The sequence below is a fragment of the uncultured Parvibaculum sp. genome (assembly GCF_963975745.1).
Lineage (GTDB): Bacteria > Pseudomonadota > Alphaproteobacteria > Parvibaculales > Parvibaculaceae > Parvibaculum.
In genome coordinates this window covers 114,210-171,880 of record NZ_CAXBIB010000002.1, presented here as the reverse complement: position 1 = coordinate 171,880, position 57,671 = coordinate 114,210, and the positions used below count along the sequence as shown (strand labels likewise).

The following is a 57,671-nucleotide window of genomic DNA, read 5'->3' as shown; positions in this document are numbered from 1 at the left end:
GACGACATAGGGCGAAAACAGCACGCTCACAATGAAGTCGTAGAAGATTGCACCTAGTGCGATCATTGGGAGGGTGGCTACGATGATCGTCGCCAGAAAGTTGCGTGCGGCCTTGTCGCCGCCGGCAAGGCCTCTGGCAACCGATATCATGCGCTCCCGATAAAGAGTGCAGATCGCCATGATTGCGCCGACCTGGACCATGGTCTCGAAGACCTCACCCGGAACGCTGTCGAATCCGAGAAGCTCTCCGGCCACGACCAGATGCCCTGTCGACGATACCGGCAGGAATTCGGTAATGCCCTCGACAATGCCAAGCAGCAAGGCTTGCAGGAAGCTGTTTTCAGGCATCTGGACCGGAATCCTGCTCGGGGCGGGGGGGCGACTTGGTCAGAGCGTAACATGCCAAGCGTTACACGAAGCTTATGACCGTAATGTGAGGGGTCAGAATCCGGTCACGTCCAGCGCTTCCTTGACGCGTTTCACGGCAATGTCGAAGGCCGCAGCGCGCAGGTCGAGCCCGGTCTCGGCGGCATGTGTAAGCACGTCGCGGGTGGCCTGACCCAGAATGCGCTCGAGCTCGGCGTCGACCTGCGCACGCGGCCAGACCAGGCGCTGAAGATTCTGTACCCACTCGAAATAACTGACGATCACACCGCCGGCATTTGCCAGAATATCGGGAATGATGGTCACGCCGCGGTCCCGAAGGGCCAGATCGGCCTCGGTGGTGACCGGTGCATTGGCCCCCTCGACGAGGGTGTGGCAAGCGACGCGATCGACATTCCCGGCGTGAATTGCATCGCCGAGCGCCGCCGGCACCAGATAATCACACGGTATTTCGAATAGTGTATCGGGCTCAATCGCTTCGTGACCCTCCGCATCCTTCAGCGATCCCCGCGTGCGCTTCTGTGCAGAGAGAGCATCGAGGTCTATTCCCTTGTCGCGGCGAACGGCGCTGCGCGAATCGGAAACAGCGATAACCCTGACGCCAAGAGCCGCCAGTGCCTGTGCGGCGTGGAATCCGACATTGCCAAATCCCTGGATGACCGCGGTCGTATCTTTCAGCTCGATCTCGTGGCGTCGGGCATGCTCGGCGACGACAATGCCGATGCCCTGGCCCGTAGCGCTTTCGCGCCCGGGCGATCCGCCTAGAACCAGCGGCTTGCCGGTGACAGCGGCAGGCGAGTGGCCGTAAATGGCCGAGTATTCGCTGTGAATCCAGCCCATCGTCTGGGAATTGGTGCCGACATCCGGCGCCATGATATCGGCATTCGGACCGATCTCCCGATGAATGCGCTTGACGAACTTGCGCGTGAGAACCTCGAGCTCGCGCAGGCTCATCTCGTGCGGGTTGCACGAAATCCCGCCCTTGCCGCCGCCAAGAGGAATGTCGGCCAATGCCGTCTTCATAGTCATCAGTGCCGCGAGTTCGCGTACTTCGTGAATGTCGACGCCCGGGTGGTAACGCAACCCACCCTTGCAGGGGCCGCGGACATTCTGGTGTTGCACGCGATAGCCGGTAAAAATCGCAAGCTCGCCATTGTCGCGCACGATGGGAATCTCGACCTTGATCTCCAGTGCCGCCAGCGAAAGAAGGGATTCGATCGTCGGACCGTAGCCCAATCGTCGGCAGGCCGCCGAAACGGAACTCTCGTAGGATGTTCTGGTTGCTTCGCGGTCAGTCATCAAATCTCCGGGTAAAAGCGGCACCGATATCAAGTATCGCGTCAAACAGGATTCGAGAGCAAACGGTCCGCAGATTCAACTGTGACACGCTGCTGCACCGCGAGCCGGGAGATTAACGGTCGGTTCAGGGTCCATTCAGGCGCCAGGCGCAAGTCTGGCGGTGCTGATTGAAATGGATTTTCATCCTTGAAGCCAGGTCGTCAGCGCCTGATCTGAGGGGAGGTTCGGTCCGTATGGACCGGATCGGAGCGGGCGGCGCGGGGTAAGGCGCCGTCCGCTTTCTTTTTGCCTTGCAGGGCGGGAAAACCCTTTGCAGCAGCCAATCTCCGCGCCATCATTGCGCTCAACAACCGGAGCGGTCGGTCAGAAGCCGCCGAAGACAGTGGGGGCGGCATGGCGCGGGACGAGACAGTCGGCGAATTCATCACGATCAGGCGCACCGGCCGTGTGGCAATCGTCCGTTTTGACCGCGGCGACCGTGTCAATGCCCTGTCTGCCCGGCTGTTGCGCGATCTGGCGGCGACAGCGCGTCTGCTGCGGGACGACGTAACGACAAGCGCCATCGTTCTGGCCGGCGGAAGCGCCTTTACCGGCGGCGCCGATCTCGCCGATCCCGAAATGGCGAAACGCGCCTCCGCATCGCTGCTGGAACGGCGCGAAATGCTGCGCGCCGGCCCGGACATGTGTGATGCCTGGGAGGCCCTCGACCAGGTCACGATTGCCGCGATCGAAGGTTTCTGTATCGGCGGCGGTGTTGCGCTGGCGGTTGCCTGCGACTTTCGAATTGCGGCCCGTGGCGCGCATTTCCGCCTTCCCGAAATCCCGCTGGGCATGAACATGAGCTGGCACACCCAGCCCCGCATGGTGAACCTGATCGGGCCGTCGCGCGCCAAGCAACTCACGATCTTTGGCGAGCGCGTCGATGCGGAACAGGCTGGACGATGGGGGCTTGTTGATGAGGTTTGCGACGACAGCCGGGCGCTTGAAACCGCTCTGCGCTGGGCAGAAAAGGTAGCGGCGTTGCCGCCCGTATCGGTGCGCATGGCCAAGCGCGGCATTACTCAGGCCGCGACGGCCTTGAACGCTGCTGTGACCTTCATGGATGCCGATCAGTTTGCGCTGGCGGCGACCGGCGAGGATCATCGCGAAGCGGTCTCCGCCTTTCTTGAAAAACGCCCGCCGAACTTTACCGGGCGCTGACGCGCAACATTTCGAGGACCTGATGTCATTCGACGATCCAGACAGCCATCGCGGCAACTGTCCCTGCTGCACGCCTTATGTGTGGGATGCCTATCAGCCAAAGCGTGAATATCTGAGCCGCCGGGGGTTCTTTGGTGCCGGTGCGGCATTGACAGCCGGAATGCTGACCGCGCTCGGCCTGGCACGGGCCGGGGCGGGAGACAAGCTTGCGGGTGCCGCCGCGGCGCTGGCTTTTGCGGCACCTGCCATTGGTGTCGGCCCAAACCGCCGGGCGCGTGCGGCTTTGTCCGGTACCACTGTCTATCGTGGCGGTAAGATCCGCACGATGAATGCTGCCATGCCGGTGGTCGACGCCGTTGCGGTCAAGGGCGGGACAATTCTCGCGGTTGGCCGCGAAGCGGATGTGATCGCCCGCGCAGGTCCCGGCGCCCGAATTGTCGATCTTGGTGGCAAGACGATGTTGCCCGGTTTCATCGATTGTCACGGTCATCTGTCGCTGACGGCGCTTTTGATGGGTTTTCAGAATCTGGCACCCATGCCCGCCGGTCCTGTCGGCAGTATCGCCGATATCAAGAATGAGCTTCTGACGTTCCGCGAGAAGACGGGCGGTGGACGCGGCGGTTGGATCCTCGGCGCGAACTACGACGATTCGTTGCTGGCCGAGAAGCGTGCGGTCACTCGGGCCGATCTCGACGAGGTGTCGACCGAACAGCCGGTGCTCGCCTATCACGCATCGCTGCATGTGGTCGTGGTGAATTCGTACGCGCTCAATCTTCTGGGCATCAACGCGGATACGCCCGATCCGGCCGGCGGCGTCATACGGCGCTGGCCAGGCACAAGCGAACCCAACGGCATTCTGGAAGAGGGCGCGATTTCGCTTGCCTTGCCCCGGCTGCCCGAGGTCTCGAAGGAACAGTTGCTCGACCTGCTCGACAAGGTTCAGGATCAATATGCAGCTTGGGGCATCACCACCGCACAGGACGGCGCGACACGGCGCCCCGACTACGATCTGTTGACGCTGGCAGCCGAGCGCGACCGCCTGAAGATCGACGTCGTCGCTTATCCCTTTTTCACGCATATCGACGATCTGGCGCGTGGCGATGTCGAGATGCAAAAGGACTACAACGGTTTCAAGATCGGTGGCATCAAGCTGATGCTGGATGGCTCGCCCCAGGCCAAGACGGCATGGCTGACTGAACCTTACGAAGTGGTTCCGCCCGGCTTCGCGTCGAACTACAGCGGTTACCGCATTGTCGATGATCTGACCGCTGCCAACTATGTCGACGATGCCTTTGCGCGGGGCTGGCAGGTCTATGCCCATTGCAATGGCGACGCCGCGGCCGATCAGTTCATCGCCGCCGTCGAGAAGGCGACGAAGAAGCACGGCCTGGGCGATCGGCGTCCCACCGTCATCCATGCCCAGACATTGCGGGAGGATCAGCTCGACCGTATGGTCGGCCTGGGTATCATGCCATCCTATTTCGTGACCCATACATTCTATTGGGGCGATTGGCATCGCGACTCTGTGCTGGGCTCCGTCCGTGCGGCACGCATCAGTCCGGTTCGGTCGACCATTGAGCGGGGCATGCGCTACACACTCCATAATGACTCGCCCGTGGCCCCCTCCGATTGCCGCATGCTGCTCTGGTCTGCGACCAACAGGCGCACACGTAGCGATCGCGTGTTGGGTGAAGAGCAACGAATAAGCACTTATGATGCCTTGCGCGGCATCACCATCGATGCGGCCTATCAGCATTTCGAAGACGATATCAAAGGGTCGATCGAGGAAGGCAAGCTCGCCGACTTCGTCATCACGGCCGAGGATCCTGAGGCGATAGATTCATCCCGATTGCGTGACCTCTCGATTGTCGAGACGATCAAGCGGGGCGAGACGATCTACGCCGCCTGATCGGCGGAAGCGGGAAAACGCCAATCATGCAGTTGAAGATCCGTCGTATACCGCTCGACACTTTGCGCGAGAATGTTGCGGTTCTGGCGTCGAACTGTGCGGCGCTCCGGCCCGAGGCCTTCCAGGCCTTCAAGCGGCTCGAGGTCGTGCATGACGGCCGATCCATCATTGCGAGCCTCGACGTTTGCCACGATCTCTCGGTTGTCGGTCCGGAAGAAATAGGGCTGGCCGAACCGGCCTTCCGGCGCATGGGGCTTCCCGAGGGCACATCGGTCACGATCACGCCGGCGCGACGGCCGCAAAGCCTCGAATATGTGCGCACCAAGATCGTCGGCGAAACGCTGAACGCCCATCAGATAGATGCCATCATTCGCGACATCGTCGGCTACCGCTATTCCGACATGGAAATCGCGGCCTTCCTCGTGGCTTGCGCCGGTTTTCTGACGACGGGCGAATTGCTCGACCTGACCCGCGCCATGGCGGCGGCCGGCAACACCCTTGCATGGTCGTCACCGATGATTGTCGACAAGCATTGCATCGGTGGCATTCCCGGAAACCGGACTTCGATGATTGTGGTGCCGATCGTCGCGGCGCATGGGATGACGATTCCGAAAACCTCGTCGCGTGCCATCACCTCGCCCGCAGGCACGGCCGATACGATGGAAGTCCTTGCGCGTGTCGACCTGACGATCGAAGAGATGCGCGCCGTGGTCGGGGAGTGCAACGGCTGTCTCGTCTGGGGTGGCCACGTCAATCTTTCGCCGGCCGACGACATTCTGATCGGTGTGGAGCGCCCGCTCAATCTCGATACGCGTGAGCAGATGGTGGCATCCATCATGTCCAAGAAGATGTCTGCGGGATCGACGCATCTCGTGATCGACATTCCGGTCGGTCCGACAGCCAAGGTACGCGATGCGCACGAGGCCATGCGGCTGCGCAAGCTCTTCGAATATGTCGCCGATCAGGTAGGCTTGCATGTCGATGTCATGGTGACGGACGGGGCCCAACCCGTCGGCCGCGGGATCGGGCCTGTGCTCGAGGCACGAGACGTGATGGCAGTGCTGAACAACGAAGCGAATGCGCCCGCCGACCTTCGCGAGAAGTCACTGCGTCTGGCAGGCCGTATCATCGAGGGCGATCCGGCGATGCGGGGCGGCGGCGGCTACGCCCGTGCGCGCGAACTGCTCGACAGTGGTGAGGCTGCAAGACGCATGCATCGCATCATCGATACCCAGGGGCATGCGCCGCCGGGCCCGCCGCTCGGGCCCTTGGTAACGGACGTTCTGTCGCCGGCAGACGGCACCGTTGCATCGATTGACTGTTTTCGCATCGCGCAGCTGGCGCGCCTCGCCGGTGCCCCGCTGGACCGTGGTGCCGGGCTCGATCTGCTGAAACGGGTCGGTGATCCGGTCGAGGCCGGTGAGCCGCTCTACCGGGTCTATTCGGCCGGGCAATCCCATTTCGATTTCGCAATCGAAGCGGCGCAGGAGACGAACGGCTATGCGCTGGGTGGTCTCGGCGTCAGCGGAGGCGGAAGGTGACGGCCGTCGCGGTGCAATCCTTTGCCCATGGATGCCGCCATGCGCAGGCGCTTGCCGATGCGCTGGATGTGCCGTTCGGCGAGATCGCGGTTCATACATTTCCCGATGGCGAGTCGCGTGTGACGGTCATGCCGCCGGCGCCGGTCACAATTCTCTATTGTCCGCTTGACCGGCCGAATGGAAAGCTTGTCGAACTGGCATTGGCCGTCGAGGCGCTCCGGCGCGGTGGCGCTGCGCGTCTTGTTCTGGTCGCGCCCTATCTCTGTTACATGCGCCAGGACAAGGTCTTTCACGTGGGCGAGGCGATCAGCCAGAAGGCCATCGGTGGCTGGCTCGGAAGCATGTTCGATCGCATCGTGACGATCGACGCGCATCTTCACAGGGTTGCCGATATTCGCGACGTTTTTCCCGGTGTAGAGGCGCAGAACCTCACAGCGGCGGGAGTCATCGCCGGATTCGTCCGTGAGCAGGGCCTCACGCAATCGACGCTTGTTGCCGGCCCGGACGCGGAGTCGATTCAATGGGTATCGCGTATCGCCGCCATCCTCGATGCCGAGGCGATTGCAGGCGAAAAGGAACGTCTGGGCGACCGCGAGGTGCGAATTGCCTTTCCAGCGGCAAGAATTGCCGGGCGCGCGGTCCTCGTCGCCGACGATATCGTCTCCAGCGGCGGCACAGTGACTGTAGCGGTCGAAAGCCTGAAGCGGGCAGGCGCCGCTGACATCGTCGTCGCCGTCACGCATGCACTCTTCGACGCGGAAGTCGAAGCGCACATTCGCGCCGCGGGAGCAAGAGCGATATGGTCGGCAGAGTCGGTGCCACACCCGACCAATGCGATTCCGCTGGCCGGACTCCTGGCGCATGCGCTTCGCGACGAAACAACGGAAGAGAAGTGGAAGTAATGTCGATCACGCTCAGCGTTCATGGCGCGGCCCACACCGTCACCGGCTCCTGCTATCTGCTACAGTCAGGGAAAACGCGCTTTCTGGTTGATTGTGGCATGTTCCAGGGCGCAAAAACGCTGAAGGCGCTCAACTATGCGGACTTCCCGTTTTCGCCGGCCGAGATCGATTTCGTCCTCCTCACTCATGCGCATATCGATCACTCCGGCCTCATCCCGAAGCTTGTGAAGCAGGGTTTCGAGGGGCCGATCTATGCTACGCATGGAACGATCGATCTTCTCTCCTGCATGTTGCCCGATGCCGGCCATATCCAGGAGTTCGAAGTCGAAAATCTCAACCGCCGGAATGCACAGCGCGGTCGGCCGCAGGTAACGCCGATCTACACGGTCGCCGATGCGAACGATGCCCTGCGTGCCTTCAGCCCGGTCGCCTATGACACGTGGGTGGAACCGGCCGACGGCATTCGGGCCCGTTTCTGGAACGCCGGCCACATTCTCGGATCGTCTTCGATTGAAATCGAGATCGAGACCGGATTGAAGCAGCCACGCAAGCTGAGGCTGCTTTTTTCGGGCGATATTGGGCCGGATGTGAAGAGCTTTCACCCGGCGCCGGAATCGCCGGAGAATCTCGACTATCTGATTTGTGAGGCCACCTACGGTTCGCGCGAACGCGAGCCCATGACTCTTGAGGCGCGTCGCGATCTTCTGGCCACAGAGGTCAACGCGGCGTTGAACAGGAACGGTGTGCTGATATTTCCGACTTTTGCTGTCGAACGCACCCAGGAGCTGCTTGCTGACCTGCTGGCACTGGTTGCAACAAAGCGCGTGCGCGATGTGCCGATCTTTCTGGATTCGCCGCTTGCCATCCGCGCCACCGAGGTATTTCTCGATCATGCCGACGATCTCGAGAGCGGCGAGGAGTTCCGCCGGGCGATGCGCTCCCACCAGGTGCGCACCACCGAGACAGTCGCCGAGAGCATGATGATAGAAAGGGTCGATGGCAGTCATATCATTGTCGCCGCCAGCGGCATGTGCGATGCAGGCCGCATCCGTCATCATCTGAAAAATCGGCTATGGCGCGACAATACAACCGTTATCATGGTTGGCTATCAGGCAGAGGGCACCCTGGGACGAATTCTGCTGTCGGGTGCCAAGGCCGTTCGCATTCAGGGAGAGGAAATCAAGGTGCGTGCCCAGATCCGGTCACTTGATGTCTATTCCGGCCATGCTGACGGGCCTGGGCTTGCGCGGTGGGTTGCGGAACGCGGACCCGTCTTGCGCGGCACCATTCTGGTGCATGGCGAGGAAGAGGGATTGACGGGACTTCACGAGCGCCTGGCCGATCTGGGGCTCGACGGCGAGCGCATATTTGCACCCGATCTCGACGAAGTGTTCGACCTCCTTGCCGAAGCGCCCGAGGCGCGGCGTCGGCCTGCGCCTCGACGTTTGCAGCCCGAGGTTGTCGGCCGCCAGGACTGGCATAATGACTTGTCGAAACTTTGGCTCGACATCAGCGAGCAACTCGAAAAAGCTGCTGATGATCGCGCGCGCAACGTCGTTCTCCGTCGCATTAGGCGTGCACTTGAAGAAGGCCAGGACGAGCGCCCGCAGGATCACAAATAGGGCGGGCCGTTTGGTAGCATGGTCCGGCCCGGAAGAGCCGGACCATGCCCCGGTCAGCGCCAGCTTCGGCCGACATCGCGACCCCCGTTATAGTCGGCCTCGCGGCGCTCGACGCGCTGTTCACGGCGCTGCGGTTGTTGGCGTTGCACCGCCGGCGCGCGCTGTGCCTGGACCTGACGTTGCGGAGCCTGAGCCTGCGATGGTATCTGGCGTTCCGCCCGTATCTGGCGTTGTGGCGGTGGCGTTTGCCGCTGTCGTTGCTGGATCTGGAGCTGGCGCTGTTGCCCGTGCGTTTGCTGCGACCGCTGCTGTTCTACCGTCTGTCTCTGACGCTGCTGTTGCAGCACCAGCTGCGACGGCCGCTGCTGTGGGTGCGTTCTTGGCACACGCGGCTGCTCCTGCACATACCGTTGACGCTGTTGCTGCAGCGCTTGCGATGGTGGGCGCTGTCGCTCCTGAATCTGACGTTGCTGTTCCAGCACCTGCCGCGATCGCGATTGTTGCGTTTGCTGCAGCCGGCGTTGTTGCTCCAGTAGCTGCCGCTGACGGTCCGGCTGACGGGCCTCCGGCCGGAATTCGCGCGTCCCGCTCGGTCGTTCGTTCCACCGTGGGTCATGCTGTCGATCGCTTCGGCCCTCGATACGACGTTCCGGCACGCGGCCGATGGGGCCGTCACGTCTGGTGTCGCGCCATTCGTTCCGGCCGGATGAGCCGCTCCGATGGTCGTTTCGTTGCCAATGCTCGGGGCGGGCGTTGACACGATCGACCTTGTAGCGGCTGCCGCGCTCGACAAAGCCGCGATCGAAGCCGCGATGGGCAATGCGGTTGTGTGCGTTACGCGGTGGGGCCCAGTGCCGGGTATTGTGATAGATCGTTTGGTATTGCTTGACGACGATGACGTGACGGTGAATGACCGGCGCACCGAAATGATGGCGGTGGACATAGTTCCACCCGCCGTAATTCCAGCCCGGATTGTAGGACCACCAGTTGACGCCATAGCCGATCGGCGCCCAGCCGATATAGCTGTCGCTGTAGCGCCACGTCACCCATGCGGGTGCCCATGTTCTGCCGGGCACCCAGATCCATCCGAAGGCGGCATCCCAGACCCAGTTGCCGTAATGGAACGGCGCCCAGCCCCAGGCAAAGGCCGATGCCCAGGTCCAGCCATAGCTGTCGTCCCAGACCCAGCGGCCCTGTGTGTAGGGCCGCCAGCCATGCGCGACGCCATGCGGATACCAGACGGCGCCATAACTGCCATGGTGGGTCCATGTTCCATAGGGCGCGAGCGAGTCGTGAAAATAGGCCGCATCCGAATGGGCTGGCGGATAGTACCCGGCATCGGCAGGCGGCGACATCCACAGCGTCAGCCCTGTCAGCAGGGCAAGCGCCATCAGGAGTCGCTGCGGCGTCCGCCGGGCGGGGAGCGAAAAGGGGATATACATGGGGCCGGGGCCTTATCGACGGAGATCACCCTTTTCGAAGGTGGCAAGACAGAGCCTCGATGGCTTCTGTTTCTTGGCCGCCCGGCAGACCCACCATATCGCAGGCAGTACGAGCCGGATGATCGTTGACGTACCCCGTGCCGGACAATTAACCGTATAACTGATCGTTTGTCACCGCTTTTCGACACAAAACCTGTCTCAGCTTGTGGCTTTTATCGTCGCCCTTTGGAATGATAAGGGGCTCAAATCGTTCCCGGATTACGCACGATTCCCCCGAAGGCCCGTATGTCCCCTGCCAAGGCAAAACCCAAATCCAAGGATGGCCGGCGTCTTCGCAGCGAGGCCAGCCGGCTTCGTATCGTGGAGGCAATGCGTGACCTGATTCGCGAGGGCCACGTTGCGCCGCGCGCCGAAGATGTCGCCGCGCGTGCGGACGTGGGGTTGCGCAGCGTCTTCCGCCATTTCGACGATATGGAGACGCTTTATCGCGAGATTGCAGCACTGATGCGGATCGAACTGGCGCCGATGGTCGCGGAGCAGCTTCCGCCGGCTGACGCACCCGATCTGCTGGAACAGCTTGTCGCGCGCCGTGCGCGACTTTTCGAGAAGATCATGCCCTTGCGCATTTCGGCCGATGTGCATGCGCACACCTCGCCATTTCTGCGTGACGATCGGCGCTGGATGAATGACGCCTTCCGTACAATTCTGCGTACTGCGCTTCCCGCCGCGCTGACCACGGATCGCACGCTGCTTGATGCGTTCGACGCGGCGATGAGCTTCGAATTCTGGCGGCGCCTGCGCGACGATCAGGGGCTGACGGTCGCGCAGGCCAGGCGCACCATGGAACGAACGGTCGCCGCACTTGCGGCATCGGCATCCCGCTAGCGGAACAGGGCCTCGACGCCGGTTCCTGCCAGAACGTCATCCACGCGCTTGCGGTCGGACGGCGTGAGACCTTCGCGCTTCTCGCGCAGCCATTGCAGGCATTTTCCCTGATAGGGGAAGGGCTGCTGTGTCCAGCGCTTGCCGTCGATTTCGGTTTCGACAGTATCGGCGCCGGCGGCAAGCGCCTTTGCATTGGCAATAAGGGCGGGCGCATAGACGCGTCCGACTTCGCCGAGAAGCCCGCGGATTGTCTCGGGAATGGCGTCGCGCTGCATCCAGCCATTCTCCAACGGCTCGAGACCTGACAGGTCTTCCATGATGTCGACCCAGGCGAAAACGCGAGGTGCGCGCGCAAGCGTTTCGGTCATCGGTGTCGGATCGAAATGCGTAAGCTGTGTCAACTGACCGAATACACCGAAATCGCTACCGCCGGGCCGGCCGCCCATGAGAAAGGGCTGTGCTTCGAGATGCGCCGTCATCGCATCGAGGAAGCGTTGATAGCTGGCCTCGATCACGGGAGCGGTCGTCTCATTGGAGCCGACAACATAAAGCCGCGAAATCTGTCGTTGCGAGAACATCTCGCTCATTTTCTTGTGCGCATCCTTCGATGCTGTGATGTCGCGCCATAGCGGCAGGATCGTTGCCGCCCGCTCGATGTCGGCCTTGTAGTGCCAGCGATAGTGGAACATGGCCTTGGTCAGCCATTCGTCGGCGTAGTCTTCAAGGAGATAGTCGATGAACTCGATGACGGGATCGGCAGGGACGACATTGCGGCCATCGAAAGCCTCTTCGAAACGGCGGATCAACGGCGTCGAATCGACCGCCGCGACATAGGATCCGCCATTTTCCTTCAGGTAGAATGTCGGCAGCAACGCAACCTTCGGAGCAGGCAGGTTGGCAGGGACATTGTGTCCGCTCAACAGGAACCGATAGGGAATATGACGGTAGCGCAATACCGCGAGCATCTTGCGCGTATAGGGTGAGCCCGGTGCGCCGCTCAGCAATAATGGTGTTTCCAGCGTCATTTTCGGTACCTGTCCTTGTGGTGCTCTTTCAGAGCGAGAGAATGTTGCCAGCCGCTGGATTGATGCGTCCGGCCAGCATTTCGGCATAGACCCTCGAGATGGCATCCGGGCCCTTGCCGTGTTCGATCGATACCCATGTCGCCGCCTTGGCAGCGAAGGCGCGCCAGCTCTCGCCGAGCTTCGCGTCGAAGCCGTCCTTGCCCCATTCTTCCATGCGCTTGCGCGCCTGGTCCGGGGCGAAGAACAGATGCGGCTTGGCACCGGGCAGGCCCGAAGGCGGCCGCGGCGCATCCCAATGTGACAGCCCGACCTGAGTACTCTCGACCAGCTTGTCGCCGAAATGGCGATGCACGGCCGCCAGCACGTCGCCATCACCGGCGAAGTCGACCACCAGCGTCGGCTGTCCGGCATCGAGCGTGGCGATCTTGTCATAGGAAAGGACGGTATCGTAGCAACCGAGACTTTTGACGAATTCGACATTGCCCGGTGACGTCAGGCCGACCACCGTCGGCCCCTGTGGCCGTCGCTGCGAAAGCCCGAACGCGAGTCCGAACCCGGTTTTCGACGAGGCGCTCAGCAACACGGCTTGCGTTGCGCCGAAGAATTCATTGTCGGCCAGCCAGTCGTCGATCAGGAACGAGGTCGTGTAGAGCGGATTGAGGATCGGGCGCAAATCATCCAGCGCCGGAGGCGATGCCTTGTCGGATTTCAGCCGCGTATAGGTATTGTAGACGGGGTGCAATTCGCGCCGCTGTTTGTAGAGGTCGAGAAAGGAACCCGGCGTCACCTTTTCCGGCTGCATGACAAGATGGGAAGACATCGGGAAATAACCGTAAAGTCTTTCACCCTCCGCAATCTCGCTCGATCGCGACCGCACGACGGTCGCATAGCCCCAGACCGGAATCCGGCCCCAGCCGGCCTCTGCCGGGAAAAACGACCAGTAGTTCAACATGTCGCCGGCCACCGCATAGGTGATGTTGTTGGCCGTAAAGGCGAATTTCTCGATCTCGGCCAATATCTGGCCCTTGTCGAGCGCGATATCGTCCGGCGCCGGTCCGCTTACCCATTTTGTTCTGGAGAGGTCGGCGCGGTTGACGATGAAATCCTGCGTGGTCCCGGTCATTTTCTGTCCTTTTCGGCATCGCGCGTGGCAGAGCTCCGCATGATGTCACTGGCGCCCTGCCGCATCCAGCCTGCTGCGCGCGCACATGATTGCGCAAATTTGTCCATGTCGGCTCGAACGGACGCATGGACAGGCCATATATTGACATGCTAATTGCCAATATATGGCGGGCGGGCGTGATGGTCAATCCGCCGCAACAGCGGACAGATGGAAATCGGTGAATGAAGGTACTGAACGGATTGTGGCCGCCCGCATCACAGGTGGAGAAGTTCTTCGCGAAAGCCGGCACGGCGGATGACGGACCGGTCGCCCTGCTCAATCTGCTGAAGTTTCGTCCCAACGCCATCTACCCCGACGGCCGCGACGCACATCTGACCGGCGAAGAGGCCTATATGCGTTATGGTCTCGAAGTGGCGAAGCTGATCGCGGCACTGGGCGGCAAGTTCGTCTGGTTCGGACGGATCGACGGCATACTGGTCGGCGAGGTCGAGGAAATGTGGGACAGAATGGTGCTGATCGAATATCCGTCCCTCGCAGCCTTTCGCGGCATGACCGAGTCGCACGCGTACAAGGCTATCGAGATGCATCGTGAGGCGGGACTCGCCGGCCAGCTCGACATCGGTGCGCGCCGCGGCTGAACGGGAACGAATCAGTTCGCCTTTCTTCGCTGGATTCTCTTCCAGAAAATTGGCAACAAGGCACTTAATCTCCCGGCATTTAGTGCAGCATAAATTCTATTGCGGCTCTTGTAATAGTTCCAAAAATCAATTTGTTCGGCATCCTTGAACGCTGAGTTCGAAAACGGTCGATCCTCGATCAAATCATGCCGCCTCATATCAGTATGTAATGCTTCGGGATCCGTTGTGTAGCTTGGACCGTTGGCCCGAATCAGACCATGTCTGTTCGCTTCTCCAACGAGAGATTCTGGATTCCCCAAAACCGCAAACGAACCGCGAGGGCGTAGCGTTGGCGCAAACACTCTCTCTCCAATTTTTCTTCGGGGGATCATGAAAACACGAGCATTCGTTCTGGCTAATAATTCAGCGCTGTAAATGCTGCTACCTTCCGCGAAGACAATGCGGTCCGCGTTCTCAATCATAGAAACTTGTGTGTGAATGTCGTGAAGTTCCGGCTTCACGTACTGAAAACCAGATTCCTCTAGGAGTTGACCGAAATATCTTTCGCCGAGCATCCCCCCTCTGTGGAGGATATGCGTTCGTCCAAAATATATGTCCTTTGGCGTGTTATGGATTTTAACGATTGGAAGGCCTTCTAGATAGTGCAGATACCAAGGGTGTGGCGCGGTTCCAAGTCGGCTACCGGGTTCGAAAAACTCCAAGTTTTCCACAACAGTCGGTTCACGGACGATATAAACGTCATCTCGTTCTACCCCGAACAGCGAAACAATATCGAAGAACCAGTTCGGAACTGTATCAGTAGGGCGTGGAAAAAATGCAAAGACAACACCTTTGTGTCGCTCTCTATCAAACGCCCATAGGCGGATGATGCTGTCGACTATAACGTGCCCAAAATGGACTTTAAGCGGACCGCCGTACAGATAGCTGCCCTTGAGCCGTGAGGGCAGAACCGGAGGCAGGTCATTCGGGAATCTGTCGTGTACCTTTCCATGTCGCATGATGCGCCCATGTTCTGGAATTGCGTCGTGATCCGGGCCCCCGATCCATGCACGAAAATAGGGTAGGATCAGAACGTCGTGGCGAATGTCTGGCGTGGAAGGCCTTCGCCATTTCGGCGCTCCGATGGGATATGGCTGCATTCGCATCCTCGCAAGAAAGAATAATTTGAGTCCTACCCGCCACTCCGCTGGAAATAGAGTCCTTCAAGCTATCTGAGCCGGATCTGCCCGAGGACGCAATGCGATGGAGCGGTGAGCCTCGGAAAAGGTCAGCCCCGCCATTGCATAGCGATAGCGTTGCGTTTGGAGGGGTGGCCGGACGAATTGGCGATGTCGGCGTTGCAGTGCAGATTGATGTTTGCTGTCGAGCACGAGCCGCAAAAGTATATGCCGATATTGTATGTACCGATCTGTGCGATGATGTTTTGATGCTTAAGGAAGTAAAGGAGCACTAGCTAGAGGACTCACTTCAATTTTTGTCGCCGCTCTCGCTGCCACCGCGCTGCCACCGCGTTGGCAAAGCCCGTATGCTGCCCCTTTATCAGTTCGACGATGATCTGCGTAGCATCCTCGATAGTGAACGACTCACGGCCAGCTTCCTCACCAGTAAGCAGCAGTTCTGGTGCAAATTTATTCTCGCAAGATAAATACTCGCGAAACAGCTTCTCGTTGGATGGTCGGAAGAACTCGAGAATGATTCGGCGATCAGTGGTCGACAGTAGTTTTGCCGCGGAGCGGCCATTCTCGAACTGTTTCTGTAGCAACTCAAGAGCGACCAGTCTGGTCTCGGGATCATCGCATTGAGATTTGAAGAGACGCGCCAGCTCGGTGGCCTCAAGCGAGGGACTCTTGTTAATATCCTTGCTCACCTTGAACCGATCCATCATCGGGGCAAGCGCAGGGCGATTTCCGCGCCGCTCGTCGACGCAGCGTAGGAAGTCCGTCGGAACACCGGTCTTTCGATTGTAAAGCCGCGCCAACATTCTTTCCTTGCCGAAGACTCGAGCCCAGTTGGATGCATGTTGGTAGATGTCGAGCTCACGGCTCATGCTGGTCGGGTGGTCGAGATGATAAGAAATCGGCTGGGTATAACGGTTGCGTGGGCTCTTCGATCGCTGCGTGTACGTCGATACATATCCTTCGTCCTGCCGACGCACATAAAATACGATGACTGCCGAAAAATCGGCAAGCCGGTCGTACAAGAATCGGATTGCCGCCTCGTCGGCAGAAAAAAAGGCCTCGCTTGAAATGATTGCGGTGTCGGCACCGGAGGATTTGATCTCATCAAGGATCGGTGTGATTTCGGCATCGAAAGATGGCACCTGCCGGTCGTCTGGATCAGCCTTTTTCCGAATGGAAAAGGCGATGCGATGCTGCGCGCGGTATCCGCCCAGATGTCCGGTCGGATAGCAGACGCCAAGCTTCAATAGAGCCTGGTGATTGGCGTAGAGAAAGCGCTGTAACGAGGACGTGCCGGTCTTGTGCGGACCGATATGAACGAAGATCTTCTGGCGCATCAGGATGTCCGGGATATGAGTCAGGATTGTCTCTTTGGTTTTCGTCGGCGCTCGCGTCGCCAGCGATAGATGCCGAAGACGATGGCAACGAGGAATCCCAGTTGCTGTCGCAGCATCGTCTTCGGATCGGGAAGGAAATACGCGTCGTCCCGGATGGGCCTGAACAGCCCCTCCTTGCTGTTCCCGAAATAGACCTTCTGCACCCGGCGATTGCCGGCTGCATACCGCGCGACGATCGCCCGCCTTTGCGCCGCCGTGAGCAGGGATTCCTTGCTGTCCTTTACATATCTGTCATTGGTGACGTCGTGCACGAATTCCTGGAAGCGGTTGTCATGGGCGTCTCTGAAAATGCGTCTGTTACCCTTGACCATTTCCATGATCGACTCGGGAAAGCTCGGATTGGCGTCCTTCTCCGGATAGGCGAATGAATCGAATGGCACGCTCAGTCCGAGCTGGTCGTAGAAATCGGCGATCACGTCGCCGCCCTTGAGTTGTGTCCGGTCGAATATCCGGACCCTGATATTCTTGCGCGGAACGACTTTTTCCCAGTTCGTCAGATAGACATGCCAGTTGCCAAGCGTTCCGGTGACCATGAGCAGCCACGCCAGAAAATCGTCCTGGACCTTGGCGTTCCATTGCTGCCAGGCGGAGAGAATGAATTCATCCTGTCGCCGGATATACAGGATCACTTCGATCTCGTGACTCTTCGCCAGACCTTCGAACAACCCCGGCCCGGCGGCATAGGCGGCCAGATTCTCGGCGCTGATCAGGATTGCCGAGGCATCGCCGGCCTGCGCCATCAGTTTGGCAACCGCTGACTCGAGCGCCTTGCGGCCCGCATCCGGTTCATCGTTCCACTCGCGGAACAGGCGAACGTGATTGCCATATGAACGTCCGGACATTTCGAGATCGTTGGCCGGCACCAGGATGCCTTCCCGGCGCAGGGCTTCGACATTGAGCTCGAGAAAGCTCTGGATGGCCGAACTGCCGGTCTTGCCGGCGCCGATGTGAAGAATGATTTTCGGACGATCGCTCACATCGCGCCTCTGCCTTGCACCTCACGCGTATGGCAATACGCGCCATTTGCCCCCGTTTGTCAGGCCGGAGGGTACGAAATCCGCCAGTTTTGGCAATGGTAGGCCGCCATGAAGCCCTTGCCGCGCCCTCTTCGGCGGCGCATCATATATCCCTGTTGCGCATGCGCAACGGGAATGCCTGCCCGGTATGCGGCCTTCCGGGGAGGGAAGGCGGGCAGGACAGAAACGTCTAACGGGGAGGAAGACGCATGTCGAAGCGTCGCGACGATATTGGTGCGGGTATCGGCGAGGAAGCGGCCGAAACGCCGAACGTCCTGAGCCCGATTGTGGGCATCAGCCGCGAGGACGTGCTTTCGGCGATCGGCTCGATTGTCGGTGGCGCGGCGCGCCAGCCTTTCACCGTCATGCAGCATATCGGTTCGTTTGGCCGCAACGTCGTCGACATTGTGAGCGGCGAGGACAAGTTCGCGCCCCAGCCCAAGGATCGCCGCTTCGTCGATCAGGCCTGGCAGAAAAGTCCGGTCTATCGCCGCCTGATGCAGGGCTGGCTTGCTTTCCAGACCGAAGTCCACGGCTTCATCCGCTCCCTCGACCTCGACCCGATCGAACATGGCCGCGCCATGCTGGTCGCCGACATCATGATCGATGCGGTCGCGCCGACCAATACGCTGGTCGGCAATCCCTCCGCCGTGAAGCTCGCGCTCGATACCGGCGGGACGTCGCTGGTTCAGGGTTTCCGCAACGCCATCGACGATCTGCGCAACAATCATGGCATGCCCTCCCAGGTGGACAAGACGCCCTTCAAGGTCGGCGGCAATCTGGCGACGACCGAAGGCGCGGTTGTCTACCGCACCGAAATGCTCGAATTGCTGCAATACACGCCGAAGACCGAAACGGTTCATGCGATGCCGTTGCTCTTCGTGCCGCCCCAGATCAACAAGTATTACGTGCTCGACCTGACGCCCGAAAAGAGCATGTCGCAATATCTGGTGCGCCAGGGCTATCAGGTTTTTGTCGTCAGCTGGCGCAATCCGGGTCCGGAGCATCGCGACTGGGGTCTGGCCGATTATGTGGCAGCCCTGGTCGATGTGATCGGCGTTGTCTGTTCGATCACCGGTTCCGAAAAGCTCAATATCTCGGGCGGCTGCTCGGGCGGCATCACCACGGCGACATTGCTGAGCCACCTGACCGCCAATGGCGACAAGCGCGTCGGCTCGGTCACCTTCTGGGTCTGTGTCCTCGATCCGCGCATGGAAGACAGCGATGTCGGCGTGCTGGTCACGAAACGCGGCATCGAGATGGCGCGCAAGCGATCGGCCAAGAAGGGCGTGCTGGCGGGTTCCGATCTGTCGCGCGTCTTCGCCTGGCTCCGCCCCAACGATCTGATCTGGAACTATGTCGTCAACAATTATCTCCATGGCCAGAAGCCGCCGGCCTTCGACGTGCTCTTCTGGAACAATGACTCGACCAATCTGACCGCCGCGCTGCATTCGGACTATCTGTCGCTCTACGAGACGCAGCCCTTCGCCAATCCGGGCAAGGAGGAAATTCTGGGGCACCCGATCGATCTCGGGAAGGTCGACATCGACGCCTTCATCGTCGGCGGCGTGACCGATCACATCACACCCTGGAAAGCCTGCTACCGCACGACACGGATGCTCGGCGGCAAAAAGGAATTCGTGCTGTCGAACAGCGGCCACATTCAGGCCATCCTCAATCCGCCCGGCAACCCGAAAGCCAAATACTTCGTTAACGATAATTTGCCGGACACCGCCGACGAATGGGCGGCCGGCGCCTCGGAAGTCATGGGCTCCTGGTGGGAACGCTGGTCAGAATGGCTGGGCGAACGCTCGGGCGAGACGATTCCGGCGCCGAAAAAACTCGGAAATCGCAAATACAAGCCTATGGAAGCGGCGCCCGGTACCTATGTATTGGGCTAGGCATTCATTGTTTGTACTAGAATGAATGTTCATTGTTGAGTCGCCCGGTGGTGCGGGCAGCGGGCGCGAGCCCCCCAGCCGGAGCCGTGATGACAGAAAAACAGCCCCGTTACCGCGACGTGAGAGCGGGATCGAACATCCTCCGGACGGCGGTCTGGCATCGCGACCCCAGGAGCGGGCCGGCGGCCCGGCCGCTTCTCTTCTTCAACGGTATCGGCGCCAATATCGAACTGATCGCGCCGCTGGCCGAAGCGCTGACCGATCGCGACATCATCGCCTTCGACGCGCCCGGCGTCGGCGGTTCGGCCGCGGCCGGCATTCCCTACCGTCCCTGGAATCTGGCCCGCATGGCGGCCGCCATTCTCGACGAACTGGGTTACGGCGAAGTCGACGTGATGGGCGTCTCCTGGGGCGGGGCGATGGCCCAGCAATTCGCCTTTCAATACGGCTCGCGCGTCCACCGTCTGATCCTCTGCGCCACCTCGGCCGGCTCCTTCATGGTACCGGGCAATCCCAAGGCGCTGATGAAGCTGGCCCATCCGCGCCGCTACCTGGATCCCGACTATCTGATGAAGCATTTCGAGATGCTCTATGGCGACGAGGCCGCCGAGGCCCCCGATCATTCGAGCCGTCTGCGCGCGCCGACCATGCGCGGCTATTTCTACCAGTTGCTGGCCGGCATCGGCTGGACCAGCGTTCCCTTCCTGCCCTTCCTGAAGCAGCCGACCCTGGTGCTGGCTGGCGACAACGACCAGATCGTGCCGCTGATCAATGGCCGCTTTCTGGCCCGGTTGATTCCCGGTGCGCGTCTCGAAGTCGTGTCGGGCGGGCATCTGTTTCTGGTCTCGCGTGCCAGCGAGGTGATCCCGCTGATCCGCGACTTCCTGGACGAGGAGCTGGAGCCGCGCCCTTTCGCCGCAAAGCGGCGGCGGCCGGCGGCCAAGGCGCCGGCGGCGCCTTTCGCCGTTAAAATGGCCGACTGAGGCCGTCCTGCCGGTCGGAGCAAGGCGGATGATGAGCGGAAAGCGCACCCTCCTGATCGCATCGGGCGCCGCACTGGCGCTGCTGCTGGCGGCCGCCGCGCTCTGGCATTTCGGCGGCTCGAACGCCGCGCGCATGGCAGGCGCCGCGCCGTCGCGTTGCCTCCCGGCGGAAGCCGATGCCGGTCCCGGCGGCATGGTCTGGGTGCCGCCCGGGCGCTTCGCAATGGGCGACACGGTCTATCCCGAGGAGCGGTCCTTCCGCGACGTGTCGGTCGAAGGCTTCTGGATGGACCGCACCGAAGTCACCAATCGCGACTTCGCGGCCTTTGTCGCCGCCACCGGCCATGTGACGGTGGCCGAACGCCCGGTCGATCCCGCCCTCCATCCGCATCTGCCGCCCGACATGCGGAAGCCCGGCGCGGTCGTCTTCATCATGCCCAACGATGTCGACGGCATGGGCGACATTTCGCAATGGTGGCAATACGTGCCGGGCGCCAACTGGCGCCATCCCGGCGGCCCCGGCACTTCGATCGAGAACCGCGACGATTTCCCGGTCACCGCCATCGCACTCGAGGATGCGCGTGCCTATGCAAGCTGGAAGGGCCACCGCCTGCCCAGCGAAGCCGAATGGGAATGGGCCGCCCGCGCCGCCGATCCCGATGCGCCGCCCGCACATGAGCGCCCGACGGAAGCCAACACCTGGCAGGGACTCTTCCCGGTCGTCAACACGGCCGAGGACGGCTTCGTCGGTATCGCGCCGGTCGGCTGCTTCGAACCCAACGCACTCGGTCTCTACGATATGATCGGCAATCTCTGGGAATGGACCGACGACGCCTGGGAAGGCCGCGCCGATGCGCATGTCATCAAGGGCGGCTCCTGGCTCTGCGCCCCGAACTACTGCATGCGCTACCGCCCCGGCGCGCGGCAGCCGCAGGAGCTGGACCTCGCCACCTCCCATCTCGGCTTCCGCACGATCAGGCCGGCGCCCGGTCCCGGCGATGCGCCCTGAAGCGCTTCCAGGTGATGTGGAAGCCGGTTCGCCGTCCGGAAACGCCCCGCAACAACGACTCTAGCGCACGACGAGCCGCCGCAGCGCGGCCGGCGTGAAGTCGTCGTCCTTCAGATCCTCTGCGTGATAATTGGGCGCCGGCTCCTGCGCCTTGAGCTGCTGCACATGGTAGCGTCCGCTGGCGAAATCATAGGCGATCTCGGCATCCATCGCGCAGAACGGCACTTCGTAATAGTTCTGCACATAGGCTTCCTGCGCCCGCGCGATCTGTCCGTCGGCGCCGTAGAGATCGGTCTGAACGATCATCCATGTGTCTTCGTCGACATAAAGCGTCCGCCGGTGGAACTGGTGACGTTGACCCTCCTTCAGGCGGCCGTCGACCACCCAGACCCGATGCAACTCATACCGCACCGCTTCCGGGTTGAGATGGCCCGGCTGCAGGATCTCGGCATAGCTGAAATCGCCGGAACTGAGCTTGTAGGTATTGTAGGGCGTCAGGATTTCGCGCTTGCCCTCAAGCGTCCAGTCATAGAGATCGGGCGCGCCGTTATACATGAACTGCATGTCGCTGAAACGCAGGTTCTCCGTGCCCGGAATGGGTGCGTCATAGGCGCTGCGTGCTGCCGCGACGACGCGCCGGTTCTGCGGGCTGTAGATCCAGCCGAAGCGTTCCTGAACCTTCTGGTTGATTGTGTTGTGAAACAGGAAGGCGCTGCCGGCCTGCTGCGCCGGCGCGGTGTTGACGCGGATCCACTTCGATTCGACGTTGTTGAGTTCGCCGATATCGCCCAGCGCCGGATCGGTATAGTTGACGATGCGCCGGTCGGAACTCTGGACCAGCGTGTAGCTGCCGCCGCTGGTCGGTGCCGCGGCCGCCACCTGCATTGTGCTCTTGTGGCCGCGATAGCCGAGAATGTGATTCCAGATGACATGCTTGGCTTCGGTCGGAATGGGGAAGGGCGACGCCATCCGTGCGCCCTCGACGCTGTTGCCGTCGGCGACCAGCCGCGCATGCTCGGCATTGTGCTTGACCGCGTCATAGACCGCTTGCGGATAGGCGCAACTGCGCCGCGTCGGATAGACGTTGAGCCTGTAGCTCCCATGAGCCCGCATCATCGCTTTCTGGCCTTCGGTCAGATGGGCGGCATGCTGATCCATGTTGGAGGCGTCGACCGCATAGAGCACGGCCTCGCCGGCAAACGGATCGGCATGCTTCTGGCCGGCCACATAGCCATCGGGCGGCGTCGCGATGCCGCCGGTCCATGCGGGAATCGTGCCCGCCGCATTGCCGGCGCGCTCGGCACCCATCGGCGTCAGCTCCGCCCCGAGGCGGGCCGGGTCGGCGCCCGCGGCGCCCGCCATCAGCGCCGAGAATGTCAGTGTAAGGACGAGACACGATGTCTTGCTGATCTTCATGCTGTTTCTCCCTGTTCCCGCCGTCCATTGCGCTGCGGCGGGTTTTGCCGATTGCCAGTGATGACAATTGGTCAGTTGTGCAAAGCCTATCGTCCGTCCCGCCGGACGCAAATGCGTGATTGTTACTTGCCTGCAAATTGCGTCTATATCGGAGGCGAATTCGGTACTCCGCAAATTTCAACCTGCCCGTTCGGGTAGCTGACCGGGTTCGATGGACGAGGGGCTCATTGAGCGCATGATGGAACGGACGGCAATTTCTGGCGAAGCATCCACGGACCGGGCGGACGCCGTGCATCGCGACGTCGATGGCCATGGAACGGGGGGTATTGATGTCCCGCGGGAGGCGGCTGAGGCCGCGATCTGGCTCGCATCGCCGGCCGCCAGCTTCATCACCGGCCACGCGCTGGCCGTCGATGGTGGCTACGCGGCGCAGTAATACCGCCCCCTAGCGTCGCGGTGTCCCATCCAGCGTCAGAATATCCGCATAGAGATCGACGCGGCGGTCGCGGAACACGCCCCAGTTGACGCGCTGCCGGCGGTTCTTCTCGATGTCGATCGTATGGGTCAGAATGGCCTCCTCCCGTTCGTCGGCCTCGGCCACCTTGGCCCCGGTCGCATCGGTGATGAAGGACGAGCCGTAGAAGGTGATGGCGCAGCTCTTTCCCTCTTCGCGGCCGACGCGGTTGGAGGCGACGACCGGCACGAGGTTGGCGGCCGAATGTCCCTGCATGGTGCGCTGCCAGTGGTCGCGCGAATGGATCGTCTCGTCATGCGGCTCCGAGCCGATGGCGGTCGGGTAGAGGATCACGTCGGCGCCCTTGATGGCCAGGATGCGCGCCGTTTCGGGAAACCACTGGTCCCAGCAGATCGCTGCACCCACGCGGCCGGCGCTGGTGTTCCAGACATGAAAGCCGGTATCGCCGGGGCTGAAATAATATTTCTCGCGATAGCCCGGACCGTCGGGAATATGCGCCTTGCGGTAGATGCCGAGAATCTCGCCGCGGTCGATCATCACCAGCGAATTGTACTGGGCGTTGTTGGCGCGCTCATAGATCGAGATCGGGATGACAGCCTTGTATTGCGCCGACAGGGCGCGAAAATGGTGCACTGCGGGATTGTCGGCGGCCGGCATGGCCAGATGCATCAGGTCCGGTTCGGTGTCCTTGCAGAAATAGGGTGTCTCGAAAAGTTCCTGCAGCAGGATCACCTGCGCGCCCTTTTCGGCTGCCGCCCGAACGAGCTTCTCGGCACGGGCGATATTCGCGTCGCGATCGGTGCCACAGGCCATTTGCGTGGCGGCAACGGTGATTTCGGTCATGCGGAAACTCCGGACATTCCATTCTTGCAGAGAGGCACGAGCGGCGGCGATCTGCCGTCGCCACGGCCATGCTTCAATTTGTTACATGGGCCGCTATTGAAGCGGAAGAGGGAGGGGCGTCTAATCATTAGGTCGAATACACATTTGCGTCCTGCCCGATCATCCGGCCTGAAGATAGCCGAAACAAGAGGACTGCCGAATGTTGCGTCATTTCGTTCATGTTCTTGATTTTCCGAAGGAGGAACTCCTCCGGATGATGGAATTGACGGCCATGCTGAAGCGGGCCGACAAGGACGGCGCCTGTCCGCGTCTGTTGCATGGCGCCTCGCTGGGCATGATCTTCGAGGAGCCGTCGACCCGTACCCGCGTCTCCTTCGAGGTGGCCATGACCAAGCTGGGTGGCCATGCGCTCTATCTGCGCCCCGGCGAAATCCATCTTGGAGCCCGCGAGTCGATCGCCGATACCGCACGCGTCGTGTCGCGCATGGTCGATGTCATCGAGGCGCGCACCCTGAAGCATCAGACGGTACTCGACTTGGCGAAATACGCGACCGTCCCGGTCATCAACGGCCTGACCGATTTCAACCATCCGACCCAGGTGCTCTGCGACGTCTTCACAATGACCGAGCATGCGGCGAAGGGGAAGAAGCTTGAGGAGCTGAAACTGGTCTTTGTCGGTGACGCGACCAATGTCTGTGTGTCGCTGATGTTCATCTGTGCCCGCCTGGGTATCGCCTTCACCCAGGCCGCACCTGAAAAATATCAGGTGTCCGAGGCGCACCGCGCGATGGTGCGCGAGGCTTGCGCAGAGTCGGGCGCCACGATTTCCTTCACCGACGATCCCGCGGCGGCCGTCGCCGATGCCGACTTCGTCTACACCGATCTCTGGTGGTGGATCGGACAGGAGGACGAGGTGCCTGAGCGCCGTGCCGCCTTCATGCCGAAGTTCCAGGTCAATGCGGAACTGATGGCAAAGGCGCCCGCGAACGCGCGCTTCATGCATTGCCTGCCGGCTTCGCGCGGCGTCGAGGCGACCGACGAGGTCATGGACGGCCCGCAATCGATCATCCTCGATCAGTCGGAAAACCGCCTGCACACTGAAAAGGCGCTGCTGGTCTGGTTCGTCTATCCACGCCTGAAACGGCCGTCCGAAGCGTTGCTGGCGCGCCACCGGGGCATCGCTGAGGATTTTCTGTCGGATTTCATGTGACCTTGCGTGACGGCGCGGCGCGTCTCTTGCCGTGAGTAGCTGATTTTACTCAAGCGGGGAGAAAACAGATGACCGATACCTCTGCGGCCGCGAATCCACGCGGCTACAAGAAAGTCCTGCGCGGCATGGACCTGACGCTGTTCACGGTCTGCGCCATTCTCGTGATCGACCAGCTGGCGGCATCCGCCGCCATCGGCCCGCAGGCCGTCTTCTGGTGGATTTTCACGATGATCTTCTTCTTTGTGCCCTATGGCCTGATCACGGCCGAACTGGGTAGTGCCTATCCCGATCAGGGCGGCATCTATGCCTGGGTCCGGCGCGCCTATGGCGCGCGCTGGGGCGGCCGCACGGCATGGCTCTGGTGGATCAATGTGGCGCTCTGGCAGCCATCGGTCTTCATTCTCTTCGCCGGCATCTTCGCCGCGCTCTTCATGCCCGATCTCGGCCTCTGGACGCAGATCGCGATTGCGGTCGCCCTGACCTGGCTGACGGTCTGGATCAACATCGTCCGCCTCGATGTCGGCAAATGGGTGCCCAATCTCGGCGCCGTCTTCAAGGTCGCCATCATGCTGGTCATCGGCATCGGCGGCTTCGTCTATGCGGGCAATCACGGCGTCGCCAACGAACTGACCCTGTCCAGCATGACCCCGAGTTGGGGGGTGACGCTGGCCTTCCTGCCGGTCATTGTCTACAACTTCATGGGCTTCGAACTGATGTCGGGTGCCAGCGCCGAGATGAAGAATCCGGCGCGCGACGTGCCGATCACCATCGCCGTTTCCGGCATCCTGATCGCCGCCTTCTACCTCTTCGCCACCATCGGCATCCTGATCGCGCTGCCGCTCGATGACATCAATCTGGTCAGCGGCATCATCGACACGCTGCGTGTGCTGCTGGGCGAAGGCGGCATCGCCGGTACCTTCGTCATCCTGCTGGGTCTGATGGCGCTCTATTCCTTCCTCGCCAACATGGTCACATGGACGATGGGCGCCAACCGTTCGGCGGCGGAAGCCGCGCTCGATGGCAATCTGCCCTCGATGTTCGCGCGCCTGCATCCCGAACACCGGACGCCGGCCAATGCGGCCATCGTGACCGGTGTCGTCACCACGCTGGTGATCGTCATCTACGGCTTCCTGGCCGCCGATGCCGAGGACCTCTTCTGGACGCTCTTCGCCTTCTCCTCGATCGTCTTCCTGCTGCCCTATCTGGCCATGTTCATGGCCTTCCTGAAGCTGCGCAGCATCGATGCGGACCGGCCGCGCCCCTATCGGGTGCCGGGCGGCAAGGGCGGGGCGCTGATCTTTGTCGGGCTCTGCCTTGCCTTCATCGTTCAGGCGATCGTCTTCTTCATCTACACGCCGGGCGAATTCGATCCGACCTATGCGATCTCGATCGTGATCGGCGTTGCCGTTACGCTGGTGATCGGCGAAATTCTGATCCGTCTCGCGGGCCGCGGCGGAACGCAAGGCTGACCGGATGGACGGCGGACAGCGCGCCGCCGTCCATGCCTTTCCTGGAGAATGCGATGGTGCGATTGCTGACCACAACGCCCCGGGCGGACGGCTTTCGCATGCCCGGCGAATTCGAACCCCATGCTGGCACATGGATGCTCTGGCCCGAACGGCCCGACAACTGGCGCCTCGGCGCCAAGCCGGCGCAACAGGCCTTCGTTGCCGTGGCCGCGGCCATCGCCCAGGGCGAGCCGGTCACGGTCGGCGCCTCGCCGCGCCAGTTCGCCAATGCCCGCGCCATGCTGCCGCCGCATGTTCGCGTCGTCGAAATGTCGAACAACGATTCCTGGATGCGCGACTGCGGCCCGACCTTTGTCGTCGATGAGGGCGGCGCGGTCCGCGCGGTCGACTGGATCTTCAATGCCTGGGGCGGTCTCGATGGCGGCCTCTACTTCCCCTGGGACCAGGACGATCTGGTCGCCGCCAAGGTGGCCGAGATCGAGGGCACCGACCGCTATCGTGCGCCCATCGTGCTCGAAGGCGGCTCGATCCATGTCGATGGCGAGGGCACGCTGATCACCACCGAGGAATGCCTGCTCAATCCCAACCGCAATCCTGGCCTTTCGCGCGCCGACATCGAAAGCGCGCTGGCCGACTATGTCGGCATCGAAAAGACGGTCTGGCTCGGCGCCGGCGTCTTCAACGACGAGACCAGCGGCCATGTCGACAATCTCTGCTGTTTCATCCGTCCCGGCGTCGTGGCCCTGACCTGGACCGATGACGAGGCCGACCCGCAATATGCGATTTCGCGCGACGCCCTGGCGCGTCTCGAGGCGGCCACCGACGCGAAAGGCCGGCGCTTCGAGATCCACCGCATCCATCAGCCCGCGCCGCTGACGATATCGCAAGAAGAGAGCGGCGGCGTCGATGTCGTCGAGGGCACCCTGCCGCGCCGCGCCGGCACGCGGCTGGCCGCCTCCTACATCAATTTCTACATCGCCAACGGCGTTGTCGTGATGCCGGCCTTCGGCGATCCGCGCGATGGCGAGGCGGCGGCGCAACTGGCGGCGCTCTTTCCCGACCGCAAGCTGCTGCCGGTCCCGGCGCGCGAAATCCTGCTTGGCGGCGGCAACATTCATTGCATCACCCAGCAGCAGCCGGCGCCGCGGCGGCGGAAGGGCTGAGCCGATGCGTGTACTGGTCGCCATCGGCGGCAACGCCCTGCTGAAACGCGGCGAGGCGCTGAGCATCGACAATCAGCGCCGCAACATGGCCGCGGCGGCCGGCGCGCTGGCCGCCATCGCCCGCGAACATGAAATGGTGCTGGTTCACGGCAACGGCCCGCAGGTCGGGTTGCTGGCGCTCGAAGCCGACGCCTACAAGGAGGCGCCGCCATACCCGCTCGACGTGCTGGGTGCGGAATCGCAGGGCATGATCGGCTATGTGATCGAGGCGGCACTGCGCCGCGCCCTGCCGGAACGCGAGATCGCGACCCTCCTGACCCAGACCCTGGTCGATCCGGCCGATCCGGCCTTCGCCGCGCCGTCGAAGCCGATCGGCCCCGTCTATGATGAAGCCACCGCGAAGGCGCTGGCCGCCGAACGCGGCTGGACGGTCGCGCCCGACGGCCCGAATGGAAAAGTCTGGCGCCGCGTCGTCGCCTCGCCGGCGCCCTCCGGCATCGTCGAGATCGAAACCATCCGCAGGCTGATGAATGACGGTTGTCTGGTCATCTGCGCCGGCGGCGGCGGCATCCCGGTGTGCAAGGGCAGGGACGGCGCCCCCGAAGGCGTCGAGGCTGTCATCGATAAGGACCTCGCGGCCTGCCTGCTCGCCGTCGAACTGGGCGCCGAGCGTCTGCTGATCCTGACCGATGTCGACGCCGTCCATGCCGATTGGGGCCTGCCGACCGAGCGCCCGTTGAAATCGGTCTCCGCCCGCACCCTCGACCCCGCCGCTTTCGCCGCCGGTTCGATGCGGCCGAAGATCGAGGCCGTCTGCCGCTTCGCGCGCGAGACCGGCCATCCGGCCTTGATCGGCAATCTCGACGATGCCGGCGCCGTGATGGCCGGAACGTCCGGCACCCGCATCGATCCATGACGGCGTTATGTGACAGTTTTTTGACAGTTCCGTGACAGAGGGGGGGTACGGCTGTCTTTGCCGCTGTGCCTTGATATGCTCGCCCTTGCGATCCGGCGCCATGCGTGCCGGCGGGTGGGCTGAAAAAGGGCTGAAAGCCGGCCGGAAATGGTTGTAACCGCAGTGAGCACAAGTCCGGCCGCCAGCTTCCATGTCGTGCCGCCCCCGCCGGTGCGCCCGCGCCACTGGAGCGAATTCGCCATCGCGGTCGCCTTGGCGCTGCTGCTGAACCTCGCCCTTATCTTCCCGTTTTTATTGCAGAATCCGGCCGCGAACCCGCCCCTCGAAGAGCCGCCCTCGATTTCGGTCGAACTGGTGCCCGAAGAAGAGGCCCCGGCGCCCGTCCCCGATCCCGAGCCCGAAACGGAAGAACCGCCACAGTCGCGCAGCCTGACGCGTTCGGGCCCCGAGGCCGAGACGACGCTCGGTCCCGAAACCGCGACCGAGGCGGCCGCCCCCGAAGCGGAGGCCCAGGCCGCGCCCGAAACCGCGCCGGAACCGGAGCCCGAACCGCAAGCCGTTGAAAAAGAGGAACAAACCGAAAGCTTCGACATACCGGAATGGGCCCGCACCCTCGATACCGGCTACCAGGTCCCGGCCCCGGTCGAAGCGCCCGAAATCGTCCGCAGCTCGGGCGGCGACCCCTATCTGAACATGATGTTCGACCGTGTCCGCAACAATCTGGTCTATCCGCGCGCCGCCGGCGGCCGTGGCGGCGTGGTCCGCATATCGCTGCTGGTGCATCGCTCCGGCAATGTCTCCGATATCCGCCTGGTCGAATCGGCCGGCCATCCGGCGCTCGACCGCGCCGTCTACGAGGCCCTGCAGCGCAGCCTGCCTTTTGCCCCGATCCCGCCCGAAATCGCTGAAAACGAGGTCCGTCTGAGCGGCAACATCCCTGTTTTCCCCTGAGCGATCTGTGCCATCCTGTCCCCCACCCACCCTTTCGGGTGGGTATGGGGCGGTCAATCCGGTCCAGCATCCCCCCAACAACAGGGCGGCATCGGGGGAGGATCAGGTGCTGAAATCCGTAACCAACTGGATTCGCGGCCGGAATGCCGCGCGTCCCGCGCCGTCGGGGGAGGGCGAAGTGCCGCAACAGGCCCGCCACTGGTATTTCAACAAGCGTCCGAAGGATGTCATCGAGGCCGACACGCTGGTCCTGCGCAGCGAGCCGATGCCGGCGCCCGGCGAGGGCGAAGTGCTGGTCCGCGCGCTCTACATGTCGCTTGATGCCACCAACCGCGTCTGGCTCAGCGACTGGGACACCTACATGGAGCCGCTGCCCCTCGGCGCGCGCATGCTGGGCTTCATCCTTGGCGAGGTCGTGCAGTCGCGCAATCCGGCCTTCCCCGAAGGCACCCTGGTCACTTGCCTCGGCACCTGGTCCGACTGGTTCGTCACCGATGGCGAAGGCTGGTCGCCTTTCCCGCGGCCCGAAGGCGTGCCGCTCGCCGACGCCTTCGGCATTCTGGCCGTCGCCGGCCCGACCGCCTATGTCGGCCTGCTCGAAATCGGCAAGCCGAAACCCGGCGACACGGTGGTTGTCACGGCGGCGGCCGGTGCCGTCGGCGCGCTGGTCGGCCAGATCGCCAAGCTGCACGGCTGCCGCGCCGTCGGCGTCGCCGGCTCGGATGAAAAATGCCGCTGGCTGACGCAGGATCTCGGCTTCGACGCGGCCATCAACTACCGCAAGGAAAACCTGCTCGAAGCCTTGAAGCGCGAAGCGCCGGGCGGCATCGACGTCCATTTCGAGAATGTCGGCGGCGACCAGCTCGATGCCGGCCTGACATTGATGAACAATGGCGGCCGCGTCGTCATTTGCGGCCTGATCTCGACCTACAATGCCGCGGGCCCCGTGCCGGGTCCCTACATGTTCCGCAACGTGATCATGAAGCGTCTTGTCATCGAAGGCTTCGTCATTCTCGACTATGCGGTGCATTTCCCCGAATACCACGCACAGCTGATCGAATGGATGCGCGGCGGAAAACTGAAATACCGCCTGCATATCGTCGACGGACTTGAAAACGCGTCCGACGCGCTGAAACTTCTCTACACCGGCGGCAACAACGGCAAGCTGATGGTCCGCATCGCGGCCGACGCCGCCTGAGCGACGCCGCCGGAAGGCCGCACAGGCCCCGCATCAGGCGGGGCTCAACGGAAACCGCGAAGGTTTCCCGCCCTTGGAGGAGGGGGGTGCCGATGACCGCAACATCGGAACGCAAGCGCCCGGGCCCGCGCGCCCTGGCCGGCCGGTCGCGCGGCCACGCTTTCGCCAACGCGCTGACGCGCCAGCCCGCATCCAACAATCTGGTCCTGCGCAAGCAGCAGCTCGACCGGCTGAAGAACCACGCCGATGTCCGCCTGATCGTCGCCCAGGCGCCGGCCGGCTTCGGCAAGACGACGCTGTTGCGCCAGTATGGCGCCCATCGCGAGGCGCAGGGCAGCCGCATCGCCTGGCTGCATCTTGAATCGCATTATTCCGATCCCTCGCGCTTCCTGCGTCTGCTCTGCGAGGCGGTTGCCCAGGCCCGCCACGAAGACGACGCCCCGGTGCCGCTGCCCGAAGGCTCCTCGGCCTCGATCCAGGATTTCCTGCGCAGCCTGCACGCGATCCGGACCGGCATCACCATTGTCGTCGACAATTTCGAACAGGCCGCCCATCCCGGCATGGAAGCCGTCATCGCCCAGCTAGTGCGCGTGCTGCCCAGGGGCGCGCAGCTCTGCATCGGCACCCGCGTCATCCCCTCGATCAACCTGCCGCGCCTGCAGCTGCGCGAACAGGCCGTTGTCGTCAATGTCGAGGGCCTGCGCTTCCGCGCCGGCGAAACCGCCGAATTCTTCCGCGAGTTCCGCGACATCTCCGAAGAGGAGGTCGACAAGTATCAGGCCGCGACCGATGGCTGGCCGGCGGCGCTTCAATGCATCCGCCTGTCGATGCGCGGCCGCACCGGCCGTGCCCGCGCCTTGCCGGCATCGGGCGTCACGCCCGACCTGATCGACTTTCTGGCCACCGACGTCTTCGACAATCTCTCGGCCGAAATCCAGGCGACCCTGCTCGAAGCCTGCATGCCCGAACGCATCTGCCCGGAACTGCTCGAACATGTTTCGGGCCGGCCCGGCGGCGAGGCGGCGCTGGCCGACATCGAACATTCCGGTCTTTTCCTGACGCCGGTCGACATGGACCACCGTTGGTTCCGCTTCCACACGGTCTTTCGCCAGGTGCTGCTGACGCGCCTGCGCCGCGATCTCTCCGAAACCGAAGTGCTGGCGCGCCAGAAGCGCATCGCCGATTGGTACGCCGCGCACGGCTTCAACGAGGAAGCGATCCTGCATTATCTCGAAGCCGCCGACGAGGAATCGGCGGCCGGCATTCTCGACACCATCATCCAGCGTCTGGTCACCGAGGAGCGGCTCGATCTGATCGTGCGCTATGTCGATCGTCTCTCCCCGGCCGTGATCCGCAAATATGACCGCATCCTGACGGCGGCCATCGTCGCCTATGGCTTCCGGCGCGAATTCGTCAAGGCCAACCGGATCGTCGCCCTGCGCCATGCCATGCTCGAAGCCGCCGAGGAGACGACGCCGGAAGCATGGGGCATCCAGAACTACACCCGCATCTTCGTGCTGGCCGCGCAGGACCAGGTGGCCGAACTCGGCCGGACGGCCGGTGAGGCGCTGACACAGCTGGCCGGCCGCCAGGGCCTCGAATATGCGGTCGCGCTCAACGCGCGCGCCTATTGGCTTTACCTGAACAGCCGCTTCGAGGAGGCGCGCGAACTGCTGTCGCAGGCCCGCGCATTGCACGACGAGGCGGGCAATCTCTTCGGCCTGTCCTATTGCGAATGGATCTACGGCATCGTGCTGACGGCGCAGGGCCGCAACGACGAAGCCCTGAAAAGCCTGAAACAGGCTCAGATCCACAACGAGGAATATGCCTCGGCCAGCGTCAGCGCCGGCTCGGTCATCGCCGCCTTTCTGGCCGAGGCGCTTTACGAGAAGAACTGCATCGCCGAGGCCGAGACGCTGCTCAACGACAATCTGCTGCTGCTCGAACAGCAGGCGATCGTCGAACCGCTGGCCACCGCCTTCCTGACCATGGCGCGCATCGCGATGCTGCGCGGCGAGGAACGCGAGGCCGAGGAAATTCTCGACCGCGCCATGTATCTCGGCCATCGCCACAACCTGCGCCGCCTCGTCGCCTATGCCAAGGCCGAGCTGGTGCGGCAGGCGACGCTGTCGGGCGATCTCGACAAGGCGCGCATCCGTGCCGCCGGCATCGGCGCGGCCGATGGCGAGGGCGAGGAGGATCTGTTCTTTCATGCCGGCGAAACCGAGGCCCAGACCGTCACCGAGGCGCGCCTGCTGATCCTGGCCGGCCGCCATGCCGATGCCCGCGCCCTGTTGCAGCCGGCCGCCCGCAAGGCGCGCACGCAGCGCCGCCTGCGCCGCTTCATGAAGCTCAATCTGCTGCTGGCGATTTCGCTGAATGTCGAAGGTCAGGTCAGCGCCGCCCGCCGCGCGCTGATCGAGGCACTCCAGATCGGCGCCCCCGACCAGTTCATCCGTCTGGTTCTCGACGAAGGTCCCCAGGCCGTCCGCCTGTTGCAGGAAGCCCGCCAGGCCCTGCCGAAATTTCCCGACCTGCCGCAGAAGGATCGTGTCTCGGCCTATCTCGACCGCCTGCTGGGCGAGGCCGGCGAATATGCGCCGGTCGTGCTCGACGGTCAGTCCTTCGACGACGATGACGCGCCTTCGGCACATCTCTTCGAGGCACTGACCGAGCGCGAGCGCGAAATCCTGCGCCTGGTCTCCAACGGCTTTTCCAACAAGGCGTTGGCCGACCGCCTCTCGCTCTCCACCAACACGGTCAAATGGCACCTGCGCAACATCTTCGAAAAGCTGCAGATCAGCAACCGCATGCAGGCCGTCTCCGTCGCCCGCCATTTCGGCCTGATTGAGTAGACGCGCAGCACAATTGCTCAAATTCACCCGCCCCTGGGGGCGGGTCGAAAAATTCGCAGAATTTTTCGGGGCGGGGGCGCGGCGCCTGCGACGGTGAAATCGCGCGTCACCGCATCCAACCCGCCGCATCGCCTCCCCAGAAATCCCCCCTCATTTCCATTCTTTCGGGTGGGGAAGGGGCGCCGGCCGGCCGCTACCTTCCGGTCATGAATGGTGGCCGCTCCCGTCCGGACGGACCGCTGCACAGGATCACGGGGGAGGAACGCGTGGGGCTTCTCGTAAGCATCGACAATGGCGGCACGCTGACGGATGTCTGCGCCACCGATGGCGTTTCGACGATCCACGCCAAGACGCTGACCACGCCGCATGATCTGACCGAATGCTTCGTCAAATGTCTCGAAGCGCTGTCGGAAAAGATCGACGGCGAGATCGACCTCCCCAAACTGGTCGGCTCGATCGACTACATCCGCTATTCGACGACGCAGGGCACCAATGCCATCGTGCAGCGCAAGGGCCCCCGCATCGGCCTGCTGACCGACGACGAGGCGCTGCTGTCGGCCGCGATGAATGCGGCGCCCGGCCTCTTCGAAAGTTTCGTCGCCGACCGCGTGCGCATCGTCGCGCCATCCGCCGTCGCCGAGGCAGCCGGCAACGGCGCCGGCGAACTGGTCATGGCCGTGTCGAAGCTGGTCTCGGCCGGCGCCGGCCGTGTCGTCATCGCGCTGTCGGGCGCCGATGCCGTCGAGCGCGAAAAAGCGGCCAAGCGCATTCTCTACCGCGCCTTCCCGCGTCATCTGCTGGGCGCGGTGCCGCTGCTCTTTTCGACCGAACTGACGAAGATCGGCGCCCCCGAACAGCGCGTCTGGGCGAGCCTGATCAACGCCTTCCTGCACCCGGCCATGGAGAAATTTCTCTACAACGCCGAAAACAAGCTGCGCGAACATCGCGCCCGCAAGCCGCTGCTGATATTCCGCAATGACGGCAATTCGACCCGTGTCGCCAAGACGGTCGCCATCAAGACCTATTCATCGGGTCCCCAGGGCGGCGTGGTCGGCGCCGAGGTGCTGCTGTCGCATTACGGCGTGCCGTCGGCCGTCTCGATGGATATCGGCGGCACCACCACCGACATCGCGAAGTTCGAGGACGGCGTCGTGCGCGTCAACGACACAGGCCGCATCGAAGGCGCGCCGGTCGCGATCCCGCTTTCCGAAATCGACAGCATCGGCGCCGGCGGCGGTTCGATCCTGCGCGCCGAGAGCGGCAAGGTCCTTGTCGGTCCCGAAAGCGTCGGCTCGGCGCCGGGCCCGGCCTGCTTTGCGCGCGGCGGCACCATGGCAACCATGACCGACGCCTTTCTGGTCATGGGCATTCTCGATCCCCAGTCCTATTTCGGCGGCCGTATGCCGCTCGACCGCGAACGCGCAGAACGCGCCATCATGACCCATATCGGCGAACCGCTGGGTCTCGGCCTGTCCGAAGCGGTCGACGCCATGGCCGATGCCTATCACGGCAAGATCGCCGCTTCGCTGGCGCAATGGTCGTCCGCCAACAAGGATGCAGTGCTGCTGGCCTTTGGCGGCGCCGGCCCGATGAGCGCCTGCGGCGTTGCCGAGAAGGCCGGCCTCAAGACGGCGCTGATTCCGAAATTCGCGGCCGTCTTCAGCGCCTATGGCATCGCCTTCAGCGACATCGAGCACAGCTACATGGCCGGTCTCACGGGTGGCGGCAGCGATCTGCTGGGGCGCGTCCGGGACGATCTCGCCGAACAGGCTCGACGCGGCATGCTGGCGGAAGGTTTCGACCTGGCCGAATGCACGCTCGACTATGCGCTGCTGACGCGCAACGGAACGGGCTATGTGCGTGCACCGCTGAACGGCGCGGTCGACGGTCTCAACGCCGAGGCATGGATGGAGCTGCGCGTTCGCAAGCCCATCGACCGGATTCGTCTGGCCGGCGCCGGCTTCGACGAAAAGCGCAAGGCAACGCCCGAAGGCACGCGCCAGGGGCGCGACAGCCTGCCGCTCTTTCGCCTCGAAAATCTGGCGCCCGGAGACTGGTTCAAGGGGCCCTGCCTCGTCGAGGAGGCGTTTTTCACCGCCCATGTAAGGCCGGGCTGGCGCTTCGTCGTCAGCGGCAACGGCGACCTTTTCCTGCGGCGCGACCGGGAGTGAAGCGAATGAAGGTATTTTTCACGGCAGCCCTGACCATCGATCTCGACAGCGAGACATGGGAATGCGCCGGCTGCGGCCATGAAATCGGCGCGGCCCGCGACAACTACAAGAAGGGCCTTCTGGTGCGCGAACGCGCGCCGGCGGAAATTCACGCGCCGATCCTCGACGCCGAACGCTACGACTTCACCTTCGCGCCCGATGCCGACTGGTGCCGCATCCTCGAATATTGCTGTCCCGAATGCGGCCGTCTGGCCGAGGTCGAATATCTGCCGCCGGGCCATCCGCCGGCCCACGACATCGAACTCGATATCGATGCGCTGAAGGCGCAATGGGCGGCGCGCGAGCCGCTGAGTGAGCCGGTACTGGGGCCGGAATTCGTCGCACCTTCCCATTCGCACTGAACCTTTCGCTCTGACCCGGTTTTTGGAGATCGCCCCATGCGCCGCGTATCTGTCGACATCGGCGGAACTTTCACCGACTGCTCGCTTGTCTGGGACGAGCGTTATGTCGAGGCGAAGTCGCTGACCACGCATCAGAACCTGGCGCTGGGTTTCAACGCCTCGCTGAAAATGGCCTATGAGCAGTTGGGCCTGACGCTGGAAGAAGTGATGCGCGAGGTCGACAGCGTGCGCTACGCGACGACGCTGGGCACCAACGCGCTGATCGAGCGTCGCGGTCCCCGTGTCGGCCTGCTGGTCACGGCGGGCTTCGAGGCCATGGTGCCGCTGAGCCGTGGCCGCGGCTACGGCGAGGGCCTGCCCGACCGCCTGCGCCGCGACCTGCCCATGGCCGAGCGCCCCGAACCGCTGGTGCCGGTCCAGATGATCGTCGGCATCCGCGAGCGCGTTGCCGAAACCGGCGAAATCCTGATGGCGGTCGATGCCGAAGACGTGCGGGCCCAGGTCCGCAAGCTGGTCGACAACGGCGTCCAGGCCTTCGTCGTCTCGCTGATCAATGCCGTGGTGGAACCGGAACACGAATTGCTGGTCGAGGAAATCATCCGCGAGGAATTCCCCGAGCATCTGCTGGGCTCAGCCCCCATCGTGCTCTCGCATCAGGTCGGCGGCCGCAAGGGCGAATATGCGCGCACCTCCTCGGCCATCATCGACGCCTTCCTGCACAACGCGATGTATCACGGCCTTTCGACGCTGGAATTGAACCTGCGCGACAATGGCTACCAGAAGCCGATGCTGGTGATCCACAATTCGGGCGGCATGGCGCAGTTGAACTCGACCGACGCGCTCCAGACCATTCATTCCGGTCCCGTCGCCGGCATCAATGCGTCGGAACATCTGGCCGTCGAGGCCGATCTCGGCAATGTCGTCTGCACCGACATGGGCGGCACCTCCTTCGACATCGGCCTTGTCGTCAAGGGCGGCGTCAAGTTCTACGACTTCAACCCGGTCATCGGGCGCTGGCTGGTCAACATTCCGATGGTCCATCTGGTGACGCTGGGCGCGGGCGGCGGTTCGATCGCGCGCTACGACCGCTTGCGCCGGGCGGTTGTCGTCGGCCCCGAAAGCGCCGGCTCCGATCCGGGCCCCGCCTGCTACAATCGCGGCGGCCGCAACCCGACCGTCACCGATGCCGATCTGTCACTGGGCTATCTGCTGGCCGACCGCTATGCCGACGGCACGATTCCGCTCAACGAGCGCCGCGCCACCCGCGCGCTCGAAAAGGAAGTCGGCGAGCCGATGGAAACCGACGCCGTCGGCGCGGCGAAGCTGATCCGCCAGAAGATCGACAACGACATGGCCAATGGCATCGCGCAGGAACTGCGTGTCCGTGGATATGAGCCGCGTCACTTCACGATCCTGGCCTATGGCGGCAACGGTCCGCTGCATGCCTGCGGCATCGCCAATGTGCTGGGCGTCTCGCGTGTCATGGTGCCGCCCTTCAGCGCCATCTTCTCGGCCATCGGTGCCGGCAACATGGACCAGCTCCACTTCCATGAACGTTCGCTCTATCTGTCGCTCTACGATTCGAACACGCGCAAGATCTTCGACGACTTCGACACCTTCAATGCGCTGGTCGAGGAACTGGAGGAAAAGGGGCGCGACGACCTGCTGCGTCAGGGCATCGATCCGGCCAATATCCGTCACCGGCTCGAACTCGACATGCGCTACGGCAACCAGCTGGCACAGACTGCCGTCGTCGTTTCGAAGAATCGTCTTGAAACGGCCGACGACCTGATGGAAGTGCTGGCCGCCTTCTCGAAGGATTACGGCCGCCGCTATGGCGAAGGCAGCCAGGCGCCGGAAGCCGGCATCCGCATCAACACCATTCGTGTCGCCACCTATTCCTCGATGTCGACGCTGAAATTCAACGACATCCTGCCGAAGGACGCGGAACTGGCGCCGGCGCCGGCCGCCACGCAGCACAAGGCGTGTCACTTCGTCGGTCATGACGGCGCGCTGAACACGGCCTTCCACGATCTTGCCGAACTCTCTTTCGGGTCGGTGGTCGAAAGCCCGGCTGTCGTCATCTCGCCCTCGACGACCTACCTGGTCGAGCCCGGCTGGCGCCTGAAGATCGGCCGCTACGGCGCCGCTCTCTTCGAGAGAGTGGAATAGGGGGTGGTGATGTTTCTTGCAGGGCCAACAAGATCAGCGACCACCCGCCCCTGGGGGGCGGGTGGCAGTGCGAACGAAACGCACAAAACAAACGAACCGCTCCGGAGGAACGAAAATGGGTGACGACATGGACATCGCCGGTGCGCCGTCGAGCGCGGTGGACGCCTTCCTGAGCGAGACCAATCTCTATCTCGCGCCCGATCCCGCGATCATGGAAAATCACGGCCTCGAACCGCGTACCGCTTATGAAGACGAATGCATTGCGAAGGAAAACGATCCGGTCCGCCTCGAAATCGTCCGTGAGCGACTGCTGGCCGGCGTCAACGAGAGCTTCGAGATGCTGGAGAACATGGGCGCGGCGCCGGGCGCCAAATGGGGCGACTGCGTCTCGGCCGTCTACACGGCGTCGGGTGACCTGTCGCTCGCCAGCTCCGGCGGCGTCGTCATTTTCTGCAATCTGGTGCAGTACCCGATCAAGTTCATCAACAAGTACTGGGCCTCGGAAGCGACCGTCGGCATCAAGGAAGGCGATGTCTTCATCGTCAACGACGCCCGTTACGGTCAGGCGCACAATACCGATCAGTCGATGATGATGCCGGTCTTCCACGACGGCAGGATCGTCGCTTGGGCGGGCGCCACCGTGCATGAAGGCGAGAACGGCGCCATCGAGCCCGGCGGCATGCCCTCGCTGGCCGAGCAGATCTGGGACGAAGGGTTGAAAATGTCGCCCTTCAAGGTGGCGGAGAACTACAAGCTGCGCCGCGATCTCGTCACCTTCCTGCAGAATTCGGTCCGCGAGCCGAAGCTGCAATATGCGGACATGAAGGTGAAGATGTATGTCTGCCGCCGCATCGAAACCCGCATCCACGAGGCAATTGCCGAATATGGTGTCGAGTCTGTCGTCGCCGCGCTGCGCATGAATCTCGAGGACACTGACGCCGAGGTTCGCCGCCGGTTGAAGGAATGGCCGGACGGCACCGTGCGTCATTCATGGTGGACCGACGGCACGCTGCGCGAGAACGTCCAGATCAAGATCAACCTCGAACTCACGAAGAAGGGCGATCAGCTCACCTTCGACTATCGCGGTTCGAGCCCCGAATTCACCAACCGCTCGAACAACAGCCTCGACATTACGGTCAAGGGAATGCTGGCCCAGCTCTTCCTTACTTTCATCTGGCCGGACATTCCGCGCAATCAGGGCGTGCTGGCGCCGATGAAGTTTGTCTTCGACAATCCTTCGGTACTGAAGCCGGCATTCGGCACGCCGAACGCACAGTCGATGATGACGGTTTTCACCGCCTGGAGCGCCGGCCAGGTCTGCGCGATGAAATTCCTCTATTCGAACCCGCACAAGTACACGCGCGTGCTGGCGCCCTGGTTCAACATGATCAACACCTTCTTGTTCGGCGGCCTGACGCAGCATGGCGAAATGGTCGGCAATGTCTGCGCCGACATCAACGGCATGGGCGGCGGCGCACTGGCCGACCGCGACGGCCAGCATGGCTGCGCGCCGATCTTCGCCACCATGTCCGACATTGGCGAGCAGGAGTTCATCGAAGAGGAAATGCCCTTCATACAGATCGTCTCGAAAAAGATGATGAAGGACAATCAGGGCTTCGGCCGCCAGCGCGGCGGCATGGGCTACCAGATGATCCTGGCCATGCGCGACAGCCCGGCCTTCGGCTTCATGCTGACGGCGATGGGCGCCAGGTTCCCGAACGTACCGGGCCTCTTCGGCGGATATGGCTGCCCGTCCTATCCGCTGTCTCGCATCAGTGGCGTCGATGTCTTCGAGATTCTGAAGAGCGATCCGGCCTCCTTCCGCTATTCGATCGAGGAGCTGATGAACGAACGCCCCTTCCCGGAGGCGAAATACTCGACCCATCCGATGACGCTCGGCTACACGCTGGCGAGCCGCGGCGAACTCTACATGATCGCGCAGGGCACCGGCGGCGGCTTTGGCGATCCGCTGGAACGCGAGCCGGCCGACGTCATGCGCGACATGGACGAGGGTCTGATTTCCGACGATGTTGCCTGGCGCATCTACCGCGTGGTCTACGACAAGGAGACCCTGCTTGTGGACGAGGCGGCGACCGCCATGGCCCGCGACGAGGCCCGTCGCGAACGTATTGCGAAGAGCAAGCCCTTCGATGTCTTCTGCAGGGAATGGGTGAAGGACCGGCCTTCCGGCAAGGTGCCCTATTACGGCAGCTGGGACGACAAGACGATGGTCCATGCCGGCGATCCCGACAAGCTCCATCCCGCGGCCCGGGTGAATCCGCCGGTCGTCATGGCCCATCCGCTCCAGGTGAAGATCGACAGGCTTGAAGCCGAGCTGGCCGATTGCCGCAAGCGCGCCAAGGCCTGATGTCATGAGCCCGAATGGCTTGCCGCCTCTCTGGATCGACGGCATGGCCTTCGGCGCCCGTGTGCTGCGCGGCGGCGACGATCCCTGGGACACGCCGGGCGAACTCGGCCTCTTCCTGCGCGAGCTGGCATCGCTGCTGGCGCTCGACATTGTTGATATCGACATCGGCGCCGGCATCGCCGCCTTCGCGCGCGCGCAGGGCATCGAAAGGACCGATAGCGCCGGCATCGAAGACCTGCTGTCCGATGCCGGCCTGCGCACGCGTCTCAAGCGCGGCATCGAAACCGCCACGGGTGCGCTGGGGGCGAGGCCGCTGGCGCTCGCCCTGCCGGGGCCGGGCGCGCTGGCGCAGGCCTTGATGGATCAAGGCGAGATCGACGAAGACGTGCTGGACGACCTCGCCATGGCGCTGGCCGATCTGCTGCGCGCGCTGGTCGTGCCCGCGATCGGCGTGTTGCGCTTCACCGAAGCCGATCCCCGTGCGCTGGAATTTTTCGAGCCCCTCACCAATATCGCCCGTCACTATGAAATGACCTCCGTCCTCGTCATGCCGGGCGCTGCAGACGAGGCCACAGGCTTTGACCGCATTTACGGGTCCGCCGCGGCCGCCGATGGAAGAATTCTCGCCCCCGCCTTTTGGGAGGGGGGCGATGTTGCGCTTGCCGGCGATACTCCCGTCTTCACGGAAGTGCCGGTCTCTCTGGTACCCGAAACTGTCCTAGCGAAACTCCGGGTGCTGAGCGAAAGCGCGTCCTGAAACGCAGGTCACCGATCGACGCGCCGGCGTTACTCTATCGTGTAGTTCCGCCGGCCGGCCGATTGCGAAACACTGCGCTGCTCGATTGGGCATACCTCCTCGGGAGCGATCCCTCCTCCTCCCGTATCCTTGGCTGCCCCGCAAAAGCGGGGCAGCCTTTTTCTTTGTCGCAACATGACCGTCACGCTCATCTTGCGCGCTGCAAGGGGAGGGACGAAAAACGCGGAGAATCGTCGGGGCGGGGAGGGCACGTCCGGAACCGGGGATAAGTTATTTTCGCGTGCGCCATCCTGGGGGGATAAGTCGCACTTATCCCCACCCCTTGCCCCGCACAAGAAGCATTTGTGACAGTTTTTTGACAGTTGCGTGACAGAGGGGGGGGTCTGGCTGTCGCGCCGCTGTGACTTATCCCCGTCAATCGGCCGCCATGGGATACTCGCGCTGCGTCCGGGCGAAGGTCACGAAATAGTCGATGGCATCCGGATTCGACATGGCATCGCGGCTCGCCGCCTTGTCCACGGGCGCACCGAGCAGGATCTTCCGTACCGGGACTTCCATCTTCTTCCCGGTCAGCGTGTAGGGAACGGCATCCACTTGATAAATGCGATCGGGCACATGACGCGGCGAATACTTCTCCTTCAACGTCTTGTTGATCGTCTGGCGCAGCGCGTCGTCGAGCGTCTGTCCTTTCGAAAGAACGACGAAAAGCGGCATGAAAAAGGTGCCGCCCGGCAGGTCGAGATTGACGATGATGCTGTCTTCGATCCCCGCGATGCCTTCGATGGTGCGATAGATCTCCGCTGTCCCGATCCTGACGCCATAGCGGTTGAGCGTCGAATCCGAACGCCCGAGAATGAAACAGCCGCCGCGCTCGTTGACCTTGAAGTAATCGCCATGCCGCCAATGCCCGGGATAGGTGTCGAAATACGAGTCGCGATAGCGGTGTCCGCCCTCGTCGTTCCAGAAGAAAAGCGGCATCGACGGCATTGGCTGGCTGACGACAAGCTCGCCCACCTCATCGACAATTTCGTTTCCGCTGTCGTCGAACGCATTTACATCGACGCCGAGACAGCGCGCCTGGATCTCGCCGGCGTAGCCCGGCAGCGTCGGCACGCCGCCGACAAACGCCGAGGCGACGTCGGTGCCGCCACTCTGCGACGTCACCCAGATGTCGGAACGAATATTGTCGTAGCACCACTCCATGTGTTCCGGCATCACCGGCGAGCCGCCGAGCAGGATGCTGTCCATCGCGCTCATGTCGTAAAGTTTGTTGGGGCGGATGCCTTCCTTCATCTGTCCGTTGAGGAAGGTCGGGCTGGCGCCGAACAGCGTCATGCCGGTCTCGGCCGCGAGCGCCCACAGCCGGTCGGGTTTCGGCACCATCGGGTTGCCGTCGTAAAGCACAACCGTCGAGCCGGCGACGAGGCCCGACAGCAATATGTTCCACATCACCCAGCCTGTGGTGGTGAAGTAGAACATGCAGGACGTCGGCTTCAGGTTGAGATGGAAATGCGTGAACTTCAACGCTTCCAGCAGCACCCCGCCATGTCCGTGTACGAAGGGCTTCGGCAACCCCGTCGTGCCCGACGAATAGACGATCCACAGCGGATGATCGAAAGCGGTTTCCTCGAAAGCGAAATCCGCAACCGCCGGCCGCGCCATCAGCGACGCCCAGGAAATCGCCTCCGGCGCAATCGGCGCGCCTTCGCCCGCCGCGCCCGGCACATGCACCACATGTTCGAGAGAGGGCAGGGCGTCAATCATCGACTTCACTTCGGCCCGCCGGTCGAACACCTTGCCGCCATAGCGGTAGCTGTCGGTCGCGAACAACACCTTCGGCGTGATCTGGCTGAAACGGTCGATGACGCTCGCCGCACCGAAATCCGGCGAGCAGCTCGACCACACGGCGCCGATGCTGGCGCTGGCAGAAAAGGCGACCGCCGCCTCCGGCACGTTCGGCAGATAGGACGCCACCCGGTCGCCGGGCTTGACGCCGAGGTCGCGCAGCGCCGTTGCCAGTTTGAAAACACGCGCCTTCAATTCGCCCCAGCTGATCTTCTGCGCCGTGCCTTCCTCACCCGCCGCCCAGATCGCCGTCTTCGCGCCGTCGCCTTTCGACAGCAGCGTCTCGATATAGTTGACCCGCGCACCGGGAAACCAGATCGCGCCCGGCATCTTCGCGTCGCGCAGCACGCATTCGTAAGGTGTCGGCGACTTGACGTTGAAATATTTCCACACCGCTTCCCAGAACGCCGCGATGTCGTCGACCGACCAGCGCCGCAATTCGTCGTAGCTCCGGAAGTTGTGGCCACGAGCGTTGAGCCATTCGATGAACGCGGTAACGTTCGCCGCCGCCACCATCTCTTCGGATGGCGACCAGAGCAGGTCTCCCATTTGGGCCACGGTGTTCCTCCCGGTTTTCCTCTCGCGCCACAGTTGATCCGGGCCGCGACGCGCTTTCTTCGGACTGCAGCCTAGGCGCGCCGCGGCCGGTGCTCCCCACCCCTTCGGGCGGTCCGCGGCGCCCCCGATTGCGCGCCCGCCGCACCCCCTTCGTGTAGTTCCCGCGGCGCCCGTGATCGCGGATTGTCGACCGCATGTTCGGCCCTGCACTCGCCGGAAACCGGCGCAATTTCTGCCGGTCGCGACGATCGAAGTCATCGCCACTCTTTAGGGCGGGGCGCAGAGAGACCCCGTCGCCCACGATCCTCGAAGCGGCGGGTTTCGGCGCCGCGCGGCAAAAGGGGCCACGTCAGCGGACGGGATTTTTAGAGAGATTCAATAAATAATTTACAAAAAAAACAGTTTATGAGATGAACGAACCGTTGCGGGGACGGATGAGGGGGGAGTACCGAGTGGAACGTCTGAGTATTCGATTGGCCCGCGCCGCCATGTCCTATCGGTGGCTGTCGCTGTTCGTGATCGTGGCGATCACGGCATTCTTTGCGATGGGCCTGACGAACGTCGAACTGAGAACGATCTTCAGCGACCTTCTGCCCAAGAACCATCCCTTCGTGCAGACCTACAAGGACCATCCGAACTTCGGAAATCCGCTGACCGTCACCGTCATGATCAAGCGCAAGGACGGGGACATCTACAACCCCGAAACCCTTGCCAAGGTCTGGGACCTGACCCGCGACATCGACCTTGCGCCGGGCGTCGATCACGATCAGATCCTCTCGGTCGCCACCGAAAAGGCGCGCTACGCCGAGGCGACGCCGGACGGCATCGATTCACGCCCGCTGATGGAAGATCACCCGCCGCGCACGGCGGAAGAGATCGCCGAGTTTCGCTCGCGCGTGCTGAAGGCGCCGAACGTGCGCACATTCATGATCTCCGAAGACGAAACGGCGACGTTGGTCAACGCGACCTTCATCGAGCGCCTGCTCGACTATGGCGAGACGTTCGAGTACCTGGACAAGCTGGTCAAGGACGCGCAGGACGACGGGCACGAAGTCTACATTGCTGGCCAGCCGGTCTTGACCGGATGGGTCTATTTCTACGAACAGCAGATGTTCGGCATCTTTGCGATCACCGCCATCGCGTTGCTGCTCGCCCTGGTCTTCTACATGCGCAATGTTGTCGGCGTCGTCGCGCCGCTGGTGACCAGCATTGTTGCCGCCGTCTGGGGATTCGGCTTCGTCGGCTGGCTGGGTCAACCGATCGAGCCCCTGATCATGGTCGTGCCGCTGCTGCTGGTCGCGCGGTCGTTCAGTCATTGCGTGCAATTCACCGAACGCTACTACGAAATCCTGCATCACGTGAAGGACCGGCGCCGCGCTGCCGAAGTTTCTCTCAGCGTGATGATGGCGCCGGGTGTACTCGGCATCACGACCGATGCCCTGGGCCTGTTCATCATCGGGGTCGCGCCCATCCCCGCGATGGAGCGTTTCGCACTTTTCTGCGGTTTCTGGGCGCTGATCCTGATCCCGACAAACGTGTTTCTGACCCCCCTTCTGATCATGCTGCTGCCGAAGCCGCGCAATGTCGATCGCATGGTGGGCGCGGGTGACCCGAAGAGCGGCTACAGCGGAATCCGGATGCTGCTCGGTGCTATTGGCCGTCTCTCCATCGGCAAGATGTCGGTTCTGACGGCCATTGGAGTCGCGACCCTCGCAGTCATCAGCTTCAACAAGGTGCTCGATATCAAGATCGGAAATCCTGTCGAAGGAAGCAATCTTCTATGGGAGCATTCCGAGTTCAACGTCGCTGTCGCCAATATCAACAGTCATTTTCCCGGTCTGAACACACTCGAAATCGTTTTCGAATCCAAATCGCCCGACAGTCTCGATCGTGTCGTGCGCAAGGCGGAAACGGTACTGACAATGCAGCGCCTGCAGCATCTGCTCGAGAGCCAGCCAAATCCACCCGAAGCCTCGCTCTCTTTCGCCGACTATCTACCGGAGGCCAGCAGGCTTTTCAGCGGCGGCAACCCGAAATGGGCGCCGCTGGATCACGACGATGCAGCCGTCAACGCGGCGGCTGGTGCGCTGATGGTCGGAACAGGGCCGAAGGCGTTCCTGCATGTTGCCGATTTCGAACAACGCAATGGAACGGTGTCGCTTTGGTACAAGGACAACAAGCAGGGAACGGTGGATGAAGCGTTGTATCAGGCGCGTGCCGCACTGGAGATCATCGGAACGGAGTATGACGATTTCCGTATACGTCTGGGCAGCGGCACCATTGCCTTGCAGCAGTCGATCAATGACACCGTCGACACCTATCAATGGGTCATTCTGGGTCTGCTGAACGTTGTCATTCTGATCACCTGCAGCCTTGCCTATCGCTCCGTTGTAGCCGGCGTCCTGCTGTTGATCCCGGTCAACCTGTCGAACCTGTTGCTCGGTGCGGTGATGACCGAAATGGGCATCGGCCTCGATGTCAACACATTGCCGATTGCCGCCATTGGCGTTGGCGTGGGCATTGACTACGGCATCTATCTGCTGAGCCGTATCTACGAAGAATACCAGATGCGCAAGGACATGGCTGCCGCGATCCTGACGGCCGTGACGACGACCGGCAAGGCGATCTTCTTCACCGCAACCATCGTTCTGATCGGCATCATGCCTTGGTACTTCCTTTCAGAGCTGAAGTTCCTGGCCGACATGGGCCTGTTGCTGGTGATGGTCATGCTGATCAACATGGTCATTGCGCTGATCGTGGTGCCGCTGCTGGTGTGGCTGATCCGTCCGCGATTCATCGATTCCAAGAAGTTGCTCGTGAGCGAAGGCATCGATCTCTCGGCCCTGTCGGCCGAGGCCGATAACAGAGCTGCGGCGCCCCGCGCAAAGGCTGCCGAGGCGATCAGACATCCGGAGATTGATTTGAACGAGATGGCCCCGGTCCGGCCCTGATCGGGGTTGGAGGGTTCCTGTCCTACTGGGAGGAGGAAGGAAATGCGAATTCGGAAATATGACAGAGAGTTCTCGCGCCGGACTTTCATGGAGAAGTCCCTGAAGGGGATTGCAACGGCCGGCGTGCTGTCTCCGCTTTGGCCGGAGATTGCGAAGTCGGGCACGATCGACAAGGCATATCCCGACGAGCTGCTCTCGATCGAGATGTACACCAAAGGGCAGGTGAAGCCCGGCGATGTCATCACGGCCGACAATGTCGATGTCGTGAAGGATCTGCTCGATCCGATCGCCTATCGGCAGGTCAAGGAAATGGGTCGACGGATCAACATCGTCGAAACGACGCGCGATGTGACGAAGCTCTTTCCGCACGAGTATCTTGAGGCGACGCTCCGCAACGCCGGCCGCGCGCGCTTCGATTCCGATGGCAATGTCGTCACGGACGACGGCAAGCCATGGATTGGCGGCAATCCATTTCCGAATGCCCAGACGGGCGAGGAGGCCTTCTACAATCTGACGCTGTCATGGGGTCGGCACGACGAGTCGGTCTATGCAGTGCGTGACTGGGACATCTCGCCGTCAGGCACCTTGTCCTACCAATATGATTTCGTCTGGGCCGAGCAGAACACGACCGGCCTCGTCAACAAGTCCTCGCCCTATCAGGCCGGCGACGAAGACAAGCTGCGTTACCAGGCAGTGTGGTTCACCTCGCCGACCGATGCGCGGGGAACGGCATTTCTCAACACCTGGTATTACGATCAACGCAAATTCCCGGATCTTCTGGGCTATCTGCCCGCTTTCAAGCGTGTGCGCAATTTCCCGACCAACCAGCGCTTCGAGCCGCTTGTCCCCGGCATCACGATCTTCCTGTCTGATGCCTGGGCGGCCGGCGATCCAATGCTTACCTGGGGCAACTACAAGGTCATCGGGACGAAGCCGCATCTCGGTGCGGTTTCGGGCAACTGGACGGGCAAGACGAACGCCAATTGGGAACGCGAGGTCCATGGCGGTCCGAATGGACAGACATTCTTTGAAGATTACAAGGAGCTGATCCCCGAAGTGCTGGTGGTAGAGGCCGAGCCCATCGGGTATCCGCGCGCACCGGTCGGAAAGAAGCGTGTCTATATCGACATGCGCAACATGATGTTCGTGTCGTACCTGACCTATGACCGGCGTGGCGAGATCTGGAAATCCTTCGAGCCTGCCTTCAGTCAGTACAAGGACGGGGACACAACGTTCATGGATGGCGGTCATCCGCTCTGGTCATGGACGCATGTGCACAGCCATGACGTGCAGTCGAACCGTATGAGCCGCTTTGTGCAGGCGAAGCAGATCACCGGTGGCTTTGGACCCGAATACAACATTGGTCCGAGCATCTACGACCGGTATTTGACGGCTCAAGCCATTCGTCGCTTCGGTACATAAAAATTGGCGCGGCGCCGAAGCTATCAGCTTCGGCGCCGCTGCTGCTCTGGGAGGAGCTGTTTTGAAGCTTTCCGTTTTCATATTTCTGGCCCTCGTCCTCGCCCCGACCGCCACCATGGCCGCCGCAGCGGACGTCGGTCCGGTGGTGCGCCATCAAGGCACATCGCATGATGCCTTGTTTGACATTGTGTTCGACGGTGCGCGTGGTCTCGCCGTCGGCAGTCGCGGCGTGGTGATGGAAACCACAGATGGCGGCAGGAGCTGGACGCATTCCGTCCGACCGGATACCGAACTGGCTTTGCTGGGCGTGGCCACAAATGGCAGCCGACGCTACATCGTCGGTCAGTCCGGCAAGATATTCAGGTCGACGACCCAAGGCTGGACACTGCTCGACAGCGGAACAGAAGAACGTCTTTTTGCCGTCGCGCTCGGCCCGGGTGGAACGGTGGTCGTTGCCGGTGCCTTCGGATCCATTCTGATATCGCACGACGACGGCGAGAACTGGTCGCCCGTCACGCTGGATTGGACAGCGATCCTTGGCGACTTCCTTGAGCCGCATTTTTACGCCGTACATGTGACCGGTAGTACGATCACCGTCGGCGGCGAGTTCGGGCTGGTGCTGCGGTCGAACGACCGTGGAGAGACGTGGAAGGTCGCGCACAAGGGCGATGCCTCCATCTTTGATTTCACGTTCAACGAAAAAGGGGCCGGGCTGGCGATTGGCCAGAACGGGCTTGTTCTTCGTACCGACAATGACGGCGCGAGTTGGCGGCGCATGGCGCCGTTGGGTGAAACAAATCTGCTCGGAGTCTGGTTGTCGGGCGAGCAGGCTCTGACCGTCGGGATCCGAGGTGCCTATGCCAGCCGCGACGGAGGACTCTCATGGAGGGCCTTGACGTCAGGCGATGTCGATACGGCCTGGTATCAGGCCGTTGCTTCGCCGCCGGGTCGTGACACACGCATCATTGTCGGGCATCGCGGCAGAATTTTGGAAATACGGGAGTGAGCCGCTGGTCGGCTTGATGGTTTCTGGTTCCGACGGGTTCGGATTATCCAAGGGAGGGGAGAAGATGTCTCGTAAACCTATCTCGGCCGTGGGAGCGCTTCTGACTTGCGCGGCGCTGACATTCGGTGTGGTCTCGTTTGTGCAAGAGGCAGGTGCCGTCGATTTTAACGTCCAGGGCTTTATCCGTCAGGAGCCGGCGATCAAGCTGACGGACGAAGAGAATCCATTCAATCAAAGGGGCAACCTGTATAACGGTGTAACCGTGACGCAGGACTCGACGCCGTTGCCGGGTGGCTTCGTCTCGACAACGACGCGTCCCATCGCAGGGGCCGACAACGACCTCAATCTGATGGCTACCCGGCTTGAGGTCGATTTCCAGGCGAGTCTGAATCAGAACTGGACAGGTTTTGCCCGTCTGCGCGGCTATTTCCAGCCGGATGTATTCGACAGCTACGGCGATCCGGAATTCTTTGCCACGCCGTTCTGGGGCGGCGACCGGGCGACCTTGTTCGAAGTCAACGGCAAGAACTACATGGTCGATTTGCCGGCCTTCTATCTCGACTATTCCGACGGTCCGCTTTGGGTTCGGTTCGGCAATCAGCAGATCGCTTGGGGCGAGTCATTATTCTTCCGTGTGCTCGACGTGCCCAACGGACTCGATCTGCGCCGGCATCTGCTTCTCGATCTCGTCGCCGAGGAATTTGCTGACGAGCGTGTTTCGTCACCAGGTGTACGTGGCTCCTATCGCGTCTCGAACGATCTCGAGATCGAGGCTTTCACACAGCTTTTTAATCCGTCGATTCTGGCAAACCCGGATACGCCCTACAACGTGATTCCGTCGCAGTTCACGATCCACCAGGAGGAGGGGTTCGAGGACGCCAAGGGTGCGATGAATGCCGGCACGCGCGTGCAGGCGCAGCTGGGCGATGTCGCGTTGCAGTTCATCGCTGTCAACCGCCGTAATCCCGATGGTGTGTTTCATTGGACGGAATCCGGCGTCAATCGCGATATCCCGGGTCTGCCGGGGAGCGGTGCCGTTCTGGCCATGACGCCGTTTGAAGTAAGCTCCACTGGCGTTTATTCGGCGGCGGAGTGGTTCAACTATGCCGGCATGGCGCGCCTGAACGGCCTGACCGGCTTCAACGCGGCGATCAACGAGTTTCCGGCGACGGCTCTCCTCGGCGCCGTACCCATGCCCAATCAGGCACTGGCGGCATCCGAGCTGGATCTCTTTTTCCAGCTCAGTCCCTTGCGCGGTCACATCACACGAATCTACCCGCGGGAGAATATCTTTGGCATTGGCGCAAACTACATCGTCAAGGCCGGTCCGGATTCATTCCTCGACCAATTGGTGATCCGCAGCGAATTCACCTATACGCCAAACAAGAAGTTTACCAGCCCCGATCTAAGCCGCAGCCTGATCGAGGAAGACGAGTATGTTGCCTCGCTGGTCTTCGAGAAATATCACCGCTTTACGCAGGAGTTCCCCGCGACATTCATGGTGCTCCAGTATCTGCACAAGTCTGAAAGCGATCTGTTCGGCCGACATTTGAGTGGTATGGGGGCGAGCGGAGCGCGAACCAGCGGATTGCCGTCCGGCGAGAGTTCGTTCAATGCTGTCGCCTTTGCCTTTCAGCAGCCATTCCCGAATCTGATCTGGCGAGCCGATATGTCGGTTGTCTACGATCTGAATGGAGGGGCGCTGATCCAGCCGGGTCTCAAGTGGAAGCCCAATGAGGCATGGACGGCAGAAGTGTTTGCCAATGTCGCACTGAGCGACGGCGGCAATGACGACATCATCAGCACGATCGACTGGGCAGACGAACTGGCATTCCGCATTACCTACCAGTTCTGAGCCTTGTCGATCGAAGGCTCCGTCCGGGGCGTCGGCGCGAGTTCATATGGGCCTTTTCAGGAGAGGCGCTGTGTGACCCCCAAAGCGCGTTCCGGCGACCCGGGCGGATGCCGTTATGTCGATTTGTTTGCCGGCTGCGCCCGGTGGAGCGAACCATGCATTTGCGGAGATACACGCGCGACTACTCCCGCAGGCTGTTTCTCGAGCGGTTGTCGGCTGGTGTCGTCAGCCTTGGCGTAACGGCGCCGTTGTGGCCGGTGCTGGCGGCACGGGGCGATGCCTCGGGGGCCTATCCCGACGAGCTTCTGTCGATTGAGAACTATACCAACGGGGCCATCTCGACCGGCAGCAGGATCGACGCAGGAAATGTCGATCTCGTCAGGGAACTACTTGACCCGATCCGATATCGGCAGGTCAAGGAAATGGGACGGGTGCTTGAGGTCGTCGCACCGACGACCGAGTTGATGGAACTGAGTCCCTGGGAATATATCGAGGCGACGCTCCGAAACAGCGGCAGGGCGCGATTTGACGCGCGCGGAAATGTGGTGACGGGAGAGGGCGATCCGTGGATTGGCGGCAATCCGTTTCCGAATCCGAAAACAGCTATCGAGATATTTGCCGGCTTGACGTTGAGTTGGGGGCGTCACGACATATCGGTTTATGCCACCAAGGAATATGACCTCGCACCCGGTGGCTCGATCGACTATCGCTATGAATCCGTATGGGCGGAACTGGCGCCGGTCGGACGTGTTGCGGTCGAGCCGATCCCCTACTGGCCGGAGTTCAAGGACAAGCTGCGCTTCCAGTCGGTCGCCTTTACCTATCCCAATGAGGAAAAGGGCACTTCGTTTCTGAATATCTGGCCCTATGACCAGAACGAATTTCCAGATCTTTACGGGTATCTTCCGGCATTTAAACGCATTCGACGATTCCCGACCAACCAGCGGTTCGAGCCGTTGATCGCCGGTTCGACACTCTATCTGTCCGATGCATGGGCGGCCGGTGATCCGTTGTTGACCTGGGGAAACTATCGTCTTGTGCATCAGGGGCCGGCGCTGGCGGCGCTGTCGGGGGGCTGGGCATCCGATCATCCGAACTGGGAACATACGACCCATGGCGGACCGAACGGCGACAGCTTCTGGGATACGCAGGTCCAGCTCGTACCGGAGGCGCTGGTTGTCGAAGCAGAGCCGGTGATGTTCCCACGCGCGCCGGTGGGCAAGAAACAGGTCTGGTTCGATGCACGGACGTTGTTACCCTTTGTCATGGTCTCGTTCGACCGAAAGGGTGACGTTTTCCGTTCTTTCGACGGTGCCTTTTCGCAATACAGGAAGGGCAACGCTGTCGTGATGGATGGCCGGCACCCCTACTGGTCATGGACGCATGTACATGCTCACAACATCCAGACCAACCGCATAACCCGGCTGGAGCAGGTGCGGCAGATCAGGGGCGGACACACGATGATGGTCAACGACCAATCGGCCTATGGCCGCTATCTTACAACCAACGCACTCCGCCGTCTGGGCCTCTAGTCCTGTTCGGGTTGCACCGGTTCAACGCGCAGCAGGCTTCCATTTTCCTTGTCCGTCAACAGATAGAGATAGCCGTCCGGCCCCGTCCTTACCTCTCGAATGCGCTGGCCGAGTTCACCGAACAGCTCCTCCTGCGCGTCGACATTCCCATCGACAAGATGGACGCGGCGGACATGCTGCGCCGCCAGTGCGCCGACAAACAGATCACCCTGCCATTGCGGAAACTTGTCGCCCCGATAGAGCGTGAAGCCGGCCGGCGCGATCGAAGGTGTCCAGTGCAGCAGCGGTTGTTCCATGCCGTCATATTCGACGAAAGGCGACACCCGTGCACCGGAATAGTCGATGCCATGCGTAATCACAGGCCAGCCGTAATTCTTTCCGGGTTCGATGACATTGATCTCGTCACCGCCCTGAGCGCCGTGTTCATGGGCATAGACACGGCCGCTTTGCGTGTCATACAGGATTCCCTGAACGTTGCGGTGCCCGTAGCTCCAGATTTGCGGCAGGGCGCCGTCGCGATCGACGAATGGATTGTCCGCAGGCACGCTGCCGTCGTCATTGATGCGGACGATCTTGCCCAGATGGTTGTCGAGCATCTGGGCTTTTTCACGGTAGTCAAACCCGTCGCCTGTCGTGATCAGAAGCGTGCCATCGGGCAGGAAAAGAAGCCGGCCGCCATAATGGACCGGTGTGTCCTTGAGCGGCGTCGCTTCGAAGATGACTTCGACATCGTGAAGCGAGGCGCCGTCGAATCGCGCGCGCGCGACGCGCGTGGCATTGGCATCGCCGTCGCCATGCGCATAGGACAGATAGATCAGCCGGTTGGTTTCGAATTCGGGATGCAGTATCGCGTCGAATAGACCGCCCTGACTCCGGAAGAAGACCGGGGGCACACCCGCAACGGGATCGGGTGACAATGCACCATCCTTGACCAGTACGATCCGGCCATTGAGATGGACAATCAGCATTGAACCATCCGGCAGGAATGTGAGGCTCCATGGATGATCGAGCCCTTCGACGACGGGGACGATTTGGTAGGCGGGGGCGGTGATCGCGCCCTCTTGAGCCGCGGCATTCAAGTCGGAATATCCGGCCGCGAAGAGAATCGTCAGCACAAGCCCGATGTGTGTCCGTATGGTCATTTGTTCGATTCCCGTCCCCTGTGCTTTCATTCTGTGCAATTCTAGCGTCAGATCGGGGCAGAATGAAACGATGGGGATGAAGATGTGGGTCTTGAGGATAGTGCTGGCCTTTATTCTGGCGGTGATCGTGACGACCGTGCTCGGGGCGATCGCACATACGCAGTTCGTGCTGGCGCGCCTCGCAGGCCTCGGAGTCGACATCCCTTTTGGCGACCGAATTGCGACGACTCTGCATGATATCGTCGGCATGGCGCCGCTTTTCGGCGCGATTGTCGGAGCAGGCTTTATTGTCGCGTTTTCGGCCGGCGCACTTGTCTTCAGGTTGGCAGGCGTGCAACGGACGCTGATCTACGCGGTCGCGGGTGCCGTGTCGCTCGCAGTGACGCTTTTGGTCATGAATGCCCTGTTCGAGATTACCGCCATAGCAGGCGCCCGTTCGACCTTCGGGTTCCTGGCTCAGGTGGCAGCGGGAGCGGTGGGCGGCTTGACCTTCGCTAAGGCTCTGCCCGCACGGTGATTTCGGTCTTCAGGGCCCTGGAAGCGCGTGCGGCAATACCCGACTATTCAGGTTGGATGCTGGACCCGACGTTAGGCCGCGCCGATCCTCTCGCCCTGCAATTTGCTGAAGGATCACCGCGAAAATCTTGCCTATTTCGGCCAACCCGTGCAGCCTGATCAAGGCGATGCCGAATTCATGCAGCAATCGCGGTACGGGATGAGGTGGGGGTTTTCGTGCCTGAGGCGGCCAGGATCTACGTGCGATATGTCGAGGCCGTCAACCGCGTCATTGGCAGGGCCGTTACATACCTGATCTTCGTGATGATGGGCATCCTGCTCTACGCGGCGGCGTCCAGGACCTTCTACAATGTGCCAATCAACTGGGCGATGGAGATGGGGCAGTTCCTGCTCGTCGCCTACTACCTGCTCGGCGGCGGCTATTCGCTTCAGTTGAACGCGCATGTCCGCATGGACCTGCTCTATAGCCGCCTTTCGCCGCGCAAGATGGCCTTCACCGACACGATCACGGCTTTCTGCCTGGTGTTCTATCTGGTCGTCCTCCTGATGGGCGGCATTTCGAGCACCGAATACGCTATTACCTACCAGCAGCAGAACTACACCTCCTGGGGGCCATTGCTTTGGCCGATCAAGACGATCATGACGTTCGGCGTCTTCATGATGCTGCTTCAGGCCATTGCCTTCTTCTTCAAGGATTTGGCACGTGTGCGCGGTGAGGAGATCGCATGAGCTACGAGGCGATCACACTGCTGATGTTCTCGTCGTTGATGCTGATGTTGCTGACGGGACAGCGTGTCTTCGGCGCAATCGGATTCGTGGCCGCCGCTGCCGCGCTCTTGCTTTGGGGCGATGGCGCGTCGGAGATGCCGTTCAATGCCAGCTTCCAGGTGATGAATTGGTATCCGTTGCTGACGTTGCCGCTCTTCATCTACATGGGCTATATGCTTGCTGAATCCGGTATTGCGGACGACCTCTACCGGATGTTTCACGTCTGGGCCGGTCCGGTGCGCGGCGGTCTGGCGCTAGGCACAATCGGTCTGATGGTCATCATATCGGCGATGAACGGGCTCAGCGTTGCCGGCATGGCCATCGGCGCCAGCGTGGCGCTGCCGGAGTTGCTGCGACGCGGCTATGACAAGATCATGGTGACCGGCGTCATTCAGGCCGGCAGTTCGCTCGGCATCCTGATTCCGCCCAGCGTCGTTCTGGTGCTCTATGCGATGATTGCGCGCCAGCCGGTTCTGCAGCTCTGGTTGGCAGGCGTGTTGCCCGGTCTGCTGATGGCGTCGCTCTTCGCCCTATACATCTACATACGCTGCCGCGTGAATCCTGAACTGGGGCCGCCCCTGCCGAAGGAAGAACGTGACCTCATCACATGGGGCGAGAAGCTGCGTCTCTTGCGGGCCGGTATCGCGCCTATCCTGATCTTTGCAACGATGATGGGATTTTTTCTGACGGGCACCACGAGCCTTGTTGAAAGTTCGGCCATTGGTGCGTTGGGCGCCACATTGACTGCTTTGATCAAGCGGCGCCTGTCGTTTCGTGTGGTCGATGCAACGGTTCGGCAGACCCTGGCCATAAGCTGCATGTTTCTCTGGATCATCATGGCGGCGTTGTGCTTCGGTGCCGTCTATGACGGCTTGGGTGCAAAAAATGCGATCCGTGTACTGATGCTCGAGACCTGGGATTTTGGACCCTGGGAGATCCTGATCGCCATGCTTATCTCGTTCATCGTCCTGGGTATGTTTCTGGACGATACGGCGATGCTGGTCATTGTGGCGCCGCTCTACATTCCGATCGTTCTGAGCCTTGGGTTCAGCCCGATCTGGTTTGGCGTTCTCTATGTGATCACCTGCCAGGTGGCCTACATTACTCCGCCCTTTGGCTATAACCTTTTTTTGATGCGGGCAATGGCGCCGCCAGAGATAACGCTTGTCGACATATACCGCTCAATCGTACCGTTTGTAGGGATCATGCTCGTGACCATTGCGATTGTGATCGCATTTCCGCAGCTCACCCTGTGGTTGCCCGAATGGTATTCAGGGCGCTAGGAGGCCGGGCCGGGCGGCGCGACCTGTTGAGTAAGCCGATTTCTTCGCGTGACCGGAGCATCCGGTGCTGGGGCCGGATGCAAGTCCGAAACAATCCAGAGAAGAAGGAGTCTTTTCAAATGACCGACCGTTCCAGGATAAACAAACGCGACTTTCTGAAAAAGGCCGGCGTTGCCGCTGTTGGCGCAACGGCGCTTGCCGCGCCGAATGTCGTGCGCGCGCAAGCACCGATCCGCTGGCGCATGCAGACCTATGCCGGTGCCGCTCTGGCAGAGCATGTGATCAAGCCGTCGATTGATGCGTTCAACAAGGCGGCAAACGGTGAAATGGTTATCGAGCTTTTCACGGCCGACCAGCTGGTACCGCAGGGAGAGCTCTTCCGGGCCGTGCAATCGGGTACGATCGACGCCGCGCAGAGCGATGACGACTCGATGGCGTCGCCTGTCGACGTATCGGTGTTTGGCGCCTATTTCCCCTTTGCTTCGCGTTATGGCCTCGACGTACCCGCTCTCTGGGAGTGGTACGGGTTGCGCGAAATCTGGGAAGAAGCCTATGCAGAAGTGCCGGGCGTGACGTGGCTCAGCGCCGGCGCATGGGATCCGTGCAACTTCGTGACCAACAAGCCGATCCGCTCGCTTGAGGATCTCAAGGGCTTGCGTGTTTTCACTTTCCCGACTGGCGGCAAGTTCCTTGAGCGCTTTGGCGTCGTGCCGGTCACGCTTCCCTGGGAAGACATCGAAGTGGCGATCCAGACAGGTGAACTCGACGGTGTTGCATGGTGCGGTGCGACCGAGACCTACACGGTCGGCTGGGCCGACATCACGAAATATTATCTGACCAACAATATTTCGGGTGCATGGGCCGGTTCCTACATCGCGAACACCGACAAGTGGAATGCGCTTCCCGAACACCTGCAGACGCTCTTCAAGCTTTCCATGGACAGCTCGCACTACTACCGCCAGCATTGGTACTGG

Annotated in this window: 44 protein-coding genes (2 of these 44 cut by a window edge); 32 read left to right on the top strand and 12 right to left on the bottom strand. The window is 61.9% G+C overall.

Annotated features, from left to right (window positions below):
* Together AAC071_RS02420 and AAC071_RS02415 are read right to left on the bottom strand one after the other, a co-directional pair.
* Positions 1 to 348 carry the beginning of an undecaprenyl-diphosphate phosphatase gene (locus AAC071_RS02420; protein ID WP_339829595.1) on the bottom strand. Its footprint begins 462 nt before the window's first position, so only the first 348 of its 810 coding nucleotides appear in the window; its start codon is at positions 346 to 348; the stop codon falls past the left edge of the window.
* 93 nt (positions 349 to 441) lie between these two features.
* Entirely contained in the window at positions 442 to 1,683 is a 1,242-nt protein-coding gene (locus AAC071_RS02415; protein WP_339829592.1) for a Glu/Leu/Phe/Val dehydrogenase dimerization domain-containing protein, read from the bottom strand.
* Positions 1,684 to 2,076: 393 nt separating this feature from the next.
* On the opposite strand from AAC071_RS02415, the gene AAC071_RS02410 reads away from it, so the two are divergent.
* Genes AAC071_RS02410 through AAC071_RS02390 form a run of 5 tightly spaced genes read left to right on the top strand, consistent with a single transcriptional unit; the run spans position 2,077 to position 8,857 of the window.
* On the top strand, positions 2,077 to 2,883 hold the full coding sequence (locus tag AAC071_RS02410) for an enoyl-CoA hydratase/isomerase family protein (RefSeq protein ID WP_339829589.1): 807 nt from the start codon (positions 2,077 to 2,079) through the stop codon (positions 2,881 to 2,883).
* Between the two features lie 22 nt (positions 2,884 to 2,905).
* On the top strand, positions 2,906 to 4,792 hold the full coding sequence (locus tag AAC071_RS02405; RefSeq protein ID WP_339829586.1) for an amidohydrolase: 1,887 nt from the start codon (positions 2,906 to 2,908) through the stop codon (positions 4,790 to 4,792).
* A gap of 26 nt (positions 4,793 to 4,818) precedes the next feature.
* A complete protein-coding gene (locus AAC071_RS02400) occupies positions 4,819 to 6,333 on the top strand; it encodes a thymidine phosphorylase family protein (RefSeq protein ID WP_339829583.1) in 1,515 nt (504 codons plus the stop codon).
* A complete protein-coding gene (locus AAC071_RS02395) occupies positions 6,330 to 7,235 on the top strand; it encodes a ribose-phosphate diphosphokinase (protein ID WP_339829580.1) in 906 nt (301 codons plus the stop codon). The genes AAC071_RS02400 and AAC071_RS02395 overlap by 4 nt, the downstream gene beginning before the upstream one ends.
* Complete coding sequence (locus tag AAC071_RS02390) at positions 7,235 to 8,857, top strand: MBL fold metallo-hydrolase (protein WP_339829577.1); 1,623 nt, start codon at positions 7,235 to 7,237, stop codon at positions 8,855 to 8,857. Before AAC071_RS02395 ends, AAC071_RS02390 begins: the two co-directional genes overlap by 1 nt.
* A gap of 53 nt (positions 8,858 to 8,910) precedes the next feature.
* Here AAC071_RS02390 and AAC071_RS02385 read toward each other — a convergent pair whose 3' ends face one another.
* Positions 8,911 to 10,248 (bottom strand): DUF6600 domain-containing protein, encoded by a 1,338-nt coding sequence (locus AAC071_RS02385; protein ID WP_339829575.1) that lies wholly within the window; start codon positions 10,246 to 10,248, stop codon positions 8,911 to 8,913.
* Between the two features lie 336 nt (positions 10,249 to 10,584).
* Between AAC071_RS02385 and AAC071_RS02380 the strand changes: the two genes are divergently transcribed.
* Positions 10,585 to 11,184: a hypothetical protein gene (locus AAC071_RS02380; protein ID WP_339829573.1), complete on the top strand. Its 600-nt coding sequence runs from the start codon at positions 10,585 to 10,587 to the stop codon at positions 11,182 to 11,184.
* On the opposite strand, the gene AAC071_RS02375 is transcribed toward AAC071_RS02380, so the two are convergent.
* A complete protein-coding gene (locus AAC071_RS02375) occupies positions 11,181 to 12,209 on the bottom strand; it encodes a glutathione S-transferase N-terminal domain-containing protein (RefSeq protein WP_339829571.1) in 1,029 nt (342 codons plus the stop codon). The genes AAC071_RS02380 and AAC071_RS02375 overlap by 4 nt on opposite strands.
* A 28-nt stretch (positions 12,210 to 12,237) precedes the next feature.
* Positions 12,238 to 13,332, bottom strand: coding sequence for a DUF2855 family protein (locus AAC071_RS02370; RefSeq protein ID WP_339829569.1), 1,095 nt, complete (start codon positions 13,330 to 13,332; stop codon positions 12,238 to 12,240).
* A gap of 221 nt (positions 13,333 to 13,553) precedes the next feature.
* Here AAC071_RS02370 and AAC071_RS02365 point away from each other — a divergent pair, with 221 nt between their 5' ends.
* Positions 13,554 to 13,970, top strand: coding sequence for a DUF1330 domain-containing protein (locus AAC071_RS02365; RefSeq protein ID WP_339829568.1), 417 nt, complete (start codon positions 13,554 to 13,556; stop codon positions 13,968 to 13,970).
* Between the two features lie 11 nt (positions 13,971 to 13,981).
* On the opposite strand, the gene AAC071_RS02360 is transcribed toward AAC071_RS02365, so the two are convergent.
* From AAC071_RS02360 to AAC071_RS02350, 3 genes are all read right to left on the bottom strand, one after another.
* Entirely contained in the window at positions 13,982 to 14,968 is a 987-nt protein-coding gene (locus AAC071_RS02360; protein ID WP_339829567.1) for a hypothetical protein, read from the bottom strand.
* A gap of 464 nt (positions 14,969 to 15,432) precedes the next feature.
* Positions 15,433 to 16,485, bottom strand: a complete 1,053-nt coding sequence (locus AAC071_RS02355; RefSeq protein ID WP_339829565.1) for a hypothetical protein — start codon at positions 16,483 to 16,485, stop codon at positions 15,433 to 15,435.
* Positions 16,486 to 16,505: 20 nt separating this feature from the next.
* On the bottom strand, positions 16,506 to 17,522 hold the full coding sequence (locus AAC071_RS02350; protein WP_339829563.1) for a hypothetical protein: 1,017 nt from the start codon (positions 17,520 to 17,522) through the stop codon (positions 16,506 to 16,508).
* Positions 17,523 to 17,770: 248 nt separating this feature from the next.
* On the opposite strand from AAC071_RS02350, the gene AAC071_RS02345 reads away from it, so the two are divergent.
* The 3 genes from AAC071_RS02345 (at position 17,771) to AAC071_RS02335 (ending at position 21,454) form a co-directional block, all read left to right on the top strand.
* The gene (locus tag AAC071_RS02345) at positions 17,771 to 19,462 is read left to right on the top strand and encodes an alpha/beta fold hydrolase (protein WP_339829561.1); all 1,692 of its coding nucleotides are present in this window, start codon (positions 17,771 to 17,773) and stop codon (positions 19,460 to 19,462) included.
* Between the two features lie 89 nt (positions 19,463 to 19,551).
* Positions 19,552 to 20,445 (top strand): poly(3-hydroxyalkanoate) depolymerase, encoded by an 894-nt coding sequence (phaZ, locus tag AAC071_RS02340; protein WP_339829559.1) that lies wholly within the window; start codon positions 19,552 to 19,554, stop codon positions 20,443 to 20,445.
* Between the two features lie 31 nt (positions 20,446 to 20,476).
* Entirely contained in the window at positions 20,477 to 21,454 is a 978-nt protein-coding gene (locus AAC071_RS02335) for an SUMF1/EgtB/PvdO family nonheme iron enzyme (protein WP_339829556.1), read from the top strand.
* 60 nt (positions 21,455 to 21,514) lie between these two features.
* Here AAC071_RS02335 and AAC071_RS02330 read toward each other — a convergent pair whose 3' ends face one another.
* The gene (locus AAC071_RS02330; protein WP_339829554.1) at positions 21,515 to 22,870 is read right to left on the bottom strand and encodes a DUF1329 domain-containing protein; all 1,356 of its coding nucleotides are present in this window, start codon (positions 22,868 to 22,870) and stop codon (positions 21,515 to 21,517) included.
* Positions 22,871 to 23,081: 211 nt separating this feature from the next.
* Between AAC071_RS02330 and AAC071_RS02325 the strand changes: the two genes are divergently transcribed.
* Positions 23,082 to 23,306, top strand: coding sequence for an SDR family oxidoreductase (locus AAC071_RS02325; protein WP_339829552.1), 225 nt, complete (start codon positions 23,082 to 23,084; stop codon positions 23,304 to 23,306).
* A 9-nt stretch (positions 23,307 to 23,315) separates the two neighbouring features.
* Here the strand turns inward: AAC071_RS02325 and aguB are convergent, their stop codons facing one another.
* The gene (gene aguB, locus AAC071_RS02320; protein WP_339829549.1) at positions 23,316 to 24,188 is read right to left on the bottom strand and encodes an N-carbamoylputrescine amidase; all 873 of its coding nucleotides are present in this window, start codon (positions 24,186 to 24,188) and stop codon (positions 23,316 to 23,318) included.
* A 199-nt stretch (positions 24,189 to 24,387) separates the two neighbouring features.
* On the opposite strand from aguB, the gene ptcA reads away from it, so the two are divergent.
* The 12 genes from ptcA (at position 24,388) to AAC071_RS02260 (ending at position 41,819) form a co-directional block, all read left to right on the top strand.
* A complete protein-coding gene (gene ptcA / locus AAC071_RS02315; protein ID WP_339829547.1) occupies positions 24,388 to 25,398 on the top strand; it encodes a putrescine carbamoyltransferase in 1,011 nt (336 codons plus the stop codon).
* Between the two features lie 68 nt (positions 25,399 to 25,466).
* On the top strand, positions 25,467 to 26,867 hold the full coding sequence (locus AAC071_RS02310) for an APC family permease (protein WP_339829545.1): 1,401 nt from the start codon (positions 25,467 to 25,469) through the stop codon (positions 26,865 to 26,867).
* 53 nt (positions 26,868 to 26,920) lie between these two features.
* Positions 26,921 to 28,030 carry an agmatine deiminase gene (gene aguA, locus AAC071_RS02305; RefSeq protein WP_339829543.1) on the top strand — a complete coding sequence of 370 codons (1,110 nt, stop codon included), beginning with the start codon at positions 26,921 to 26,923 and terminating at the stop codon, positions 28,028 to 28,030.
* A 4-nt stretch (positions 28,031 to 28,034) separates the two neighbouring features.
* Positions 28,035 to 28,946: a carbamate kinase gene (arcC, locus tag AAC071_RS02300; protein WP_339829541.1), complete on the top strand. Its 912-nt coding sequence runs from the start codon at positions 28,035 to 28,037 to the stop codon at positions 28,944 to 28,946.
* A gap of 162 nt (positions 28,947 to 29,108) precedes the next feature.
* Positions 29,109 to 29,897, top strand: coding sequence for an energy transducer TonB (locus AAC071_RS02295; RefSeq protein ID WP_339829539.1), 789 nt, complete (start codon positions 29,109 to 29,111; stop codon positions 29,895 to 29,897).
* A 106-nt stretch (positions 29,898 to 30,003) separates the two neighbouring features.
* The gene (locus AAC071_RS02290; RefSeq protein ID WP_339829536.1) at positions 30,004 to 31,095 is read left to right on the top strand and encodes an NADP-dependent oxidoreductase; all 1,092 of its coding nucleotides are present in this window, start codon (positions 30,004 to 30,006) and stop codon (positions 31,093 to 31,095) included.
* A 92-nt stretch (positions 31,096 to 31,187) separates the two neighbouring features.
* Positions 31,188 to 33,950, top strand: coding sequence for a LuxR C-terminal-related transcriptional regulator (locus AAC071_RS02285; RefSeq protein WP_339829534.1), 2,763 nt, complete (start codon positions 31,188 to 31,190; stop codon positions 33,948 to 33,950).
* 266 nt (positions 33,951 to 34,216) lie between these two features.
* Positions 34,217 to 36,121 (top strand): hydantoinase/oxoprolinase family protein, encoded by a 1,905-nt coding sequence (locus tag AAC071_RS02280; protein WP_339829531.1) that lies wholly within the window; start codon positions 34,217 to 34,219, stop codon positions 36,119 to 36,121.
* Positions 36,122 to 36,126: 5 nt separating this feature from the next.
* Positions 36,127 to 36,522 carry an acetone carboxylase subunit gamma gene (locus AAC071_RS02275; RefSeq protein ID WP_339829529.1) on the top strand — a complete coding sequence of 132 codons (396 nt, stop codon included), beginning with the start codon at positions 36,127 to 36,129 and terminating at the stop codon, positions 36,520 to 36,522.
* A 36-nt stretch (positions 36,523 to 36,558) separates the two neighbouring features.
* A complete protein-coding gene (locus AAC071_RS02270) occupies positions 36,559 to 38,694 on the top strand; it encodes a hydantoinase/oxoprolinase family protein (RefSeq protein ID WP_339829526.1) in 2,136 nt (711 codons plus the stop codon).
* A gap of 115 nt (positions 38,695 to 38,809) precedes the next feature.
* Positions 38,810 to 41,062, top strand: a complete 2,253-nt coding sequence (locus tag AAC071_RS02265; RefSeq protein WP_339829524.1) for a hydantoinase B/oxoprolinase family protein — start codon at positions 38,810 to 38,812, stop codon at positions 41,060 to 41,062.
* Positions 41,063 to 41,066: 4 nt separating this feature from the next.
* Entirely contained in the window at positions 41,067 to 41,819 is a 753-nt protein-coding gene (locus AAC071_RS02260) for a hypothetical protein (protein WP_339829521.1), read from the top strand.
* Between the two features lie 414 nt (positions 41,820 to 42,233).
* Here the strand turns inward: AAC071_RS02260 and AAC071_RS02255 are convergent, their stop codons facing one another.
* Complete coding sequence (locus AAC071_RS02255; RefSeq protein ID WP_339829845.1) at positions 42,234 to 44,213, bottom strand: acetoacetate--CoA ligase; 1,980 nt, start codon at positions 44,211 to 44,213, stop codon at positions 42,234 to 42,236.
* A 461-nt stretch (positions 44,214 to 44,674) separates the two neighbouring features.
* On the opposite strand from AAC071_RS02255, the gene AAC071_RS02250 reads away from it, so the two are divergent.
* The 5 genes from AAC071_RS02250 (at position 44,675) to AAC071_RS02230 (ending at position 52,988) form a co-directional block, all read left to right on the top strand.
* Complete coding sequence (locus AAC071_RS02250; RefSeq protein WP_339829518.1) at positions 44,675 to 47,173, top strand: MMPL family transporter; 2,499 nt, start codon at positions 44,675 to 44,677, stop codon at positions 47,171 to 47,173.
* Between the two features lie 42 nt (positions 47,174 to 47,215).
* On the top strand, positions 47,216 to 48,595 hold the full coding sequence (locus tag AAC071_RS02245; protein WP_339829517.1) for a DUF1329 domain-containing protein: 1,380 nt from the start codon (positions 47,216 to 47,218) through the stop codon (positions 48,593 to 48,595).
* Between the two features lie 61 nt (positions 48,596 to 48,656).
* Complete coding sequence (locus tag AAC071_RS02240; protein WP_339829516.1) at positions 48,657 to 49,601, top strand: YCF48-related protein; 945 nt, start codon at positions 48,657 to 48,659, stop codon at positions 49,599 to 49,601.
* Between the two features lie 64 nt (positions 49,602 to 49,665).
* Complete coding sequence (locus AAC071_RS02235; RefSeq protein WP_339829513.1) at positions 49,666 to 51,456, top strand: DUF1302 family protein; 1,791 nt, start codon at positions 49,666 to 49,668, stop codon at positions 51,454 to 51,456.
* 155 nt (positions 51,457 to 51,611) lie between these two features.
* Positions 51,612 to 52,988, top strand: a complete 1,377-nt coding sequence (locus AAC071_RS02230; protein ID WP_339829511.1) for a DUF1329 domain-containing protein — start codon at positions 51,612 to 51,614, stop codon at positions 52,986 to 52,988.
* Here AAC071_RS02230 and AAC071_RS02225 read toward each other — a convergent pair.
* On the bottom strand, positions 52,985 to 54,130 hold the full coding sequence (locus tag AAC071_RS02225) for a PQQ-dependent sugar dehydrogenase (protein ID WP_339829509.1): 1,146 nt from the start codon (positions 54,128 to 54,130) through the stop codon (positions 52,985 to 52,987). The genes AAC071_RS02230 and AAC071_RS02225 overlap by 4 nt on opposite strands.
* A 70-nt stretch (positions 54,131 to 54,200) precedes the next feature.
* Here AAC071_RS02225 and AAC071_RS02220 point away from each other — a divergent pair, with 70 nt between their 5' ends.
* The 4 genes from AAC071_RS02220 to AAC071_RS02205 all read left to right on the top strand — a co-directional run.
* Positions 54,201 to 54,647, top strand: a complete 447-nt coding sequence (locus AAC071_RS02220) for a hypothetical protein (RefSeq protein WP_339829507.1) — start codon at positions 54,201 to 54,203, stop codon at positions 54,645 to 54,647.
* Positions 54,648 to 54,862: 215 nt separating this feature from the next.
* Complete coding sequence (locus tag AAC071_RS02215) at positions 54,863 to 55,375, top strand: TRAP transporter small permease subunit (RefSeq protein WP_339829505.1); 513 nt, start codon at positions 54,863 to 54,865, stop codon at positions 55,373 to 55,375.
* Entirely contained in the window at positions 55,372 to 56,697 is a 1,326-nt protein-coding gene (locus AAC071_RS02210; RefSeq protein ID WP_339829503.1) for a TRAP transporter large permease subunit, read from the top strand. The genes AAC071_RS02215 and AAC071_RS02210 overlap by 4 nt, the downstream gene beginning before the upstream one ends.
* 119 nt (positions 56,698 to 56,816) lie before the next feature.
* Positions 56,817 to 57,671: the 5' portion of a TRAP transporter substrate-binding protein gene (locus AAC071_RS02205; RefSeq protein ID WP_339829501.1), read on the top strand. 204 nt of this gene lie beyond the right edge of the window; only the first 855 of its 1,059 coding nucleotides appear in the window; its start codon is at positions 56,817 to 56,819; its stop codon lies beyond the right edge, outside the window.

Coding starts and splice junctions, on each gene's coding strand:
- AAC071_RS02220 (WP_339829507.1), top strand. CDS start 54,201: ATGGGGATGAAGATGTGGGTCTTGAGGATAGTGCTGGCCTTTATTCTG.
- AAC071_RS02285 (WP_339829534.1), top strand. CDS start 31,188: ATGACCGCAACATCGGAACGCAAGCGCCCGGGCCCGCGCGCCCTGGCC.
- AAC071_RS02415 (WP_339829592.1), bottom strand. CDS start 1,683: ATGACTGACCGCGAAGCAACCAGAACATCCTACGAGAGTTCCGTTTCG.
- ptcA (WP_339829547.1), top strand. CDS start 24,388: ATGTTGCGTCATTTCGTTCATGTTCTTGATTTTCCGAAGGAGGAACTC.
- AAC071_RS02370 (WP_339829569.1), bottom strand. CDS start 13,332: ATGACCGGGACCACGCAGGATTTCATCGTCAACCGCGCCGACCTCTCC.
- AAC071_RS02365 (WP_339829568.1), top strand. CDS start 13,554: ATGAAGGTACTGAACGGATTGTGGCCGCCCGCATCACAGGTGGAGAAG.
- AAC071_RS02260 (WP_339829521.1), top strand. CDS start 41,067: ATGAGCCCGAATGGCTTGCCGCCTCTCTGGATCGACGGCATGGCCTTC.
- AAC071_RS02255 (WP_339829845.1), bottom strand. CDS start 44,213: ATGGGAGACCTGCTCTGGTCGCCATCCGAAGAGATGGTGGCGGCGGCG.
- AAC071_RS02330 (WP_339829554.1), bottom strand. CDS start 22,870: ATGAAGATCAGCAAGACATCGTGTCTCGTCCTTACACTGACATTCTCG.
- AAC071_RS02235 (WP_339829513.1), top strand. CDS start 49,666: ATGTCTCGTAAACCTATCTCGGCCGTGGGAGCGCTTCTGACTTGCGCG.
- AAC071_RS02245 (WP_339829517.1), top strand. CDS start 47,216: ATGCGAATTCGGAAATATGACAGAGAGTTCTCGCGCCGGACTTTCATG.
- aguB (WP_339829549.1), bottom strand. CDS start 24,188: ATGACCGAAATCACCGTTGCCGCCACGCAAATGGCCTGTGGCACCGAT.
- AAC071_RS02375 (WP_339829571.1), bottom strand. CDS start 12,209: ATGACGCTGGAAACACCATTATTGCTGAGCGGCGCACCGGGCTCACCC.
- aguA (WP_339829543.1), top strand. CDS start 26,921: ATGGTGCGATTGCTGACCACAACGCCCCGGGCGGACGGCTTTCGCATG.
- AAC071_RS02410 (WP_339829589.1), top strand. CDS start 2,077: ATGGCGCGGGACGAGACAGTCGGCGAATTCATCACGATCAGGCGCACC.
- AAC071_RS02225 (WP_339829509.1), bottom strand. CDS start 54,130: ATGACCATACGGACACACATCGGGCTTGTGCTGACGATTCTCTTCGCG.
- AAC071_RS02270 (WP_339829526.1), top strand. CDS start 36,559: ATGCGCCGCGTATCTGTCGACATCGGCGGAACTTTCACCGACTGCTCG.
- AAC071_RS02355 (WP_339829565.1), bottom strand. CDS start 16,485: ATGCGCCAGAAGATCTTCGTTCATATCGGTCCGCACAAGACCGGCACG.
- AAC071_RS02380 (WP_339829573.1), top strand. CDS start 10,585: ATGTCCCCTGCCAAGGCAAAACCCAAATCCAAGGATGGCCGGCGTCTT.
- AAC071_RS02310 (WP_339829545.1), top strand. CDS start 25,467: ATGACCGATACCTCTGCGGCCGCGAATCCACGCGGCTACAAGAAAGTC.
- AAC071_RS02360 (WP_339829567.1), bottom strand. CDS start 14,968: ATGCGACATGGAAAGGTACACGACAGATTCCCGAATGACCTGCCTCCG.
- AAC071_RS02335 (WP_339829556.1), top strand. CDS start 20,477: ATGAGCGGAAAGCGCACCCTCCTGATCGCATCGGGCGCCGCACTGGCG.
- AAC071_RS02265 (WP_339829524.1), top strand. CDS start 38,810: ATGGGTGACGACATGGACATCGCCGGTGCGCCGTCGAGCGCGGTGGAC.
- phaZ (WP_339829559.1), top strand. CDS start 19,552: ATGACAGAAAAACAGCCCCGTTACCGCGACGTGAGAGCGGGATCGAAC.
- AAC071_RS02405 (WP_339829586.1), top strand. CDS start 2,906: ATGTCATTCGACGATCCAGACAGCCATCGCGGCAACTGTCCCTGCTGC.
- AAC071_RS02400 (WP_339829583.1), top strand. CDS start 4,819: ATGCAGTTGAAGATCCGTCGTATACCGCTCGACACTTTGCGCGAGAAT.
- AAC071_RS02230 (WP_339829511.1), top strand. CDS start 51,612: ATGCATTTGCGGAGATACACGCGCGACTACTCCCGCAGGCTGTTTCTC.
- AAC071_RS02275 (WP_339829529.1), top strand. CDS start 36,127: ATGAAGGTATTTTTCACGGCAGCCCTGACCATCGATCTCGACAGCGAG.
- AAC071_RS02210 (WP_339829503.1), top strand. CDS start 55,372: ATGAGCTACGAGGCGATCACACTGCTGATGTTCTCGTCGTTGATGCTG.
- arcC (WP_339829541.1), top strand. CDS start 28,035: ATGCGTGTACTGGTCGCCATCGGCGGCAACGCCCTGCTGAAACGCGGC.
- AAC071_RS02390 (WP_339829577.1), top strand. CDS start 7,235: ATGTCGATCACGCTCAGCGTTCATGGCGCGGCCCACACCGTCACCGGC.
- AAC071_RS02325 (WP_339829552.1), top strand. CDS start 23,082: ATGGACGAGGGGCTCATTGAGCGCATGATGGAACGGACGGCAATTTCT.
- AAC071_RS02385 (WP_339829575.1), bottom strand. CDS start 10,248: ATGGCGCTTGCCCTGCTGACAGGGCTGACGCTGTGGATGTCGCCGCCT.
- AAC071_RS02345 (WP_339829561.1), top strand. CDS start 17,771: ATGTCGAAGCGTCGCGACGATATTGGTGCGGGTATCGGCGAGGAAGCG.